The sequence below is a fragment of the Cupriavidus sp. 01L46 genome (genome assembly GCF_056399905.1).
Window position 1 is genome coordinate 1 of the sequence record NZ_JBFTSF010000020.1, and the last position, 42,715, is coordinate 42,715.

The 42,715-nt window shown below is 66.3% G+C and carries 36 protein-coding genes; 17 read left to right on the top strand and 19 right to left on the bottom strand.

What is annotated here, in order from left to right:
• The coding region (locus AC1DS3_RS05625) for a tripartite tricarboxylate transporter permease (RefSeq protein ID WP_477126817.1) at positions 1 to 313 on the bottom strand (313 nt) is incomplete at its 3' end.
• A 12-nt stretch (positions 314 to 325) separates the two neighbouring features.
• Positions 326 to 787, bottom strand: a complete 462-nt coding sequence (locus tag AC1DS3_RS05630; protein ID WP_477126818.1) for a tripartite tricarboxylate transporter TctB family protein — start codon at positions 785 to 787, stop codon at positions 326 to 328.
• Between the two features lie 346 nt (positions 788 to 1,133).
• On the opposite strand from AC1DS3_RS05630, the gene AC1DS3_RS05635 reads away from it, so the two are divergent.
• Positions 1,134 to 2,858, top strand: a complete 1,725-nt coding sequence (locus AC1DS3_RS05635; protein ID WP_477126819.1) for a potassium/proton antiporter — start codon at positions 1,134 to 1,136, stop codon at positions 2,856 to 2,858.
• Between the two features lie 266 nt (positions 2,859 to 3,124).
• Here AC1DS3_RS05635 and AC1DS3_RS05640 read toward each other — a convergent pair whose 3' ends face one another.
• The 3 genes from AC1DS3_RS05640 to AC1DS3_RS05650 form a co-directional block, all read right to left on the bottom strand.
• On the bottom strand, positions 3,125 to 4,165 hold the full coding sequence (locus tag AC1DS3_RS05640; RefSeq protein WP_477126820.1) for a tripartite tricarboxylate transporter substrate binding protein: 1,041 nt from the start codon (positions 4,163 to 4,165) through the stop codon (positions 3,125 to 3,127).
• 50 nt (positions 4,166 to 4,215) lie between these two features.
• Complete coding sequence (locus AC1DS3_RS05645) at positions 4,216 to 4,671, bottom strand: DUF2214 family protein (RefSeq protein WP_150984164.1); 456 nt, start codon at positions 4,669 to 4,671, stop codon at positions 4,216 to 4,218.
• A 178-nt stretch (positions 4,672 to 4,849) separates the two neighbouring features.
• Positions 4,850 to 6,070 (bottom strand): CaiB/BaiF CoA transferase family protein, encoded by a 1,221-nt coding sequence (locus tag AC1DS3_RS05650; protein ID WP_477126821.1) that lies wholly within the window; start codon positions 6,068 to 6,070, stop codon positions 4,850 to 4,852.
• 332 nt (positions 6,071 to 6,402) lie between these two features.
• Between AC1DS3_RS05650 and alaS the strand changes: the two genes are divergently transcribed.
• Positions 6,403 to 9,027 (top strand): alanine--tRNA ligase, encoded by a 2,625-nt coding sequence (gene alaS / locus AC1DS3_RS05655; RefSeq protein WP_441634423.1) that lies wholly within the window; start codon positions 6,403 to 6,405, stop codon positions 9,025 to 9,027.
• A 156-nt stretch (positions 9,028 to 9,183) separates the two neighbouring features.
• Here alaS and AC1DS3_RS05660 read toward each other — a convergent pair whose 3' ends face one another.
• The 3 genes from AC1DS3_RS05660 to AC1DS3_RS05670 form a co-directional block, all read right to left on the bottom strand.
• Positions 9,184 to 9,945: a slipin family protein gene (locus AC1DS3_RS05660; protein WP_441634425.1), complete on the bottom strand. Its 762-nt coding sequence runs from the start codon at positions 9,943 to 9,945 to the stop codon at positions 9,184 to 9,186.
• A gap of 2 nt (positions 9,946 to 9,947) precedes the next feature.
• Positions 9,948 to 11,393, bottom strand: coding sequence for an NfeD family protein (locus AC1DS3_RS05665; RefSeq protein ID WP_441634427.1), 1,446 nt, complete (start codon positions 11,391 to 11,393; stop codon positions 9,948 to 9,950).
• Between the two features lie 94 nt (positions 11,394 to 11,487).
• Positions 11,488 to 12,366: a LysR family transcriptional regulator gene (locus AC1DS3_RS05670; RefSeq protein WP_441634429.1), complete on the bottom strand. Its 879-nt coding sequence runs from the start codon at positions 12,364 to 12,366 to the stop codon at positions 11,488 to 11,490.
• Positions 12,367 to 12,502: 136 nt separating this feature from the next.
• Between AC1DS3_RS05670 and AC1DS3_RS05675 the strand changes: the two genes are divergently transcribed.
• The 6 genes from AC1DS3_RS05675 (at position 12,503) to AC1DS3_RS05700 (ending at position 17,036) form a co-directional block, all read left to right on the top strand.
• Positions 12,503 to 13,717, top strand: coding sequence for a YbfB/YjiJ family MFS transporter (locus AC1DS3_RS05675; RefSeq protein ID WP_441634431.1), 1,215 nt, complete (start codon positions 12,503 to 12,505; stop codon positions 13,715 to 13,717).
• A gap of 131 nt (positions 13,718 to 13,848) precedes the next feature.
• Positions 13,849 to 14,622: a class II aldolase/adducin family protein gene (locus tag AC1DS3_RS05680; RefSeq protein WP_441634433.1), complete on the top strand. Its 774-nt coding sequence runs from the start codon at positions 13,849 to 13,851 to the stop codon at positions 14,620 to 14,622.
• Between the two features lie 96 nt (positions 14,623 to 14,718).
• Complete coding sequence (locus AC1DS3_RS05685) at positions 14,719 to 14,907, top strand: 4-oxalocrotonate tautomerase (protein ID WP_043348354.1); 189 nt, start codon at positions 14,719 to 14,721, stop codon at positions 14,905 to 14,907.
• A gap of 110 nt (positions 14,908 to 15,017) precedes the next feature.
• Positions 15,018 to 16,049 carry a threonine aldolase family protein gene (locus tag AC1DS3_RS05690; protein WP_441634437.1) on the top strand — a complete coding sequence of 344 codons (1,032 nt, stop codon included), beginning with the start codon at positions 15,018 to 15,020 and terminating at the stop codon, positions 16,047 to 16,049.
• A gap of 66 nt (positions 16,050 to 16,115) precedes the next feature.
• Positions 16,116 to 16,703 (top strand): NUDIX domain-containing protein, encoded by a 588-nt coding sequence (locus AC1DS3_RS05695; RefSeq protein ID WP_441634439.1) that lies wholly within the window; start codon positions 16,116 to 16,118, stop codon positions 16,701 to 16,703.
• A gap of 105 nt (positions 16,704 to 16,808) precedes the next feature.
• Positions 16,809 to 17,036 carry a sulfurtransferase TusA family protein gene (locus AC1DS3_RS05700; RefSeq protein ID WP_043348346.1) on the top strand — a complete coding sequence of 76 codons (228 nt, stop codon included), beginning with the start codon at positions 16,809 to 16,811 and terminating at the stop codon, positions 17,034 to 17,036.
• An 89-nt stretch (positions 17,037 to 17,125) separates the two neighbouring features.
• Here AC1DS3_RS05700 and galU read toward each other — a convergent pair whose 3' ends face one another.
• On the bottom strand, positions 17,126 to 18,004 hold the full coding sequence (galU, locus tag AC1DS3_RS05705) for a UTP--glucose-1-phosphate uridylyltransferase GalU (protein WP_441634441.1): 879 nt from the start codon (positions 18,002 to 18,004) through the stop codon (positions 17,126 to 17,128).
• A gap of 52 nt (positions 18,005 to 18,056) precedes the next feature.
• Positions 18,057 to 20,924: a valine--tRNA ligase gene (locus AC1DS3_RS05710; protein ID WP_477126822.1), complete on the bottom strand. Its 2,868-nt coding sequence runs from the start codon at positions 20,922 to 20,924 to the stop codon at positions 18,057 to 18,059.
• Positions 20,925 to 21,246: 322 nt separating this feature from the next.
• On the opposite strand from AC1DS3_RS05710, the gene AC1DS3_RS05715 reads away from it, so the two are divergent.
• Positions 21,247 to 23,613, top strand: a complete 2,367-nt coding sequence (locus AC1DS3_RS05715) for a UvrD-helicase domain-containing protein (protein ID WP_477126823.1) — start codon at positions 21,247 to 21,249, stop codon at positions 23,611 to 23,613.
• Between the two features lie 25 nt (positions 23,614 to 23,638).
• Here AC1DS3_RS05715 and AC1DS3_RS05720 read toward each other — a convergent pair whose 3' ends face one another.
• Together AC1DS3_RS05720 and AC1DS3_RS05725 are read right to left on the bottom strand one after the other, a co-directional pair.
• A complete protein-coding gene (locus AC1DS3_RS05720; RefSeq protein ID WP_477126824.1) occupies positions 23,639 to 24,616 on the bottom strand; it encodes a tripartite tricarboxylate transporter substrate binding protein in 978 nt (325 codons plus the stop codon).
• A gap of 69 nt (positions 24,617 to 24,685) precedes the next feature.
• The gene (locus tag AC1DS3_RS05725) at positions 24,686 to 25,453 is read right to left on the bottom strand and encodes a GntR family transcriptional regulator (RefSeq protein WP_441634449.1); all 768 of its coding nucleotides are present in this window, start codon (positions 25,451 to 25,453) and stop codon (positions 24,686 to 24,688) included.
• 151 nt (positions 25,454 to 25,604) lie between these two features.
• Between AC1DS3_RS05725 and AC1DS3_RS05730 the strand changes: the two genes are divergently transcribed.
• Positions 25,605 to 26,399 (top strand): amidohydrolase family protein, encoded by a 795-nt coding sequence (locus AC1DS3_RS05730; RefSeq protein WP_441634451.1) that lies wholly within the window; start codon positions 25,605 to 25,607, stop codon positions 26,397 to 26,399.
• A gap of 25 nt (positions 26,400 to 26,424) precedes the next feature.
• Here the strand turns inward: AC1DS3_RS05730 and AC1DS3_RS05735 are convergent, their stop codons facing one another.
• From AC1DS3_RS05735 to AC1DS3_RS05750, 4 genes are all read right to left on the bottom strand, one after another.
• Positions 26,425 to 27,225, bottom strand: coding sequence for a BPSS1780 family membrane protein (locus AC1DS3_RS05735; protein ID WP_006159000.1), 801 nt, complete (start codon positions 27,223 to 27,225; stop codon positions 26,425 to 26,427).
• A gap of 5 nt (positions 27,226 to 27,230) precedes the next feature.
• On the bottom strand, positions 27,231 to 28,214 hold the full coding sequence (locus AC1DS3_RS05740) for a homoserine kinase (protein WP_441634453.1): 984 nt from the start codon (positions 28,212 to 28,214) through the stop codon (positions 27,231 to 27,233).
• A 216-nt stretch (positions 28,215 to 28,430) separates the two neighbouring features.
• Positions 28,431 to 28,865, bottom strand: a complete 435-nt coding sequence (locus AC1DS3_RS05745) for a hypothetical protein (RefSeq protein WP_441634455.1) — start codon at positions 28,863 to 28,865, stop codon at positions 28,431 to 28,433.
• A 222-nt stretch (positions 28,866 to 29,087) separates the two neighbouring features.
• Positions 29,088 to 30,026 (bottom strand): LOG family protein, encoded by a 939-nt coding sequence (locus tag AC1DS3_RS05750; protein ID WP_441634457.1) that lies wholly within the window; start codon positions 30,024 to 30,026, stop codon positions 29,088 to 29,090.
• 4 nt (positions 30,027 to 30,030) lie between these two features.
• On the opposite strand from AC1DS3_RS05750, the gene polA reads away from it, so the two are divergent.
• The 4 genes from polA (at position 30,031) to AC1DS3_RS05770 (ending at position 36,405) form a co-directional block, all read left to right on the top strand.
• Positions 30,031 to 32,829 carry a DNA polymerase I gene (polA, locus tag AC1DS3_RS05755; protein WP_477126825.1) on the top strand — a complete coding sequence of 933 codons (2,799 nt, stop codon included), beginning with the start codon at positions 30,031 to 30,033 and terminating at the stop codon, positions 32,827 to 32,829.
• A 199-nt stretch (positions 32,830 to 33,028) separates the two neighbouring features.
• On the top strand, positions 33,029 to 34,357 hold the full coding sequence (locus AC1DS3_RS05760) for an NAD(P)/FAD-dependent oxidoreductase (protein WP_441634461.1): 1,329 nt from the start codon (positions 33,029 to 33,031) through the stop codon (positions 34,355 to 34,357).
• A gap of 159 nt (positions 34,358 to 34,516) precedes the next feature.
• The gene (locus AC1DS3_RS05765) at positions 34,517 to 35,389 is read left to right on the top strand and encodes a dienelactone hydrolase family protein (protein ID WP_441634463.1); all 873 of its coding nucleotides are present in this window, start codon (positions 34,517 to 34,519) and stop codon (positions 35,387 to 35,389) included.
• 236 nt (positions 35,390 to 35,625) lie between these two features.
• Complete coding sequence (locus AC1DS3_RS05770) at positions 35,626 to 36,405, top strand: ZIP family metal transporter (RefSeq protein WP_441634525.1); 780 nt, start codon at positions 35,626 to 35,628, stop codon at positions 36,403 to 36,405.
• Positions 36,406 to 36,435: 30 nt separating this feature from the next.
• On the opposite strand, the gene AC1DS3_RS05775 is transcribed toward AC1DS3_RS05770, so the two are convergent.
• The 3 genes from AC1DS3_RS05775 to AC1DS3_RS05785 form a co-directional block, all read right to left on the bottom strand.
• Positions 36,436 to 37,293 (bottom strand): sulfurtransferase, encoded by an 858-nt coding sequence (locus tag AC1DS3_RS05775; RefSeq protein WP_477126826.1) that lies wholly within the window; start codon positions 37,291 to 37,293, stop codon positions 36,436 to 36,438.
• A 91-nt stretch (positions 37,294 to 37,384) separates the two neighbouring features.
• Positions 37,385 to 38,305, bottom strand: coding sequence for a DMT family transporter (locus AC1DS3_RS05780; protein ID WP_441634467.1), 921 nt, complete (start codon positions 38,303 to 38,305; stop codon positions 37,385 to 37,387).
• A gap of 255 nt (positions 38,306 to 38,560) precedes the next feature.
• Complete coding sequence (locus tag AC1DS3_RS05785; protein ID WP_441634469.1) at positions 38,561 to 39,664, bottom strand: aromatic ring-hydroxylating oxygenase subunit alpha; 1,104 nt, start codon at positions 39,662 to 39,664, stop codon at positions 38,561 to 38,563.
• A gap of 358 nt (positions 39,665 to 40,022) precedes the next feature.
• Here AC1DS3_RS05785 and AC1DS3_RS05790 point away from each other — a divergent pair, with 358 nt between their 5' ends.
• The 3 genes from AC1DS3_RS05790 to dxs form a co-directional block, all read left to right on the top strand.
• On the top strand, positions 40,023 to 40,313 hold the full coding sequence (locus tag AC1DS3_RS05790; protein ID WP_441634471.1) for an exodeoxyribonuclease VII small subunit: 291 nt from the start codon (positions 40,023 to 40,025) through the stop codon (positions 40,311 to 40,313).
• Entirely contained in the window at positions 40,310 to 41,230 is a 921-nt protein-coding gene (locus AC1DS3_RS05795) for a polyprenyl synthetase family protein (RefSeq protein ID WP_441634473.1), read from the top strand. The genes AC1DS3_RS05790 and AC1DS3_RS05795 overlap by 4 nt, the downstream gene beginning before the upstream one ends.
• Positions 41,231 to 41,289: 59 nt before the next feature.
• On the top strand, positions 41,290 to 42,715 hold a 1,426-nt coding region (gene dxs / locus AC1DS3_RS05800), incomplete at its 3' end, for a 1-deoxy-D-xylulose-5-phosphate synthase (protein ID WP_477126827.1).

Below are 42,715 nucleotides of genomic sequence, written 5' to 3' on the forward strand. Positions count from 1 at the left end.
GCCCTCGCCTGGCCATCTGGTAGCCATCGATGGTAGTCACCACCGACGACGATTCACCCGGCAGGTTGACCAGAATGGCGGTGGTCGAGCCACCGTACTGGGCGCCGTAATAAATACCGGCCAGCATGATGAGCGCGGCCACCGGCGGCAGCGTGTAGGTCACCGGCAGCAGCATGGCGATGGTGGCCAGAGGCCCCAGGCCCGGCAGCACGCCGATCAGGGTGCCCAGCACGCAGCCCAGGAAGGCGTAGGCGAGGTTTTGCAGGGTCAGGGCGGTCGAAAAGCCCAGGCCCAGGTTGGCTAGTAGTTCCATATGGCCGTCTCCTTATCCTGCCAAGAATGCCGGCCACACCGGCATCTGAAGATTGATGCCGTAGACGAAGGCGCCCAGGCTGATGATCACCAGGACGATGGCGTTGACAACGGCACCCTTCCAGCTGAATTCATGGCTGGCCATCGACGACACCAGCACCAGCACCAGCACCGACAGCACCATGCCCAGCGGCTTGAGCATCAGGCCGAACAGCACCACCGAGCCCAGGATCCACAGCAAGGTCTTGATGTCCCAGCGTGCGAGCTGGTCTTCTTCCTTCTTGGCGGACAGGGAACTCCACAGCACGAGCGCGCCCAGCAAGGCGAGCACGATGCCGAGCCAGAACGGGAAATACCCGGRGCCCATCTTCGCGGCTGTACCCATGGAATACCCGCGTGCGACCCAGGAAAAGCTGAATCCGACCAGGATGAACATCAGGCCGGAGGCAAAGTCCTTTTGGCTACGAATGCGCAAAATGATTCTCCTCGAAAAAACTGCTTGAAATCCGTGCGGCGATGGATGTTGCGGTGCGTCAAAAACGCGCGCGCAACCGTCCCGCCGCTGGCAGGGAGGAAATTAAGGGGAAGACCTTTCAGCTACCTTTCAGATGTCTGCAAAAATGGTCAATCTGCGGGTATCTCCCTAGGAGACATCCAGGGCCCGCTTGCTCCGTTGCCGGGTGCTGCTTCACGCGCCCCGCGGCAGAGTGGTCATAGGGCTGCGCTATCATCGCTGGCTGCACTGCCGTTGCCGAAGCGTCCGCAGCTTGTGGCCGATGCGGCACGGCATGGAAAGTGAAAAGTGAAAAGGGAAAGCCGTTTTGGAAAGCATTGACCATGTCATCCTGATCGGCGCCGTCGTGATGTCGCTGGGCATTGTGGTGGGCGCCTTCTCGGCGCGCGTGGGCGTGCCCTTCCTGCTCGTCTTTTTATCGGTCGGCATGCTGGCCGGGGTGGATGGCCCCGGCGGCATCCGCTTCTCCAATACCTGGCTGAGCTTCCTGGTCGGCAACCTCGCGCTGGCGGTGATCCTGCTCGATGGCGGCTTGCGCACCCGGCTGGCCACCTTCCGGGTGGCGCTGAAACCCTCGCTGTCGCTGGCGACCGTCGGCGTGCTGGTCACGACCGGGCTGGTGGGCCTGTTTGCCGCCTGGGTGCTGGAGATCGACTGGAAGCTGGGCCTGCTGCTGGGCGCCATCGTCGGCTCGACCGATGCGGCGGCGGTGTTCTCGCTGCTCAATACCAGCGGCATCCGGCTCAAGGAGCGGGTGGCGAGTGTGCTGGAGATCGAATCCGGCATCAACGACCCGATGGCCATCTTCCTGACCCTCACCCTGATCGACTGGATTGCCGCGCCCGCGGGCCTGAGCCCCGGCGCGCTGTTGTGGCGCCTGGTGGTGCAGTTCGGGGTCGGCGGATTGCTCGGGTTGGGCCTGGGCTACTGCATGGCCAACGTGATGGAGCGCATCCGCGTGGCCGAAGGCCTGCAGGCCATCCTGCTGTGCTCGGGCGGCGCCATGGTGTTCGCCATCGTGCAGACGGCGGGCGGCAGCGGCTTCCTGGCCGTCTACCTGACCGGCATCCTGGTGGGCAACCGCGACCGCGCGGTAGGTCCCGACACCATGCGGGCGATGGACGGCATGGCCTGGCTGTCGCAGTCCGTGATGTTCCTGCTGCTTGGCCTGCTGGTGGCGCCGCACCGGATCTGGGAAGTGGCGCTGCCGGCGGTGGCGGTGGCGGCATTCCTGATGCTGGTGGCGCGCCCGGCGGCGGTCTGGCTGGCGCTGCTGCCGTTTCGCTTCAGTGCCCGGGAGAAGGGCTTCGTGGCCTGGATGGGCTTGCGTGGGGCGGTGCCTATCGTGCTGGCGCTGTTTCCCATGCTGCAGGGCATGCCGGATTCTGGCTTGCTGTTTCGCATCGCCTTTGCGGTGGTGCTGACCAGCCTGCTGCTGCAGGGCACCACCGTGCCGCTGGCGGCGCGGCTGGCGCGCGTGCTGCGTCCCGCCTATCCGGAGCCGCTGGCCCGCTCGCGGTTGCAGGGCACCCATRCGCCTGCGCTGGAGGTGATGCAGTTCAGGGTCGAGGCCGATTCGCCGGCGGAGAGCCTGCGCGCCGACCAGCTCGAATTGCCGCCCCGTTGCCGGCTGCTGACCGTGGTGCGGGACGAAGCGCTGGCTGCGCCCGGCCAGACCGTGCTGCGGGCTGGGGATATGGTGTCGATCCTGGCGCCGGGGACCAGCGTGCCGATGCTGGCGCTGTTGTTCCATCGGCCTGGGCCGGCACCTGCCTGGGGCAAGGCTAGCCATGATTTCCTGCTGTCCGGGGAGGCCATGCTGCGGGATGTGGCGGGGCTTTATGGGACGCGGGAGTTGAGCCCTGCCGAGGCGCAACGGACGCTGGAAGCCGCTATGCAGGAGGCCTTTACATCACCACCAGTAGAGGGTGACGCCGTGGAGATCGCCGGGCTGAAGCTGACGGTGACGCGGATGGATGGGCCGCGGATTATTCAGGTGGGGTTGTTGTTGCCGCGGGATGGGGAGTCTTGATGTGGCGGCTGTAACTGCAGCGGATAAATCAGCTTCAGATTCAAGGGCTTAGCTGCAACTGCAACTGCAACTGCAGTTTCACCACCCCTGCGGGGCGGCGACCTACTTTCTTGTCTCGCCAAGAAAGTAGGCAAAGAAGGCGACCCGGATGCGGCGAAAGATTCCTCGCCGCATAACGGGAGATTCAAACCTTCACGGCTCGCTTTGCATCGCGCCGGGGTGTTCCCCGCCCGGGGGCGGGTCACACGGCTACAACCGTTGGTATATCAATCCACCTTCGCGCCCGACACCTTCACGATCCGCGCGTACTTCTTCAGCTCGCGCTGCACCAGTGCGCCGAACTGCTCCGGCGTGGTCGGTGCCGGCTGGGCGCCGATGCGGGCCAGCTTTGCCTTCATGTCGTCGGTCTTGAGAATGGCCACGATCTCGTGGTTGAGGCGCTCGACGATCTCTTTCGGGGTGTTGGCCGGGGCGAACACGCCGAACCACGTGGAGATGTCGAAGCCTTCCAGGCCGAGCCCCTTGCCGGCTTCGGCGATCGTGGGCAGTTCGGGCAGGGCGGCGGCGCGGGTGGCGGTGGTGACGGCGAACGCCTTGAGCTTGCCGGCMTTGATGTTGGCCGAGGCGGAGGCGAGGTTATCGAAGATCATGTCGGTCTGGCCGGACAGCACCGACAGCTGCGCGGGCGAGGCGCCGTTGTACGGGATGTGGACCATGCTGACCTTGGCCATGCTCTTGAACAGCTCGCCCGACAGATGTCCYGCGCTGCCGTTGCCACCCGAAGCGTAGTCCAGCTTGCCGGGGTTCTTGCGCGCGTATTCCACCAGTTCACGCACATTGCTGATATGCAGCTCGGCGGCCTTGCCGGGGTGCATGACGAGTACGTTGGGCACGTCGGCCACCAGCGTGATCGGGCTGAAGTCCTTCACCGGGTCGTACGGCATCTTGGCGAAGAGGCTGGGGTTGATGGCGTGGGTGGCCACGGCGCCCATCACGATGGTGTAGCCGTCGGCCGGCTGCTTGGCCACGTAGTCGGCGCCGATATTGCCGCCGGCGCCCGGGCGGTTTTCCACCACCACGGGCTGGCCCAGGCTGTCCTTGAGCTTGTCGCCGATGGCGCGCGCCACCGTGTCCAGCGGGCCGCCGGCCGGGTAGGGCACGACGAACTTGAGCGGCTTGGTCGGGTAGGCGGCCGCTGCGGCGGCCGGCGTGGCGCTAAAGGCGATAACGGTGCCAAAGGCGATAAAGGTGCCGATAGCGGGCAGGGCGGCGGCGAGCAATGCCGCGGCGAGTTTCTTCTTGAGCATGGAGATGCGTCGGGTTGGATTGGGAATCTGGGTGCGCCAGGCGCTGCGGCCTATTTCATGCCGATGCCGCGCGCCATCATCACCGCGCACAGCGGCAGCAGGATCAGCAGGTGGGCCTGGATCATGACCCAGCGCCGCGCGGACTTCAGTTCGGCGGGCATGGGCACGAAGTCCGGCAGGCTGCGCGCCTGGCGGCGCCACCGCTGGATGGCGAAGGTGGGCGGCAGCGAGCACAGGGCGATCACCACGAACACGGTGATCTTGGCGTGGAACCACGGGTTGTGCAGGTAGAACTGTGCACCCTTGGCGCCGTAGAACAGCCGCAGCAAGCCGGTTGCCAGCACCGCCATGGCAGTGAGGAAGTAGAGCAGGTCGTAGATCGACAGGCGTTTGAGCACGGGCGGCGTCATGCCGGGGCGCAGCACGACCGCTTCGGCGGTCATCAAGGCGATCAGCAGGAAGATGAAGGTGTAGTGCAGGAAGGCCAGCAGGGCGTCGGTCAGCATCCAAACTCCTTTTGTGGTTAGGCATGCGCCGTACGCCGGCGCGCGCGGGGTCAGGGTTCTTGCTTTTTTCGCTACGGCAACGGCTATGGCAACAACGACAGCAACAACGAAGGCAACGACAACGAGCTTCGGCTTGCCGCCCGCGCGCCGCCACTGCAGGCACGCAGCGGCAAGTACCCTACAGCACGCCCTTGGCGCGCAGCGCGGCAATCTGCTCCGGCGTGTAGCCCAGCATGTCGCCAAGCACCGCGTCGGTGTGCTCGCCCAGCAGCGGCGGGTGGCGCACGGCCTCGGGCGGCGTCGCGCTCATCTTGATCGGGCTGCCCACCAGCTTGACCTCGCCGGCGCTCGGGTGCGGTAGGTCCACGCGCAGGCCGCGCGCCTTGACCTGGGCATCCTCGAACACGTCGTCCAGCGTGTTGATCGGGCCGCACGGCACGCCGGCGGCTTCCAGGTCGAGGATCCACTGGGCGCGGGTGCGCGGCTTGACCATGTCGGCGATGATCGGCACCAGCACATCGCGATGCGCAACCCGCTGCGGGTTGGTGGCGAAGCGCGGGTCGTCGGCCAGTTCGGGGCGTCCGCCGGCAACGACGAACTTGCGGAACTGGCCGTCGTTGCCCACCGCCACGATGATCCAGCCGTCGGCGGCCTGGAAGGTCTGGTAGGGGACGATATTGGGGTGCGCGTTGCCCCAGCGCCTGGGCGCTTCGCCGCTGGCCAGGTAGTTGGTGTTCATGTTGGCCAGCATGGCTACCTGCACGTCGAGCAGGGCCATGTCGATGTATTGGCCTTCGCCCGTTCGCTCGCGGTGGGCCAGCGCGGCCAGCACGGCGATGGTGGCGTACTGCCCGGTCATCAGGTCGGAGATGGCCACGCCGGCCTTCTGCGGGCCGCCGCCGGGCAGGTCGTCGCGCTCGCCGGTCAGGCTCATGAAGCCGCCCATGCCCTGGATGATGAAGTCGTAGCCCGGGCGCGCCGCGTAGGGGCCGGTCTGGCCGAAGCCGGTCACCGAGCAATAGATCAGGCCCGGTTTGATCGCCTTGAGGGAGTCGTAGTCCAGCCCGTACTTCTTCAGTTGGCCGACCTTGTAGTTTTCCAGCACCACATCGCTCTGGGCGGCCAGCGCGCGCACCAGTTCCTGGCCCTCGGGCGTGCTGATATCGCAGGTCACCGAGCGCTTGTTGCGGTTGGCGGCCAGGTAATAGGCAGCTTCCGCGGTATCGCGGCCTTCGCCGTCCTGCAGCCAGGGCGGGCCCCAGGTGCGGGTATCGTCGCCGGCGCCGGGGCGCTCGATCTTGATCACGTCGGCGCCGAWGTCGGCAAGGTTCTGGGCGCACCATGGCCCGGCGAGAACGCGGGTCAGGTCGAGGACGCGGAGGTGGCTTAAAGCTCCCATGGGGTGTATTGCGGATCCGGCAAGGGGTGGGCGAGGGAAGGCCGGGCGGCCCCGCCGTCTGGTCTGGGTGGCGGCTTGCAGGGCAATCGGAGGCTGGCGCGAAACCAGGCTCGGGGGCGTCCGGCTGGGACAGCCAGCACTTTACCACCGGCAGGCCGCCGGGAGCACATCGCGGCCGGCCCGGATCGCGGCGGGGCGCGGTGTTGCGGGCGGCGCAAGGCGAATCCCTGGCGGAATGCCGCACGGTCAGGCTTCCCCGTATAATCAACGGTTTGCAAAACCATCTTGACCGACAGCGCCCTGCCACGACGTGGGACGCCCTTGCCCAGAACATGAAAGTCTCCGACATCCGCAGCAAGTTCCTGCAGTACTTCGAATCGAAGGGCCATACCGTGGTCCGCTCGTCCAGCCTGGTGCCGGGGAACGATCCGACGTTGCTGTTTACCAACTCCGGCATGGTGCAGTTCAAGGACGTGTTCCTGGGCACCGACAAGCGCCCGTACACCCGCGCGACCTCGTCGCAGCGCTCGGTGCGCGCCGGCGGCAAGCACAACGACCTGGAGAACGTGGGTTACACCGCGCGTCACCACACCTTCTTTGAAATGCTCGGCAACTTCTCGTTTGGCGACTATTTCAAGCGCGAGGCGATCCAGTACGCGTGGGAGCTGCTGACCAAGGTCTACCAGCTGCCTGCCGATAAGCTGTGGGTCACGGTGTACGCGGAAGATGACGAAGCCTATGACATCTGGGCCAAGGAAGTCGGCGTGCCGCCCGAGCGCATCGTGCGCATCGGCGACAACAAGGGCGCGCGCTACGCCTCCGACAACTTCTGGCAGATGGCCGACACCGGCCCCTGCGGCCCGTGCTCGGAAATCTTCTACGACCACGGCCCTGACGTGTGGGGCGGCCCCCCGGGATCTCCCGAGGAAGACGGCGACCGCTACATCGAAATCTGGAACCTGGTGTTCATGCAGTTCAACCGGGACGAGCAAGGCAATATGCCGCGCCTGCCCAAGCCCTGCGTCGACACCGGCATGGGCCTGGAGCGCATCGCCGCGGTGCTGCAGCACGTGCACAGCAACTATGAGATCGACCTGTTCCAGGCACTGATCAAGGGCGCCGCGCGCGAGACCGGCACCACCGATCTCAACAACAACTCGCTGAAGGTCATCGCCGACCACATCCGCGCGTGCTCCTTCCTGATCGTCGACGGTGTGATCCCCGGCAATGAAGGCCGCGGCTACGTGCTGCGCCGTATCATCCGCCGCGCCATCCGCCACGGTTACAAGCTGGGCCGCAAGACCCCGTTCTTCCACAAGCTGGTGGGCGATCTGGTGGGTCAGATGGGCCAAGCCTATCCGGAACTGTCCGACGCCGAATCGCGCGTCGTGGAAGTGCTCAAGGCCGAAGAGGAGCGCTTCTTCGAAACCATCGAGAACGGCATGTCCATCCTTGACGCGGCACTGGCCGACGTCAAGGCCAAGGGCGGCACCGTGCTCGACGGCGAACTGGCCTTCAAGCTGCACGACACCTTTGGCTTCCCGCTGGACCTGACGCAGGACGTGTGCCGTGAGCAGGAAATGACGGTGGACGAAGCCGCCTTCGACGCGGCCATGAACCGCCAGCGCGAGCAGGCCCGCGCCGCCGGCAAGTTCAAGATGGCGGCCGGCCTGGAGTACAAGGGCGACAAGACCACCTTCCACGGCTACGAGAAGCTGGGCGTGGACGGTGCGAAGATCACCGCGCTGTATGTGGACGGCGCAGCCGTCGACACGATGCAGCCCGGCCAGACCGGCGTGATCGTGCTGGATAACACGCCGTTCTACGCCGAGTCCGGCGGCCAGGCCGGCGACCAGGGCGAGCTGAAGAGCGGCAGCGCAGTATTCAGCGTGGTCGATACCACCAAGGTGCAGGCCGATGTGTTCGGCCACCAGGGCACGCTGGCGGGCGGCGCGCTCAAGGTGGGCGACAGCGTCACCGCGCAGGTGGACGCGCAACGCCGCGCGCGCACCGTGCGCAACCACTCGGCCACCCACCTGATGCACAAGGCATTGCGTGAAGTGCTGGGCAGCCACGTGCAGCAGAAGGGCTCGCTGGTCGACGCGGACAAGACCCGCTTTGACTTCTCGCACAACGCGCCGATGACCGACGAGCAGATCCGTCGCGTCGAGGAAATCGTCAACGCCGAGATCCTGCACAACGCAGCCACCGGTGCTGAAGTCATGCCCTTCGACGACGCGGTCAAGAGCGGCGCGATGGCGCTGTTCGGCGAGAAGTACGCCGACGACGTGCGCGTGCTGTCGATCGGCAGTTCCAAGGAACTGTGCGGCGGCACCCACGTGACCCGCACCGGCGATATCGGCGTGTTCAAGATCGTGGTGGAAAGCGGCGTGGCAGCGGGCATCCGCCGCGTCGAAGCCATCACCGGCGACAACGCGCTGCATTACCTGCAAGCACTGGACGCCAAGCTGAACGAAGCCGCCGCCGCGCTCAAGGCGCAGCCGTCCGAACTGGTGCCGCGTATCGGGCAGGTGCAGGAGCAAGTGCGCGCGCTGGAGAAGGAACTGGAGCGCCTCAAGAGCAAGCTGGCTGCCTCGCAGGGCGACGAGCTGGCGGCGCAGGCCATCGACGTCAAGGGCATCAAGGTGCTGGCCGCACAGCTCGACGGCGCCGACGTCAAGACGCTGCGCGAGACCATGGACAAGCTCAAGGACAAGCTGGGCACTGCGGCCATCGTGCTGGGCGCAGTGGCCGACGGCAAGGTCAGCCTGATCGCTGGTGTGACCGCCGATGCCACCGCCAAGGTCAAGGCCGGCGAGCTGGTCAACTTTGTCGCGCAGCAGGTTGGCGGCAAGGGCGGCGGCCGTCCGGACATGGCGCAAGCTGGCGGCACGGAGCCGGCCAACCTGCCGAAGGCGCTGGCTGGCGTCGGCGAGTGGGTCGCGGGCAAGGTTTGAGGCAGATCTGAGGCATTCGCCGAAGCCGAGGAACGGGCCAAAACCGCGTGCCATGACGACGGCTGTCTCTCCCTCTCCCCTCAGGGGGAGAGGGGAGCAAACCGGCAGGAGTCTGCATCCCCCCGTAGCATCCAAAAGGCGCCTTGGCGCCTTTTTTCACGTCTGTTCGCGGCTTAGCTTTCCTATCAGCGTCAGGATGTCGATGGGCAGCGGAAACACGATCGTCGAGCTCTTGTCCCCGGCAATCTGCGTCAGCGTCTGCAGATAACGCAGTTGCATCGCCTGGGGTTCCCTTGCCAGCATTTGCGCGGCTTCCAGCAGTTTCACCGAGGCCTGCAACTCGCCCTCGGCATGAATGACCTTGGCGCGCCGTTCGCGTTCGGCCTCGGCCTGGCGCGCGATGGCGCGGATCATCGTTTCGTTGAGGTCGACGTGCTTGATCTCCACGTTGGAGACCTTGATGCCCCAGCTATCGGTCTGGGCATCGAGCGCTTTCTGGATGTCGATGTTGAGCTGCTCGCGCTCGGCCAGCATCTCGTCGAGCTCATGCTTGCCCAGCACCGAGCGCAAGGTGGTCTGCGCCAGCTGGCTGGTGGCCTCGAGGAAGTTCGCCACCTGGATGATGGCGCGCTCCGGGTCGATCACGCGGAAATACACCACCGCATTCACCTTTACCGACACGTTGTCGCGCGAGATCACGTCTTGCGGCGGCACGTCCATCACCACCGTGCGCAAGTCCACGCGCACCATCTGCTGCACCGCCGGGATCAGGATCACCAGCCCTGGCCCTTTCACCTTCCAGAAGCGTCCCAGCATGAACACCACGCCGCGTTCGTACTCGCGCAGCACGCGGATCGAGGAAACGATGAGCAAGGCAATGATGAAGACCAGACCGCCTGCGCTGAATCCAAATGCCATGATCATGCTCCTTGGGTGGATGGGGGAATCGGGCCGGCAGTCGTTCCAGAGGCATGGAGGGCGCGCACTTCGAGCAGCAGCCCATTGCGCCCGATGACCAGCACCGGCTCGCCGCGCGCTAGCGGCCGCACGCTATGTACCCGCCAGCGCTCGCCGCGCACCTCGGCCCAGCCGTCCTCCTGGAGATCGTCCAGGATCACGCCGGGCGTGCCGATCATCGCATCGCCGCCGTTGATCGCGGGCATGCGCCGCGCGCGCCAGAGCAGCGTCCAGACGGCGAACAGGAACACCGCGCTGGCCAGCGCCAGGCTGCCGATCAGCCATAGCGGAATGCCGAAGCCGGGCACATTCGTATCGATCAGCATCACCGCCCCGAAGATGAAGGCGATGATGCCGCCCACGCCCAGCGCGCCAAAGGTGGGCAGGTATAGCTCCGCCACCATGCAGCCGATGCCCAGTGCGATCAGCCCCAGGCCCGCGTAGCTGACAGGCAGCATATGCAGCGCGAACAGCGCCAGCAGCAGGCAGATCGCGCCGCCAATGCCGGGCACCACCATGCCCGGCGTGGAGAACTCGAAGATCAGGCCGTAGATGCCGGCCATCATCAGGATCAGCGCCACGCTGGGATCGGTGATGACCTCCAGGAAGCTGTCGCGCCAGTCCGGCTCCAGCACCTGCACCGGCGCGTGCGCCGTGCGCAGCACGCGGTCCACGCCGGCGGCCTGGATGTGCTTGCCGTCCACGGCGCGCAGCAGCGCAGGCAGGTCGGGCGCGATCAGGTCCGCGACCTTCTGCGCGACCGCCTCGCTGGCCGACAGGCTGACCGCCTCGCGCACCGCGCGCTCGCCCCACTCGGCATTGCGCCCGCGCAATTGCGCCAGGCCGCGGATATAGGCCGAGGCGTCGTGCATCTGCTTGCGCTCCATGGTGTCCTGCGGCGGCGCGCCGGCAGGGGCCGAGGCTGGGGCCGCCTCCGGCTTTTGCGGCCCGCCGATGCCGATCTGCACCGGGCTGGCCGCGCCCAGGTTGGTGCCGGGCGCCATCGCGGCGATGTGGCTGGCGTAGAGGATGTAGGTGCCGGCGCTGGCCGCGCGCGCGCCGCCCGGATAGACGTAGCTCGCCACCGGTACCGGCGAGGCCAGGATGCCCTGGATGATCTCGCGCATCGACAGGTCCAGCCCGCCCGGGGTGTCCATTTCCAGCACGATCAATTGCGCGCCGGCGTCGCGCGCGCGCGCCATGCCGCGCTCGATAAAGCTTGCGCTGGCCGGGCCGATCGCGCCTTTGAGCGGGATGACGAAAACGGGGGGGGCGGTGCCGGCGGCCGCGGGCGCGCTCGCCTGCGCATTGGCCGGCGTGGCGGGGACCAGCGGCGTCGCCACCAAGGCAACGAGGGTCAGCCACAAGGTCGCGGCAAACCATCGCAGGAGCATCGGGACATGCGTCATGGCAGTGGCGCCGGCACGTGGGGTGCAAACGCGGCGCCACTTCAAGTGTAGGCGACCGGGCACATCTTGCCGGGCGCGGCGGCCGCTGGCGGACTCAGGCGGCCGCAGCCAGTCCTGGCCGTGGGGTGCGGAAAGTGTCGGCCAAGGCGCCCAGGGCGGTATTGGCCATGGCCGGATGCCAGGCCAGCAACGTGGTGACTTTGCCAGCCTGGCCGAGGTCGTGGAGGCTGATCTTGGGCAGGTCGCGGTACAGGCCAAGTACCGAGCGCGGCACAATCGCTACGCCAATACCGGCTGCCGCACAGGCAATGATGGCGTGATACGAGCCCAGCTCCAGCACCCGGCGCGGCGGGCTGCCGCTGGCGCCGAACCAGGCTTCGAGCCGGCCGCGGTAATTGCAGCCGGACTCGAACGACAACATGGTGCGGGTTTCCAGGTCGGCCGCGCTATGGATGGGAGCATGGCGCTCGCGGGCGATCAGCACCAGCTCTTCCTCGAACGCCGGCAGCGACGCCAGCGCTGGATCGTCCAGCGGCTGGGCCACAAAGGCGCAGTCCACCTCGAAGCGCGCCAGTGCCTGCAAGGCCTGGCGCGTGGGGCAGGTCACCAGCTCAAGCTCCACGTCCGGCCACGCCTGGTGATACGCGGCCAGCACGGCGGGCAGGCGGCTGGCCGCCGTGCTCTCCATCGAGGCGATGCGCAGGCGGCCTTGCGGCCTGGCCGGCAGCACGGCCTGGCGGGCTTCTTCGGCCAGGTCCAGCACGCGGCGGGCGTAGTCGAACAAAGTCTGTCCGGCCGGCGTCAGCACCATGCGCTTGCCGTCACGCAGGAACAGCTTGACGCCGAGCGAGGCCTCCAGCTGGCGGATGCGGGTGGTGACGTTGGACTGCACGCGATGCAGGCGGGTAGCGGCGCGGGTGATGCCGCCTTCCTCCACGACGGAGCGAAAGATTTCCAGGGAAGCCAGGTCCATTGCGATCCCCTTGCCGGGTGTGATGATGAAGTGACGACGAACAAGTGACGACGAACAAAAGATCATCTCTGAAAAAGATGATTGAGTTCTCAATTATTCATTTTTCGGTTCGCCAATCCGAGCGTAGCATGCGCCTATGAAATCCACATCCACCCTGGCATCCGGCGACGCCGCCGCCGCCGCCGCGCAGGCACAGCCTGGCGTCTGGGCCGTGGCCCTGGCGGGGCTGGTGGCGCTGGGCGTGGCGATGGGCGTTGGCCGCTTCGCCTTTACGCCGCTGCTGCCCATGATGCTGCACGACGGCAGCGTCACGCTGGGCGAGGGCGGCTGGCTGGCCACGCTGAACTACCTGGGCTACTTCGCCGGCGCCGCCGCTTGCCTGTTCATCCGGCCCGACCCGGCGCGCATGGTCCGGCTTGGCATGGTGGCCACCGTCGTGCTGACGCTTGGCATGGCGGCGCCCGGCGGCATGGCGGCCTGGGGCCTGTGGCGAGCCGCGGCCGGCGTGGCCAGCGCGATGGTCATGGTCTACGGCTCGGCCTGGTGCATGCACCGGCTGGCCGAACTGGGCCGGGCGTCGCTGGGCGGCGTGATCTTTTGCGGGCCGGGCATCGGCATCGTCATCACGGGCGTTTCCGTCTTCGTCATGGTGAGCGCCGGCTGGCGGGCCAGCTGGGGCTGGCTGGCCTTCGGCGCGCTGGCGGTGCTGCTGGTCGGCGCGGTCTGGCATGTCTTCACGCCCGCGCCGCGCACCGCGCACGCAGCCAGCCCGGCCGCGCCGGCGCAAGCGGCGCCGCGGCTGGGCCGCGAGACCTGGCTGCTGACCTTTGCCTACGGCCTGGCGGGCTTCGGCTACATCATCACCGCCACGTTCCTGCCGGTGATCGCGCGCCAGGCCATGCCGGGCTCGCTGTGGGCAGACCTGTTCTGGCCCATCTTCGGCGTGGGGGTGACCATCGGCGCCTTCGTCGCCTCGCGCGTCAGCACGGAGCGCGACAATCGCCGGCTGCTGGCCTTTACCTATGTGATGCAGGCGATCGGCGTGGCCATCGCGGTGGTCTGGCCAACGGTGGCGGGTTTCGCGCTCAGCAGCATGYTGGCCGGGTTGCCGTTCAATGCGCTGGTGTCCTTCGCCATGCGCGAGGCGCGCCGGCTGTGGGGCGCGCAGGCGCAGCGCCTGATGGGCCTGATGACCGCCAGCTACGGCCTCGGCCAGATCGTCGGGCCGCCTCTGGCCACGGCGCTGGTGACACGTACCGGCGGCTTCGCCGCCTCGCTTGGCTGCGCAGTGGCGGCCCTGTTGCTGGGTGGCGCGATCTTCGCCTGGATGAGCCGGCAACAACGCAGATAATCCGGCCCTGCCAAGGTGCCGGGGCGCGTCCTGACGCAGCGCCTGCCTTGCGCTACAGTATCGCCTTTGCCGCCCCCGGCGCCGGTTGGCTGAACCGGCGCGCGGCACCCGCGCGGCGCAGGAGCCGAACCATGTCCTTTGCCTTGCAGCCCGCCCGCGCCGCGGGCGCCACTCAACCCGTCACGCAAGCCGAGTCGCGCATGCGCGTCGACCTGGCCGCGGCTTACCGCCTGTGCGCCCAGCAGGGTTGGGACGACCTCATCTACACCCATATCTCCGCCGCCGTGCCGGATGAGCCCGATCACTTCCTGATCAATCCGTTCGGCTTTGCCTTCGACGAAATCCGCGCCAGCGACCTGGTCAAGATCAATGGGCGCGGCGAGGTGGTGGGCGACAGCAGCCATGCGGTCAACGTCACCGGCTTTGCGCTGCATGGCGCGGTGCATGCAGCACGCCCCGATGCGGTGTGCGTGATGCACTTGCACAACAGCGCTGGCGTGTCGGTATCGGCCCAGGCCTGCGGCCTGCTGGCGCTCTCGCAGCACGCCTTGCGCTTCTATGGCCGGCTGGCCTATCACGACTACGAAGGCCTGGCGTTCACGCCCGCCGAGGGCGCGAGGCTGACCGCGTCGCTTGGCCGGCATCCCGCCATGCTGCTGCGCAACCATGGCACGCTGACGGTTGGCCGGACCGTAGCCGAGGCGTACGTGCTGATGGCGACGCTCATCAAGGCCTGCGAGATCCAGCTTGGCGCGCAGGCTGGCGGACAGGTCGTGCAGCCACCGCATGCGCTGGCGCAACGCGCGTCCGAACAGCTTGACGACGGCGGCGCCGTCGAGGGCGAACTGGAATGGCCGTCGCTGTTGCGCAAACTCGATAGAATCGATGCTTCGTACCGCGATTGACCTTGACGGGTGCTGGCAGATCCCTCCGCGCATCGCCAGGGCAATCCGCAACGGACAACGAAAAACAAAACGACAACAGGAAACAGGAAACAAGCCATGCCGACTTACCACGTAGAACTCTTCGAAGGCCGCACCATCGAGCAAAAGCGCAAGCTGGTCGAGGAAGTCACCCGCGTCACCTGCGAGACGCTCGGCTGTTCGGCCTCGGCCGTGGATATCATCATCACCGACATCAAGCGCGAGAACTGGTCCACCGGCGGCCAGTTGTGGGCTGACAAGAAGTAAGCCACACACAGCTTCGCAACAGACAGCCCCCTGCCAAAAACCGCCCCGGACCAAAGGCCACAAGCCCCGAGGCCCATGGCACGCGCCACGCCACCCGCCACGGATCTCCCATGCAGCATTTCGCCTCCGACAACTACGCCGGCTTCTGTCCGGAATCGCTCAAGTATTTTCTCGAAGCCAACGGCAGCGGCCACGAGCAGGCCTATGGCGACGATTCGTGGACGCAAAAAGTCTGCGACCGGATCCGCGAGCTGTTCCAGACCGATTGCGAGGTGTTTTTCGTCTTCAACGGCACCGCGGCGAACTCGCTGGCGCTGTCGGCGCTGTGCCAGTCCTACCACTCGGTGATCTGCCATGAGCTGGCGCATATCGAGACCGATGAGTGCGGCGGCCCGGAGTTTTTCTCCAACGGCTCCAAGCTGCTGACCGCGCCAGGCGCCAACGGCAAGCTCACGCCCGATGCGGTGGAAGCGCTGGTGACGCGCCGCTCCGATATCCACTATCCCAAGCCCAAGGTGGTGTCGCTGACGCAGTCGACCGAGGTCGGCACGGTGTACACGGTGGAGGAAGTGCGAGCCATTGCCGCCATCGCCAGGCGCCACCAGTTGCGCGTGCACATGGACGGCGCACGCTTTGCCAACGCCGTGGCATCACTCGGCGTGCATCCGTCGGAGATCACCTGGCGAGCAGGGGTGGACGTGCTGTGCTTCGGCGGCACCAAGAACGGCCTGCCGGTGGGCGAGGCGGTGGTGTTCTTCGACCGCAAGCTGGCCGAGGACTTTGCTTACCGCGTCAAGCAGGCCGGGCAACTGGCTTCCAAGATGCGTTTTATCTCGGCCCCGTGGCTGGGCTTGCTCGAGAACGATGTGTGGCTCGGCAACGCCCGCCATGCCAATGCCATGGCGCAGTTGCTGCATGAGCGCATCGCCGGCATCCCCGGCGTGCGCATCATGTTCCCGACCGAGTCCAACGCCGTCTTTGCCGAGCTGCCGCTCGCGGCCATCGAGGCGCTGCGTGCCAAGGGCTGGCGCTTCTATACGTTTATCGGTGCCGGCGGCTGCCGCTTCATGTGCTCGTGGGATCTGCAGCCGGAAACCGTCGAGGCGCTGGCCGCGGATATGCGCGTGGCCTGCGGTGCGTGAATGCCGCCGTCCTTATAAAATGACAACATAACAAGACAACAAAACAACAAAGACAGGAGCTCCCGCATGGCCGTTTACCGATACTGTCCGCAATGTGGCTCGCCGCTGGAATTGCTGCCGCATTCCGGGCGCGAACGTGATGCCTGCATCCAGCCAGAGTGCGGCTTTGTCCACTGGAACAACCCGCTGCCCGTGCTGGCTGCGGTGGTGGAATATGAGGGCAAGCTGCTGCTGGCGCGCAACGCCGCGTGGCCGGAAAAAATGTTCGCGCTGGTGACCGGCTTCATGGAGCGCGACGAGACGCCGGAGCAGGGCGTGGCCCGGGAGCTCAAGGAAGAAACCAACCTGGACGCGCATTCGGTATCGCTGATCGGTGTGTACGAGTTCATGCGCAAGAACGAGCTGATCATCGCCTACCATGTGCAGGCGAGCGGCACCATCGCGTTGTCCGAGGAGCTGGTCGACTACAAGCTGGTGGCGCCGGAGGACATGCGGATCTGGTCGGCGGGCACGGGCTTCGCGGTGGCGGACTGGCTGGCCTCGCGTGGCCATCCGGTGCGGTTCTTCGATCGCCAGACCGGCGAGGACATTCCCGACCCGCGCCGGCGCGATGGCCAGGGGCAGCCGGGCATTTCGCTACAATACCGGCCATAATCATCAGTCATCGATGCGACAGCGGCAGGCATGGTCCCAATGGCCCTAAAACGGCCACAATGGGCCATGCCGGCTCCTGAGCGCACAGAACCAAGGAAGAGAGGAATGGAGTTCCAGAAAGAAGTGGATGCGCGCGGCCTGAACTGCCCGCTGCCGATCCTGCGCACCAAGAAGGCGCTGGCCGACATGCCCAGCGGCGATGTTCTCAAGATTCTCGCCACCGATCCCGGCGCCACGCGGGATTTCCAGGCGTTTGCCAAGCAGACCGGCAACGAGCTGCTGTCGCACCAGGAAGTGGACAAGGTGTTCGTGTTCTACATGCGCCGGCGTTGAATCGGCGACAGTTCGACGCGGGCGCGCCCCGCGCCAAATGAAAAAAGCCGCGTTTGCGGCTTTTTTCATGGCTCCAGATCTTCAGGCACTCAGATGCTATTGGCGCGCGCGCGCAGGTAGGTGCTGAATTCGTCCATCACCTCCGTGTGCTTGAGCGCAAACTCCACGGTGGCCTTCAGGTAGCCCAGCTTGCTGCCGCAGTCGTAGCGCACGCCCTTGTAGCGGTAGGCCAGCACCTGTTCCTGGCTGAGCAGGGACTGGATGGCATCAGTGAGCTGGAACTCGCCGCCCGCGCCCGGCTTGAGGTTGCGGATATGGTCGAAGATGCGCGGGGTCAGGATGTAGCGGCCGACCACGCCCAGGTTGGACGGCGCATTCTCGGGCGCCGGTTTCTCGACAATGTCCGACACCTTGATCACGCCTTCGTCCCATTCGCGGCCATCCACCACGCCGTAGGAGCGGCTCTGCTCCGGCGCGATCTCTTCCACGCCCAGCACCGAGCAGTTGTAGTGGCCGTACATGTCCACCATCTGCTTCATGACTGGCGGATCGCCATCCAGCAGGTCATCGGCCAGCATCACGGCGAACGGTGCGTCGCCCACCAGCTTTTCCGCGCAGAGCACGGCATGGCCAAGGCCGAGGGCCTCGGGCTGGCGCACATAGAAGCACTCCACGTGCGACGGCTTGATCGAGCGCACCAGGCTGAGCAGGGCCTGCTTGTTCTTTGCCTCGAGCTCCGCTTCGAGCTCGTAGGCCTTGTCGAAGTGATCCTCGATGGCGCGCTTGGAGCGGCCGGTGACGAAGATCATCTCGGTGATGCCGGCAGCCATGGCTTCTTCCACGGCGTACTGGATCAGGGGTTTGTCGACCACCGGCAGCATTTCCTTCGGGCTTGCCTTGGTAGCCGGCAAAAAACGAGTGCCGAGACCGGCTACCGGGAAGACAGCCTTGGTGACGCGGGTTTCCATATCGGTTTTCCTTATCAATTCGGTGTAGACAACCCTGCTGGTGATGCAAAGCTCATGCCGGCAAACGCTGCAGTTGATCCTGCAGCYTGACCAGCGTCTGTTCGAAATCCGACAAACGCTGGGTTTCTTGCGCGACAACGGCGGGCGGTGCCTTGGCGACAAAGCTCTCGTTGGAGAGCTTGCCACGGCACTTGCCGAGTTCGGCGCTGATGCGCTCTATTTCCTTGGACAGGCGCACGCGTTCCGCGGCCACGTCGATTTCGATCTTCAGCAGCAGATGGTTGCCGCCCACGATGGCCACCGGCGCGCCGGCACCTTCCGCCATCAAGGTATTCTGATCTTCGAACACCTTGACCTCCGAAAGTTTCGCCAGCGCCTGCACATAAGCCTGGGCCGACGTCAGGAACGCGCTGTCGCCTTCAGCGTACAGCGGAATGCGCTGGGCCGGCGAGATGTTCATTTCGCCGCGCAGGTTGCGGCAGGCGTCGACCACGGCCTTGAGCTGCGCGGTCCATTGCTCGGCGGCCTCATCGACCTTTGCCATGGCGGGCAGGGGATAGGCCTGCAGCGCCAGCGTCTCGCTGCCGTCGCCCTTGGCGCGGCCGGCCAGCGGCGCTACCTTTTGCCACAGCTCTTCGGTGATGAAGGGGATGATCGGGTGGGCCAGGCGCAACACGGTTTCCAGGACGCGCAACAGCGTGCGGCGGGTGGCGCGCTGCTGTGCAGGCGTGCCGTTCTGGATCTGGACCTTGGCCAGTTCCAGGTACCAGTCGCAGTACTCGTCCCAGACGAACTTGTAGATGGCGCTGGCGATATTGTCGAAGCGGTACTCGGCAAAGCCCTTTTCCACTTCGGCTTCCACGCGCTGCAGCAGCGACACGATCCAGCGGTCCGGCTGCGAGAAATGCAGGTAACCGTCGGGGCCGCAGTCGTTGCTGCACGGGCCCATGCCGCAGTCGTGCCCTTCGGTGTTCATCAGCACGAAGYGCGTGGCGTTCCACAGCTTGTTGCAGAAGTTGCGATAGCCTTCGCAGCGGCCGGTGTCGAAGTTGATGTTACGGCCCAGCGTGGCGAGCGAGGCGAAGGTGAAGCGCAGGGCATCGGCGCCAAATGCCGGAATGCCATCGGGGAATTCCTTCTTGGTCTTTTTCTCGATCTTGGGCGCGTCCTTGGGGCGGCGCAGGCCGGTGGTGCGCTTCTTGAGCAGCGGCTCGAGCTCGATGCCGTCGATCAGGTCGACCGGGTCCAGGGTGTTGCCCTCGGACTTGCTCATCTTCTTGCCTTCCGAATCCCGCACCAGACCGTGCACATAGACGGTATGGAACGGCACCTTGCCGGTGAAGTGCTTGGTCATCATGACCATGCGCGCCACCCAGAAGAAGATGATGTCGTAACCGGTAACAAGTGCCGACGACGGCAGAAAATGTTGCAAATCCGGCGTCTCGGCGGGCCAGCCCAGCGACGAGAAGGGCACCAGGGCCGAGGAGAACCAGGTGTCGAGCACATCGTCCTCGCGGCGCAGCGGCCCGGTGCTGCCGGCCGCGCGCGCCTGGGCCTGCGCCTCTTCCTCGGTACGGGCGACGAAGCACTTGCCGGCCTCATCGTACCAGGCCGGGATCTGGTGGCCCCACCACAGCTGGCGCGAGATGCACCAGTCCTGGATGTTCTCCAGCCACTGGTTGTAGGTGCTGTTCCAGTTATCGGGGATCAGCTTGATCTCGCCGCTCTGCACGGCGTCCAGCGCCACTTCGGCAATCGAGCGGCCCGGGTGGAAGGTGCCTTCCGGCGCCGGCTTGCTCATGGCCACGAACCACTGGTCGGTCAGCATCGGCTCGATGGCGCTGCCAGTGCGCTCGCTGCGCGGCGTCATCAGCTTGTGCTTCTTGACCTCGGCCAGCAGGCCCTGGGCATCCAGGTCCGCCACGATGCGGGTGCGCGCCTCGAAGCGGTCCAGGCCGGCATAGGCGGCGGGCGCGTCGGCGACGATCTTGGCGTCGAGCGTCAGGATGGACAGCTGTGGCAGCTTGTGGCGCTGGCCAACCGCATAGTCGTTGAAATCGTGGGCGGGAGTCACCTTGACCACGCCGGTGCCGAATTCGCGGTCGACGTAGTCGTCGGCGATCACCGGGATATCGCGGCCGGTGAGCGGCAGGCGCACAAACTTGCCGATCAGGTGCGCATAACGCTCGTCTTCCGGGTGCACCATCACGGCCACGTCGCCCAGCATGGTTTCGGGGCGGGTGGTGGCCACCGTCAGGTGGGTCAGGCCGTGCACGGTATCGGCTTCGGCCAGCGGATAGCGGATGTGCCACATCGAGCCATCTTCCTCGACGTTGTCCACTTCCAGGTCGGACACCGCGGTGCCCAGCACCGGGTCCCAGTTGACCAGGCGCTTGCCGCGGTAGATCAGGCCTTGCTCGAACAGGCGCACGAAGACTTCGGTGACCGCCTTGGACATCTCCGGCGACATTGTGAAGTACTCATGGCTCCAGTCGATCGACGCGCCCATGCGGCGAATCTGGCGCGTAATCGTCGAGCCGGACTCTTCCTTCCACTCCCACACCTTCTCGACGAACTTCTCGCGGCMCAGCTCATGGCGCGATACGCCTTGCGTTTCCAGCTGGCGCTCCACCACGATCTGGGTGGCGATGCCGGCGTGGTCGGTGCCCGGCACCCACAGGGTGTTTGCGCCGCTCATGCGGGCATGGCGGGCCAGGCCGTCCATGATGGTCTGGTTGAAGGCATGGCCCATGTGCAGCGTGCCGGTCACATTGGGCGGCGGCAGCTGGATGCAGAAGTCCGGACGGTCCGGGTCGAGGGTCGGCTTCGCGATGCCGCGCTTCTCCCACTCTGGGCCCCACTTTGTCTCAATGGCGGCGGGTTCGAAGCTCTTGGCAAGGGACTGGTCTTGGGCGGTCATGCTCGGATGTCGATGATTACGTCGGATTCTGCGGGCCAGGCGGGCAGGGGGAACGCGCCGGGAAAACGTCAAATTATAGGGGAGGCGGGTGGGGGGTGCGCGATTTCGGCCCGGGCTMGGACGCGTGGCGTCATTTTGCCGGTGCTTTGCCCTGCCAGAAAGTGCTCTGCTTACCGCTCGCGAGGGGATCCGCCGTGCTGTTTTGTGCCATTTTGTGTGGTTCCCGGCCCGCTGCCGGGCCATCCCCCCGTCCGGCAGCGGGCGCCGTACTGGCACGAGGGGCGCCCCGGTATAATTCGGGGCACTCCACAAGGCCTCCCCGATGTCCGACCTGCTTGCCAATCTCAATGCTGAACAACTAGCCGCCGTCACTTTGCCTGACGAGCCGGCGCTGATCCTGGCTGGCGCGGGCAGCGGCAAGACGCGTGTGCTGACCACCCGCATCGCGTGGCTGATCCAGAACGGCCGGGTGTCGCCCGCCGGCCTGCTGGCGGTGACCTTTACCAACAAGGCCGCCAAGGAAATGATGACGCGGCTGACCTCGATGCTGCCGATCAACACGCGCGGCATGTGGATCGGCACCTTCCACGGGCTGTGCAACCGCATGTTGCGCGCGCATTACCGCGACGCCGGCCTGCCGCAGACCTTCGCCATCCTCGACAGCCAGGACCAGCTCTCCGCCCTCAAGCGCCTGCTCAAGTCGCTGAACGTGGATGATGAGAAGTACCCGGCCAAGAACCTGCAGTACTTCATCAACAACGCCAAGGAGCAAGGCCTGCGCCCGGCCGACGTGGAGGCCAACGACGACTTCAACCGCCGCTTCGTCGATCTCTACGCCGCTTACGATGTGCAGTGCCAGCGCGAAGGCGTGGTCGACTTCGCCGAGCTGCTGCTGCGCTGCTACGAGCTGCTGCGCTACAACGACGCGATCCGCCAGCACTACCAGCACCGCTTCCGCCATGTGCTGGTGGACGAGTTCCAGGACACCAACGTGCTGCAGTACCAGTGGCTTAAGATGCTGGCCGGCTTCGGCACGCAGAATCCGGCCGCGGTATTCGCGGTCGGCGACGACGACCAGAGCATCTACGCGTTCCGTGGCGCCAATGTCGGCAACATGCGCGACTTCGAACACGAGTTCCGCGTGCGCCACATGATCAAGCTGGAGCAGAACTACCGCTCCCATGGCCACATCCTGGATTCGGCCAACCATCTGATCGCCCATAATTCGCGCCGCCTGGGCAAGAACCTGCGCACCGATGCCGGCCACGGCGAGCCGGTGCGGGTGTACCAGGCCGGCACCGACGGCCAGGAAGCCGGCTGGATCGTGGAGGAAATCCGTGACCTGATCGCGCAGGGCATGAGCCGCTCGGAGATCGCCATCCTCTACCGCAGCAACGCGCAGTCGCGGGTGATCGAGCACGCGCTCTTCTCGGCCAGCATTTCCTATCGCGTGTACGGCGGCTTGCGCTTTTTCGAACGTGCCGAAGTCAAGCACGCGYTGGCTTACCTGCAAYTGCTGGAAAACCCGCGCAACGACGCTGCCTTCGGCCGCGTGGTGAATTTCCCSRCGCGCGGSATCGGCGTGCGCTCGCTGGAAGCCCTGCAGGATGCGGCGCGCCAGTACAGCTGCTCGCTGGCCGAAGCCGTGGCCTTCGTGCCCGGCAAGGCCGGCAGCACGCTGGGCGCCTTTGTGCGGCTGATCGAGCAGATGCGTGCCGAGACGCGCCGCATGACGCTGCCGGAAACAGTCGAGTACGTGACCAACACCAGCGGCCTGATCACGCACTACCGCGCTGAAAAAGAAGGCCAGGACCGCATCGAGAACTTGCAGGAACTGGTGACGGCGGCGCAGGCGTTCGTGACGGAGGAAGGCTTTGGGCTGGACGCGCTGGCCAGCGCGATTCCGGTCGGGCGCGATGGCGCGCAGCCCCTGCCCGCGCTGGCCGAGGGCGACCAGGCCCAGCAGGTGCTGGATCCCGAGGCGCTGCCGGCGGTGATGACCCCGCTGGTGGCCTTCCTCACCCATGCCTCGCTGGAAGCCGGCGACAACCAGGCGCAGGCGGGCCAGGACGCCGTGCAGATGATGACGGTGCATGCCGCCAAGGGGCTGGAGTTCAACGCGGTCTTCATCACCGGGCTGGAAGAAGGGCTGTTCCCGCACGAGAACAGCGCCACGGAGGCCGACGGGCTGGAGGAGGAGCGTCGCCTGATGTACGTGGCCATCACGCGTGCGCGCGTGCGCCTCTATCTCTCGTTCGCGCAAAGCCGCGTGCTGCACGGGCAGATGCGCTACCACGTKCGCTCGCGCTTTTTCGAGGAGCTGCCCGAGGAATCGCTCAAGTGGCTGATGCCGCCTGCGCAGGCCTATGGCGGCGGCGGTGGTTCGCAGCGCCGCCAGCAGAACGAGGGCGGCTGGGGCCGCGACTGGTTCAAGAAGGCGGAGGACGTTCCCTATTCTGGCACCCAGCCTACCGGCGGCATGGACACCGGCAACGGCTATGCCGACGCCAAGCGCCAGGCTGGCTCCGGCTTGCGCATTGGCCAGAGCGTGTTCCACAACAAGTTTGGCGAAGGCGTGATCGCCGGGTTGGAAGGCGAGGGCGAAGCCGCCCGCGCGAATATCAAGTTCAAGCGCCACGGCGCCAAATGGCTGGTGCTGTCGGTCGCCAAGCTGGACCCGATCGACTGAGCGGACGGGCGCCCAGGCGGAGGGATCAGTCCAGCTGGATGTTGCCTTCCTTGATCACCTTGGCCCATTCGGCGGTCTGGGCCTGGATGAACTTCGCCGCCTCGGCGGGCGTACCGGCCACGATCTCCCCGCCCAGGCTGGTCACGCGCTCGCGATTCTCCGGCAGGTTGATGACCTTGYGGATCGCATCCGACAGCCGCTTGACGATCTCCGGCGGCGTGCCCGCCGGCAAGAACACGCCATTCCACTCGTAGACCTCATAGTGCGGCACGCCCGCCTCGGCCAGCGTTGGCGTGTCCGGCAGGATGGCCGTGCGGTTGGCGCCAGTCACGCCCAGCGCGCGCAGCTTGCCCGCGCGCACATGCTGCAGGCCCGACGCCGTGTTGGCAAAGAACACCGGCACCTGCCCCGCAATCACATCGGCCATGGCCGGGCCGCCGCCCTTGTAGGGCACGTGCAGCAGGTCCAGTTTCATGCGCTGCGCAAACAGCGCGCCCGCCAGGTGCTGGGCCGAACCGTTGCCCGAGGACGCATAGGCAATGCTGCCTGGCTTGGCGCGTGCCATCGCGATCAGCTCCTGCGTGGTCTTGGCCGGGAACTTCGGGTTCACGACCAGCATGTTGGGATACAGCGCCAGCACCGAGACCGGGACAAAGGACTTGACCGGGTCGTAGGGCAGCCGCTTGTAGAGCGAAGGGTTGGCGGCAAACGAGGCGGCGTCGAGCAGCACCGTATAGCCATCCGGGGCGGACTTGGCGACCAGGTCCGTGCCGATCTGGCCGCCCGCGCCGGGCCGGTTGTCCACCACGATGGTCTGTCCCAACTCCTGGCCCAGGCGCGGCGAGATCATGCGGGCCATGGTGTCGGCGCCGCCGCCGGGCGCGTACGTGACCACCAGCCGGATGGGCTTGGCCGCGGGCCAGGCCTGCGCGTGCGCAAGGCTGCTGGTGCCGGCGGCGAGCCAGCACAGGGCGGTGGCGCAAAGACGGATCGGGAATCGCATGGGTCTCCTCGGGATGTGTAGGTCTGGGTGCTGCGCCGGCCCGCGCTTGCGGTGGCGCCGCGCGCGGGTTCAGCGAACCTCGGCGCGATAGTGGAAATCGTCGGCATTGCCCAGCGTCTGGCGGAACTCCACGCGCCGGCCCGCCAGGTCAAACGCCACGCGGCTGACCGCCAGTGCGGGATGGCCCTCTGGCAAGCTCAGCTGGGCGGCCTCGCGCGCGCCCAGCCGGGTGAAGCGCAGGTCGTCGACGGCACGGCCGACCGTGACGCCGCAACGCTCGGCATACATCGGGTAGAGCAGGGGCGCGAACTCGGCCGGCTTGAGCGTGGCCAGCGCGCCAAACAGCGGCGCCGGCAGCCAGATGGTCTCTAGCAGGCGGACCTGGCCTTCCCAGCCGCGCTGGCGCAGTACGCGCAGTACCGGCGTGCCCGCAGCCAGGCCAAGCTGCACGGCGACATCCGCCGGCGCCGCCAGCGTGCGCAGCGATACGATGCGCGACTCGGGGATCTCCGAGCCAGCATCGCCAAAGCGGAAGAACCGCGCCATGGTGGCGCCGGTCAGCGCGCCGCGCACAAAGGTGCCGCGGCCATGCACGCGTTCCAGCAAGCCTTCGTCCACCAGTGCCTGGATGGCGGCGCGCATGGTGCCCAGCGCCACGCCGTAGTGCTCGGCCAGTGCGCTCTCGGCCGCAATGGCGGTGCCGGAAGCCCATTCGCCGGCCAGGATGCGGCCCTTGAGCGCGGTCGCGATGCGGGCCCAGCGCGGCGCCGCCAGGCTGGCTGGCGAGGCGTCGAGGCCGGCTCCCGTCGGGTCGGGCAGGGCGGAACGGTCTGGCATTCGTGTCTCCATGCGTGCCCCGGCGGCGGTGCCTGTTCGGGGAGAGTAGTGAACTCTAGTCATCTATAGGACTAGAGCATAGAATGGAGGGGCGCGGGTGTCAACCGGCGCTACCATTCATGGCGGCACGCGCCGTTCCTTGGGCCAGAACATGTTTCAGATCGATTCCCATTTCCACGTGTTTTCCGCCGATGCACCCGCCGTGGGCGGGGCGCGCTACCGGCCCGCCTACGGCGCCAGCCTGGCGCAGTGGCAAGCCATCTCCGGGGCGCATGGCGTGCGCGCGGGCGTGGTGGTGCAGCCAAGCTTTTTCGGCTGCGACAACAGCGAGCTGGAAGCAGCGCTGGCGGCTTCGCCCGCGCTGCGTGGTGTTTGCGTGGTGGGCCCGGAGGCATCCGCTGGCGAGCTGGCGCGGCTGCACGGCCTGGGCGTGCGCGGCCTGCGCTGGAATATGGTGGGGCGGCACAACGACGCGTCATGGCGCGATGCGCGCTGGCCCGCGCTGCTGGAGGCGGCCCATGCGCTGGGCTGGCACCTGGAGCTGCACACCGATCCGGGCCGGCTCAACGAACTGCGGGCCTGGCTGCCGGCGGTGCCGATCGCGCTGGTGCTGGATCATTTTGGCAAGCCCGCGCCTGGCGCGCAGGCCGACGCGCCGATGCTGGCTTGCGCCGCGCACTGGCGCCGGCAGAGGGAGGTCTACGTCAAGCTGAGTGCGCCGTATCGCTTGGCGGCGGACATGGCGGACCTGGCAGGCGTGGTGGCTGGCTGGCACCACTGCCTGGGCGAGCAAGGCTTGCTATGGGGATCGGACTGGCCTTGGACCAATCACGAGGCCGAGGCCGGCTATGCCGGCCTGCAGCGCAAGGTGTGGGAGTGGCTGGGCCCGCTGTGCGAGGCGCCGGACCGAAACGCGGCCCGGCTGTTTGGCCTGCGAGCCGCGTGACCCGGGTGACCGGCGTGACCCGCCTTCAGGCGGCCAGGTCCGGCCTGCCGGCGGCTTCTTCCGGCACGACATTGAAGCAGCCGCGGTAGGTGGCGTAGAACGAGCAATACATGATCGCGAGCATCAGCAGCGAGTACGGTGTGACCAGGAAGGACAGCACCGCCTCAGCGCCCAATGCGCCGAACAACGCCTCCAGGAAAAAAGGCACCGCCACCAGCAAGACCGCGAACACCACGCCATAAGCCAGGAACGCGCCACGGTTGCGCCAGCACGCGGTCCAGCTGAAGAACAGTGCTTTGACCGGCGGCACGTTGTGCCATGCGGTGAGCAGCGGCGCAAACCAGAACAGCATGGCAATCGGCGTGTACAGCGCGGCCCCGATCATCAGCGCGAAGTAAAGCTGCCGCACGGATTCCGCCGAMGGCGCTTCTTCCTTGAGCAGGATCGGCACCAGCGTGCTGATGTCCACGAGGCTGCCCGCGATGAGGCTCAGCACGAAGACCAGGCCTGCATAGATGCCGCCCAGCACCAGCAGGTTGCGGCTCGCTTGCTTGCCGTTGCCGCGAAATCCCGCCAGTAATACGGTCGGCAGCACACGCTTGTTCAGGATCACCTCGCGGCAGGCGGTCATGATGCCGACCGACAGGCCCGGGGTGACCACCAGCAGCGCGATGATGCCGATCAACGGCACGAACACGGCCAGTTGCGCGGCGATCAGGTAGACAAACAACAGCATCAGGAAGGCGAGCGGGTTCTTGCGGAACAGCCAGACACCCTGGCGGAACCAGACATAACCTTCCTTGGCGGAGACTTCCAGTAATTGCATGACGGTCAGGTCCAGGGCAGCGCGGCGGCTTCGATGCGCCGGCGCAGGATGCGTTCAAAGTGGGTCGGGTCATGCGGTTGCAGCATGTCGGCCTCGCGTGGCAGGTAGAAGTCCCACAGGCGGGAAATCCAGAAGCGCAATGCGCCGGCGCGCAGCATGTCGCGCCAGTGCTGCGCCTCGATGGGGCCCAGCGGCCTCACGGCATGATAAGCCCGCAGCAAGGCCTGGCCGCGGGCGGCGTCGAGCGCGCCGCTGGCCAGGTCGATGCACCAGTCGTTGACGGTGACAGCCAGGTCGAACAGCCACTTGTCATTGCCGGCGAAGTAGAAATCGAAGAAGCCCCCCAGTTTCTCCTGCCCGGCAGGGCCATCCTCGAACAGCGCGTTGTCACGGAACAGATCGCAATGGCAAGGGCCGCCGGGCAGCGCCGCGTACTCCGCGCCGCCGAAGAAAGCGGTCTGGTGGGCCAGTTCCTCGCGCAACAATGCTTGCTGGCCGGCATCCAGGAAGGGCAGGATCTCGCCTTCCGTTTGCTGCCACCACGGCAGGCTGCGCAGGTTGGGCTGCTGGCGCGGATAGCTCTGGCCGGCGAGGTGCATGCGGGCGAGCATGTCACCCACTTGCGCGCAGTGCCCCACGCCAGGCGTCAGCTGCGAGCCGCCCGGCAGGCGCGTGACGATGGTCGCCGGCTTGCCCTTGAGGGCGCGCAGGATCTCGCCGTCGCGGCCCGGGATGGGCGCCGGCACGCGGATGTCGTGCGCGGCCAGGTGGGCCATCAGGTGCAGGTAATACGGCAGTTGCTCGAACGTCAGGCGCTCGAAGATGGTCAGCACGTACTCGCGTGTGACCCCGTCCTGCTCCATGGTCAGGAAGAAGTTACTGTTCTCGATGCCCGAGGCAATGCCGCGCAAGTCGCGCATTTCGCCCAGGTTGTAGTCAAGGAGCCAACTGGCGATCTCGTCCGGCGAGACCGTGGTGAATACGGCCATACTCTTTGTGTGAATCGAAACGGATGGCGGCGGGCGCAAGCAGAGCTTGGCTTTCGCGGCATGGATGCCGCAAGCGCCGGCGCGGCCCCGCCGTGATCATCTGGCGGGGTCGTGGGAAATCAGAAACAAGACAGCAGAAACCAGACAGCAGAAACAAGAACGGACGCGAAAATCAGGGTGCGCAAGCCGGGATTCTAAAACCTGGCGCCCCGATACTCAGAATTGCAGCACTTTGACCGATGGTACGCGGTTCGTGTCATGGTCCCGGATCTTCGGCGAGCTGTCTTCCGGCTTGCTCATCTGGTATTTGGTGCCCATGCCGGACTTGACCTCGATATCGGTGGCCTGGCCTTTGTTCTTGTACTCGCGGATCTGGGTGCCATCCCGCTCATTGAGCTGGAAGCTCGGTTCGCGAGGCTGGTTTAGCTGGGTCTTGGCCGGTGAGGTGATCGGCTTGTTGTTGATCTGGTTCAGCTCTTGCTGGGTCAGCGCGCCGCCTGCCTGCTCGGCCGGCTGCGCCATCACCGCGGCCGGGGCGCCGAGCGCCACCAGTGCCGCAAAAGCCAGCGCGCGGACGGCGGCCGTACGGGGGGCTCCAAGCGGCTCCGGCGCTTGCGCGCGGGCGGTGGCCAGGAGTGAGGGGGAGGTCATTGAAGGCTCCTGCGCGGTGCAGCAGGCCGGGGGCATGCTGCGCCACAAATGGCGCTGCAGCCCGGCGGCGCCGGGCTTTGGCAGTTGTGTCAGGCTTCCATTCTAGCAATTCCTGCCCGCGCCGGGCCCATCGCGGTGACCCTGCGGGCACCTTTGCGGGGCGGGCGGCGCGCCCGGAAGCAGCCAGGCGGGCCTGTTCTTACCTGGCTTACAGGTAGAACATCACAGGTAGAACATCTCTTCCTTGGGCGGGATCGGGTTGTCGCCACCGCGCTGCTCGTAGTACTCATATACCGCTTCGAGCACTTCGTGCGGCTCGTCCACGATCTTCATCAGGTCGAGGTCATGCTCGGCGATCAGGCCCATCGGCAGAAGCGTGAAGCGGAACCAGTCAAGCAGGCCCTTCCAGAATCGGCTGCCGAACAGCACCACCGGCACGGCGCGGGACTTGCCGGTCTGCACCAGCGTCAGCACTTCGGCCAGCTCATCCAGCGTGCCRAAGCCGCCCGGCATCACGATAAAGGCGTCCGAATTCTTGACGAAGGTGACCTTGCGCGTGAAGAAGTGGCGAAAGCGCATGGCGATGTCCTGGTAGGGATTGCCTTGCTGCTCGTGCGGAAGCTCGATGTTCAGGCCCACGCTGGCCGACTTGCCCGCGTGGGCGCCCTTGTTGGCCGCCTCCATGATGCCCGGGCCGCCGCCCGAGATCACCGCGAAGCCGGCGTCGGAGAACAGGCGGGCGATCTCGATGGTGCGCTGGTAGTAAGGCGAATCCTCGCGCAGGCGCGCGCTGCCGTAGATCGACACCGCCGGGCGGATCTCCGAAAGGTACTCGGTCGCCTCGATGAACTCTGCCATAATCGTGAACATTTGCCACGAAGCGCGCGCCTTCTTTGCAGTCGCGCGGTCTTCGTCGGCCAGCGCACGCAGGCTGGGAATCATCTTGCGTGGGTTGGCGCGGATGCCGGCGGCGGGAGACGTATCTCCCGGGCCATCGGCAGCGGCGCTGACCGTCACGTTCACGTCCATATCGGCCGCGGTGGTAATACTGCCATGCGCGGCCTGCTTGAGGGCTGCCGCCGGGTTATCGGCGCCGGCTGCGTCGGAAGGGGGGGCGGCGTTCGCACCGCCTGCGGCGGCACCAGTCAATTTTGAGTCCATGGGAATGTCGGATAGTCCAAAAACACTCTTGCTCGTCGATGGGTCGAGCTATCTGTATCGTGCGTATCACGCTCTGCCGGACCTGAGGAACGGTGAGGGCCTGCCCACAGGGGCAATCTACGGCATGATCAATATGCTGCGCAAGCTGCGCAGCGATTTCCCGGCAGAGTATAGCGCCTGCGTGTTCGACGCCAAGGGTAAGACCTTCCGCGACGACCTGTATCCGGCCTACAAGGAGCATCGCCCGTCGATGCCCGAGGACCTGGCCAAGCAGATCGAGCCGATCCACGAAGCGGTGCGTGCGCTGGGATGGCCCATCGTGGTGGTGGAAGGCGTGGAGGCGGACGACGTGATCGGCACGCTGGCGCGCCGGGCCACCGCCGAAGGCATGCGCACGGTGGTCTCCACTGGCGACAAGGACCTGGCGCAACTGGTCGACGACCACGTCACGCTGGTCAACACCATGAGCGGGGAGATTCTCGACCCGCCCGGCGTGGCCGCCAAGTTCGGCGTGCCGCCGGCGCGCATCGTCGACTATCTCTCGCTGATTGGCGACGCCGTGGACAACGTGCCTGGCGTGCCCAAGGTGGGCCCCAAGACCGCGGTCAAATGGCTGACCGAGTACGGCACGCTCGACGATGTCATGGCCAATGCCCCCGGCATCAAGGGCGTGGTGGGCGAGAACCTGCGCAACACGCTGGCGTGGCTGCCCAAGGCGCGCGAGCTGGTGACGGTCAAGACCGATTGCGACCTGACGAGCTCGTTGGCCGACTTCCACCAGCTAGAGGGTAGCAGCGAGGACAAGGACAAGCTGATTGACTTCTTTGCGCGCTATGGCTTCAAGACCTGGCTGCGCGAGGTCACCGGCGAAAGCCTGCCCAACCCGCGCGCCCAGGCGCGTGYGAGCGCGGCGGCGCCTGCGGCCGGCGCCGATGCGGGCCCGGCCCAGGGCGGCCTGTTCGACAGTGCCCCAGCCCCGGCCCAGATCCGCTACGAGACCGTCGCCACCGAGGCGGCGCTGGAGGCCTGGATGCGGCGCATCGAAGCCGCGCCGCTGGTGTCCATCGATACCGAGACCACTTCGCTGGACCCGCTGCAGGCCCAACTGGTCGGCATCTCGCTGTCGATCGAGCCGGGCGAAGCCTGCTATATCCCGGTGGCGCACCGCGGCCCGGATGTGGTGGGCCTGGAAGCCAATGGCCAGCTCACGCGCGAGGCCGTGCTGGCGCGCATGCGCGCCTGGCTCGAAGACCCGTCGCGCGGCAAGGTCGGCCAGAACCTGAAGTACGATTCGCATGTCTTTGCCAATCACGGCATCAGCCTGCGCGGCATCGTGCACGACACCATGCTGCAGAGCTACGTGCTGGCGTCCCACCGCAACCATGGCATGGACAGCCTGGCCGAGCGCCTGCTCGGCCTGAAGACCATCAGCTACGAGGAAGTGTGCGGCAAGGGCGCGAGCCAGATCGGCTTTGACCAGATCGACATCGCGCGCGCCACCGAGTACGCGGCCGAGGATGCCGACGTCACGCTGCGCCTGCATTGCAATATGTACCMGCAGGTCGAGGCGTTGCCGGGGGTGCATTACGTCTACGAAAAGATCGAGATGCCGGTCTCGGTGGTGCTGCAGAAGATAGAGCGCAACGGCGTGCTGATCGACGCCGAGCGCCTGGGCGCGCAAAGCACGCAGCTCGGCCAGCGCATGCTGACGCTGGAGCAGGCCGCGTACGAGGCCGCGGGCCAGCCTTTCAACCTGGGCTCGCCCAAGCAGATCGGCGAGATCCTGTTCGGCCAGATGAAGCTGCCGGTGGTCAAGAAGACCGCCAGCGGCGCGCCGTCCACCGACGAAGAGGTGTTGCAGAAGCTGGCCGAGGATTACCCGCTGCMCAAGCTGCTGCTGGACTACCGCGGCCTGGCCAAGCTCAAGTCCACCTACACCGACAAGCTGCCGAAGATGGTCAACCCGGCCACCGGCCGCGTGCACACCAGCTACGGGCAGACCACCGCGGTGACCGGCCGGCTGGCTTCCACCGAGCCCAACCTGCAGAACATCCCGGTGCGCACCGAGGAAGGCCGGCGCATCCGCGAGGCCTTTGTCGCCGGGCCGGGCAACGTGATCGTGTCGGCCGACTACTCGCAAATCGAGTTGCGCATCATGGCCCATATCTCTGGCGACGAGAACCTGATGCGCTCGTTCGCCGAGGGCGAGGACGTGCACCGCGCCACCGCCGCGGAGATCTTCGGCGTGGCGCMGGATGCCGTCAGCAGCGAGCAGCGCCGCTATGCCAAGGTCATCAACTTCGGCCTGATCTACGGCATGAGCGCCTTCGGCCTGGCCGGCAACCTCGGCATCGAGCGCGAGGCTGCCAAGCACTACATCGACCGCTATTTCATGCGCTATCCCGGCGTGGCGCGGTATATGGAAGAAACGCGCCAGACCGCGCGCGAGCAGGGCTTTGTCGAGACCGTGTTCGGGCGCCGCCTGTGGCTGCCGGACATCAATGGCGGCAACSGCCCGCGCCGCCAGGGCGCCGAGCGCGCCGCCATCAATGCGCCGATGCAGGGTACTGCCGCCGACCTGATCAAGCTGTCGATGATCGCGGTGCAGGACTGGCTGGAACGCGATGGCCTGGGCACGCGCCAGGTCATGCAGGTGCACGATGAACTGGTGCTGGAAGTGCCGCAGGCCGAGCTGGAACTGGTCAAGGTGAAGTTGCCGGAACTGATGTGCAACGTGGCTGAACTGCGTGTGCCGCTGGTGGCCGAGGTTGGCGCCGGCAGCAACTGGGAGGAGGCCCACTGAGCTCGCGGGGCGGCCTTCGGGGCCGCCCCGGGATTGCACCCGTCCCGGTATTCCTGCATCCTGGTTTCGATTGAAGCKACCGCTGAATCGGTGAATGGCGTCTTGCCAGTTGTGCTGCTGTGCAGCAGACTGATKAAAAGCCGAGGTCACTGGCTCGCGTCAGGCCCCGCAAAAGAATATCGACGACACTGGGTAGATCATGAGCACAGAGGGAAGGGCGCATCGCATCATCGTAGTCGGAGGAGGAGCAGGCGGGCTGGAGCTGGTCACGCGGCTGGGCGACAAGCTCGGCAAGGGCGGGGCCGCGCAGGTCGTGCTGGTGGACCGCTCCCCCACGCATATCTGGAAACCGCTGCTGCATGAAGTTGCCGCCGGCAGCATGGATCCCCACACCCATCAGCTTGAATACGTGGCGCAGGCCCGCTGGCATCATTTCGAATTCCAGCAAGGCGAGCTGACCGGCATCGACCGGGATCGCAAGACCATCTCGGTGGCGGCCTGCGTCGACCTCGACGGCACGGAGCTCTTGCCCGCACGCGATCTTTTCTATGACACCCTGGTGCTGGCGATTGGCTGCGTCACGCATTTCTTCGGCGTGCCCGGCGCTGCCGAGAACGCCATCGCGCTCGACACCGTGGACCAGGCGGAGCGCTTCCGCCGCAAGCTGATCTCGGCCTGCGTGCGCGCCCAGAACGGGCGCGGGCGCATCGGCGAGGACAACCGCCCGCGCGTGGACGTTGCCATCATCGGCGCCGGCGCCACCGGTGTCGAGCTCTCTGCCGAGTTGCGCAATACCGCGCACGTGCTCAGCGCCTACGGGCTGCATCAGCTCGATCCGCGCCGCGATGTGCGCATCCACGTGATCGAGGCCGGCCCGCGCATCCTGCCCGCGCTGTCCGAGCGCGTGTCCACCGAAACCACCAAGCTGCTGCACAAGCTCGATATCGAAGTCCTCACCGCCGAGCGCGTGACCGAAGTCACCGAGGATGCGGTGCTGACCGCCAGCGGCAAGCGGGTCGACGCCGACCTGACGGTGTGGGCCGCCGGCATTACCGCGCCGGCGGTGCTGTCCACCCTGGGCCTGCCGGTCAGCCGCATGGGCCAGATCATCGTCAAGCCCACGCTGCAAAGCGAGGCCGATCCCGATATCTTTGCCTTTGGCGATTGCGCCAGCTGCCCCTGGCCCGAGAAGCAGGGCGCGGTGCCCCCGCGCGCCCAGGCCGCGCACCAGCAGGCCATGTTCCTCTACGGCGCGCTGCGCGCGCGCCTGGGCGGCAAGCCGCTGCCGTCGTTTGCCTTCAAGGACCTGGGCTCGCTGGTGTCGCTGGGCCATTTCAGCGCGGTCGGCAGCCTGATGGGCGGCCTGATCGGCGGCTCCATGTTTATCGAAGGGCTGATGGCGCGCGTGATGTACAGCTCCCTGTACCGCATGCACGTCATGGCGTTGCACGGCGCCGTGGGCATGGGGCTCGATACCGTGACCCACTGGCTGCGCAGCAAGACCAGCCCGCGCGTCAAGCTGCACTGACACGCGCCGGCGCAGGGCGAATCGCACTGCGAATCGCCCCGCTTGCCGGCCGCGTGCGCTGGACTCCATGTTTGCTTAGAATCGGATCTCGCCACGGCGGCTGTGCCGCGCCGTGCGTTGTCCATCCAGATTCGCCATCCACGCCAGACAGGAGACCGCATGCTGAAGCCAGAAGTCGACAGCCTCGTACCCAGCCAGTCCTTTGACCGCCGCGCGTTCGTCAAGACGGCGCTGGGTTCGGCCTTTGCCGCAGCAGCCTTGCCCGTGATGGCACAGGCCATCAAGACCGATTTCGCCGGCCTCACCGCCGGCGAGGTGACGATTTCCTCGGGCGGCTTCAACATGCCCGCGTACCGCGCCCAGCCGGAAGGCAAGACCAGCCTGCCGGTGGTGCTGGTGGTGAGCGAGATCTTCGGCGTGCATGAGCACATCGCCGACATCTGCCGGCGCTTTGCCAAGCTGGGCTACCTCGCCATCGCGCCGGAGCTGTTCGCGCGCCAGGGCGACCCGAGCAGCTTCGGCACCATCCAGGAACTGCAGGCGAAGCTGATCTCAAAGGTCCCCGACGAACAAGTGATGGGCGATCTCGATGCTGCGGTAGCCTGGGCCAAGGCCAACGGCGGCAACACCAGCCGCCTGGCCATTACCGGCTTCTGCTGGGGCGGGCGCATTACCTGGCTGTACGCCGCGCACAGCCAGCAGGTGAAGGCAGGCGTGGCCTGGTATGGCCAGCTGGTGGGCGAGCCGACCCCGATCAAGCCGCGCAACCCGATCGACCTGGCCGGCCAGCTCAAGGTGCCGGTGCTGGGCCTCTACGGCGGCAAGGACACCGGCATCACGCAGGAACAGGTCGAGAAGATGAAGGCGGCGCTGGCGGCATCGAGCGACCCCTTTGCCAAGGCTTCCTCGTTCGTGGTCTACCCGGAATCCGGCCATGCCTTCAACGCGGACTACCGCCCGAGCTACCGGGAAGCGGATGCCAAGGACGGCTGGCAGCGTTGCCTGGCCTGGTTCAAGCAGCACGGGGTTTGAGGCGCGGGCACGCCCAGGCACGCATTTGCAGCAGGGGGCGGCGCTGCCGCGCCCGCAGCCAAGATCGGCCTGTGCTACGGGATTTGCAAAACCGGCTGCAACCTACGTACAATGCGGGCTTCGTTTCTTGCAACCGTGTTGCGTTTGAGATCGATGCTGCTCCCTAAGAACGGAAAAGCCGATCCCGGGAGCCCATCATCGATTCCACGCTTGTCTACATCCTGCTTGCCGCCACCATCTCGGGGGTGGGCAGTATCTTTGGCGCGGCGCTGTTGTCGCTGACTGTGGCCTCCCGCGTGGTCGAGCGCATGGTGAGCTTCTCGGTGGGGGTGCTGCTGGCCACGGCGCTGCTGCATTCCCTGCCCGAGGCGTTCGAATCCGGCGCCGATCCGCGAGCCTTGTTCGGTACCCTGCTGGCCGGCCTGCTCGGCTTTTTCCTGCTGGAGAAAGTCGCGCTGCTGCGCCACTCGCATCATCACGAGGGCGATGGGCACCACCATCACCACGGCCATGACCGCGAGGAAGCTGGCCGTAGCGGCATGACCATCCTGGTGGGCGATACCTTCCACAATTTCGCCGACGGCATCGTGATCGCCGCGGCCTTCCTGGCGGATCCGCATATTGGCCTGGTCACCGCGCTGGCCATCGCCGCGCACGAGATCCCGCAGGAGGTGGGCGATTTCATCGTGCTGCTCAACGCCGGGTTCTCGAAGGCGCGCGCCTTTGCCTTTAACCTGCTGTCCAGCCTGGCGGCCATCGCAGGCGGTGTGGTGGGGTACTACCTGCTCGACCAGATGAGCGGCTGGATTCCCTACGTGCTGGTGATTGCTTCAAGCAGCTTCGTCTATATCGCCGTGAGCGACCTGATGCCGCAGATGCAGCGCAAGCCGCGCTGGCGCGAGTCGATCATCCAGGTCGTGCTGGTCGCCACCGGGATCTGCGCTATCTTCTTCATCACCAATGGCGTGCACGAAGCGCATGGCCATGCGCATGGCGTGGCGGCTGCTGTCAGATAAGCTGGCCCGGGCGGCTTGCGCCGCTCGCCATCAGGCCCCGCTTGCCACTGGCCGCGCCGGGTCGGCGCACCACTCGCTCCACGAGCCCGGATAGAGCGCCGCGCCCGGCATGCCGGCCACTTCCAGTGCCAGCAGGTTATGGCAGGCGGTCACGCCCGATCCGCACTGCATGATCGCCTCGCTGGCCGGCTTGCTGCCCAGCACCTGCGCGAATTCCTGGCGCAATGCGCTAGCCGGCTTGAAGCTGCCGTTCTCCCCCAGGTTGTCCTTGAAGAAGYGGTTGGCCGCGCCCGGGATATGTCCACCTACGGGGTCCAGCGTTTCATTCTCGCCACGGAAGCGGTCTGCCGCACGGGCGTCCACCACCAGCCGGGCCGGATTTGCCAGGTTCGCCAGCACGGCGCCGGCGTCCACCGTGGCCACCAGCGCCGCCTTGCGCGTCAGGTTGCCCGGGGTTTCGGGCTCCGGCGCGTTGCCTGCCTCGAGCGGCAGGCCCGCCGCCACCCACGCATTCTTGCCGCCATCCAGCACGGCCACCGCGCCGTGGCCCAGCCAGCGCAGCAGCCACCAGGMGCGCGCCGCGTACATGCCGCCCTGTGCGTCGTAGGCAATGACCTGGGTGTCTTCGTTCACGCCCAGCACGCGCAGGCGCGCGGTCAGCGTATCCGGGTCCGGCAGCGGGTGCCGGCCGTTGGTGCCGGTTTTCTCRCCGGACAGTTCGTTGTCCAGGTGCAGGTAGAAGGCGCCGGGCAGGTGGCCCATGTGATAGGCCTCGCGTCCGGTGGCCGGGTTGGCCAGGTCGAAACTGCAATCGATCACGACGCTGTGGCGGCTGCCGTCTTCGCGCAGCGCGCGCAGGTCCTGGCTGGAGATCAGGGTGGTGAACATGGCGTAACCTTGGGTTGGGATCGTTGCGCCGCAACGGCACGGGCAGGCGCGGTGGGGGGGCGGAGTGAGCACGGTCCGGCACCCCCAGATGCTACACCTCGGGGTGCACTTCCGCCTCGGCCGACTTGACCGGGGTATCGGCGGTTGGCTGCCGGTTGGAGCCTTCGCGCGCCCGGGTCAGCGTGGTGGCGATGCCGCTGGCGATGATCAGTGCCATGCCGACCCAGGACAGCCAATTGAGCTGGTCGCGCCAGACAATCATGCCCCAGAGGCTGGAGAACACGATGCCGGCATATTGCAGGTTGGCGGTGAGCAGCGTGTTGCCGCGCTTGTAGGCGCGCGTCATCGCGGTCTGGCCGAGCGTGGCCAGTATGCCGATCGCCAGCAGCAGGCCCGCGCCGCGCCAGGTGTGGGTGCTCGGGCCGGTGTACAGCATCCAGGCCAGGCCTACCACCATCCCGACTGCCGAGAAATAGAACACGATGCGGCCTTCGGGCTCGCCCAGCTGGCCGAGCTGGCGCACCTCGACGTAGGCCAGCGCGGTGAACATGCCGGAGATCAGGCCGATCAGGCCGCCGGTGAGCTGGTTATGGCCGACGGACGGCTGCAACAGGCAGATGACGCCGCCGAACGACATCAGGATGGCGCCGATCAGCTTGCGGTCCGCGCCGCCGGTGCCGGTCAAGGCTGCGCCGGCGCCCAGGATCAGCGCGATCCAGACCGGCGACATGTAATTCAGGGTCATCGCCGTGGCCAGCGGCAGCATGGTGATCGAGGTGAACCACAGCAGCAGGGCGGTCACGCCGAACAGGCTGCGCTTGATATGCATGGCCATGTGCGGCGTACGCACCGAGGTGCCCGACGAAGCCAGCACCGTCCACATGATGATCACGCCGATCAGGCTGCGGTAGAACACGATCTCGCCCGTAGCATAGATCTCGGATGCCAGCTTGACGCCCACCCCCATTAACGAGAAGGCGAAGGCGGCGAACAGCATCCAGAGCGATTGCATGGTGGGGCGAAAGGAAGAATGGACAGCGCGCGAAGCGGCTCCGGGCGGGGGCGGGGAACTGGATCGCGAAAGGCTCCGCACGGGGCGGATGGCCGGCAAGGCAGGCGGCGAGGCGCCGGGCGCACACCGGAAGCGGCGATTGTATCAGCGAGTGTGCACCGCACCAAAGGCAAAACGGACCGCCTGGGCGGTCCGTTTTGCTTGATTCTTCACTGTGGCGCCGATGCCGCGGCCCGCTGGGCCTTGGCTGGCGGGTCAGTCCGTGAAGGACATGGCGCGGCGATACCATTCATGAAAGTGCTGCATACCGTCTTCCATGGGCGACTGGTACGGGCCGGTCTCGCTGACGCCGCGTTTGGCCAGCGCCCGGCGCCCGGCGTCCATGCGCTCGCCGATCTCGTCGTCCTCGACGCAGGTTTCCATGTAGGCGGCGCGCTCGGCCTCGACGAACTCGCGCTCGAACAGCGCGATTTCCTCGGGGTAGTAGAACTCCACGACGTTGCGCGTCTTGTTCGGCCCAAGCGGGTGCAGGGTGGAGACCACCAGCACGTTCGGATACCACTCCACCATGATGTTGGGGTAGTAGGTGAGCCAGATCGCGCCGTACTTGGGCAGCACGCCGTTGTTGAAGCGCAGCACGGCCTCATGCCACTTCTGGTACGTAGGGCTGCCCGGGCGCTTCAGGCCCGCGTGCAACCCGACCGTCTGGACGCTGTGCCAGTCGCCGAATTCCCAGCTCAGGTCGTCGCAGGAGACAAAGCTCCCGAGGCCCGGGTGGAACGGCACGACGTGGTAGTCCTCCAGATAGACCTCGATAAAGGTCTTCCAGTTGTAGTTGCACTCGTGGATCTCGACGTGGTCGAGCAGGTAGCCTTCGAAGTTCAGGTCTTCGGCCACGCCCAGGCGGGCCAGGTCGGCGCGAACGTCGCGCTGCCCCTCAAACAGCAGGCCGTTCCAGTTCTGGAGCGGCGAGCGGTTCAGGTGGACGCACGGACGCTCGGCGAAATGCGGCGCGCCGAGCAGTTCGCCCTTCAGGTCGTAGGTCCAGCGGTGCAAGGGGCAGACAATGTTCTTCGCATTGCCGCGGCCATTGAGCATGATGGCCTGCCGATGGCGGCAGACATTGGACATGAGCTCGATCCCGTCGGCATTCCGTACCAGGATGCGGCCCTCGTCCTCGGCGGCCAGCGCCTGAAAATCGCCCGTTTCGGGGATCATCAGCTCGTGGCCGACATAGCCCGGGCCCTTCTTGAACAGCAGTTCCAGTTCTTGTTGATGCAGTGCCTCGTCGATGTAGACGTCTACGGGCAACTGCGTATCAGCCGGCACCAGTTTCAGCGCGGTGCTGAGATTGGACATTATCCCCACTCCCTATGACAGGCGAAAGCAGTGAACAACCCAACCATCGAAAAAGAAATCGATATGGGAAAGACAGTCAGCCGCGCCCTGGCCCGCTTCCGGACCGAAAGATGGAGATCGCGCTGACGAACCGCGGATTGTACCCGAGCGAAAAAGTTAAGGGACTGATTATTTAGCCTTTTTAGCGAAAAAGTCGACCCGGGTCGTCATGGAGGTGTCGTTCGGGGCGCATTCGGAAAGACGACCCGAGCGCACAAGTCACTTTCCGGCAACGCTGTCGATGCCCCCTGTTGCATGGGATGCGGGCAATGCCCCGCTTTGGCGTAAAATCCCAGCTTCCCCAGATTCAATGTCCGCAATGCCAAAGACTACGAGCTCCCCGGCCCAGACCGATCCGGCCGCGACCGACCAGCGGTCCGCCTCCGCGCCACCCGCCTCCTACGAGGCCGCCATGGCCGAACTGGAGGCGCTGGTAGCCAGCATGGAGGGCGGCGCCTTGCCGCTGGAAGATTCTTTGGCCGCGTACAAGCGCGGGGCCGAACTGGTCAGGTACTGCCAGCAGATGCTCGAACGCGTGGAACAACAGGTTAAAGTGCTGGACGGCGATGTGCTCAAGCCCATGGCCACCGACGCCGGAGACCTGGAATGAGCGAGTCGCAACAAACTACCGAAGCCGGCGATTTCGCCGGGTGGATGCGCGCCACGGGCGCCAGGACCGAGGCCGCGCTCGACGCCGGGCTGCCGGCTGTGGAGACAGTGCCTTGCACGCTGCACGAAGCCATGCGGTATGCTGTGCTCGGCGGTGGCAAGCGGGTTCGCCCCTTGCTGGTGCACGCGGCCGGTGAAGTAGCGGGTGCTGCCCCCGAGGCCTGTGACGCGGCAGCCAGCGCGGTGGAGATGATCCACGCGTATTCGCTGGTGCATGACGATATGCCCTGCATGGACGATGACGATTTGCGTCGTGGCCGTCCCACCGTGCACAGGGCCTATGATGAAGCGACGGCGCTGCTTGTGGGCGACGCGCTGCAGACCCAGGCTTTCGTGGTGCTGGCCGAATCGGCCTCGCTGGCCTCGCTCGACGCCGCCGCGCGCCTGCGCCTGGTAGCGGAACTGGCCCGGGCCTCCGGCTCGGTGGGCATGGCAGGCGGGCAGGCGATCGACCTGCAGCATGTCGGCCTGGCCATGTCGCTGGAAGAACTGGAAGGCATGCACCGCATGAAGACCGGTGCGTTGCTGCGCGCCAGCGTGCGCATGGGCGCTTACTGCGGTGCCGTGGATGAAGCCGGCCTGGCCGCGCTCGACCGCTACGCCGCAGCCGTGGGCCTGGCGTTCCAGGTGGTGGACGATATCCTCGACGTGATCGCGGATACCGCCACGCTGGGCAAGACCGCCGGCAAGGACGCGGCAAACGACAAGCCGACCTACGTGTCGCTGATGGGGCTCGAGCCTGCACGCCAGCTGGCGGAGCAGCTTCGGGTCACGGCGCACGAAGCGTTGGTGGTGTTCGGCGCGCGCGCCCGACGCCTGGGCGAACTGGCCGATCTCATCGTGCTGCGCTCGAATTGATTGGATACGCAGGAAAAACTGACAACCGGGCACAAGAATCCGGCCGCCGAACGGACATCATGACCTACGCACTGCTCAAAACTATTGACGACCCCGCAGCCCTTCGCAGGCTGGACCGCCGCCAGCTCAAGACGCTGGCCGACGAACTCCGCGCCTACGTGCTCGAATCGGTATCGCAGACCGGCGGCCACCTGTCGTCCAACCTGGGCACGGTCGAGCTGACCATTGCCCTGCACTATGTGTTCAATACACCGGATGACCGCGTTGTCTGGGACGTGGGGCACCAAAGCTATCCGCACAAGATCCTGACCGGTCGCCGCGACCGCATGCATTCGCTGCGCCAGTGGGGCGGCATCTCGGGCTTCCCGCGCCGCTCGGAAAGCGAGTACGACACCTTCGGCACCGCGCATTCGTCCACCTCCATCTCGGCTGCGCTGGGCATGGCGCTGGGCGCCCGCACGCTGGGCGAGAAGCGCGTTTCCATCGCCGTGATCGGCGACGGCGCGATGACCGCCGGCATGGCCTTCGAGGCCATGAACAACGCCGGTGTCTACAAGGACCTGCCGCTGCTGGTGGTGCTCAACGACAACGACATGTCGATCTCGCCGCCGGTGGGCGCGCTCAACAGCCACCTCGCGCGGCTGATGAGCGGCAAGTTCTACGCGGCCACCAAGAAGGGCATTGAACGCGTGCTGTCGGTCGCCCCGCCGGTGCTCGAGTTCGCCAAGCGCTTCGAGGAACATGCCAAGGGCATGATGGTGCCGGCGACGCTGTTCGAAGAATTCGGCTTCAACTACATCGGCCCGATCGACGGCCATGATCTCGAATCGCTGGTGCCGACGCTGCAGAACATCCGCCAGCGCGCCCTCGAAGGCGGCGGCCCGCAGTTCCTGCACGTGGTCACCAAGAAGGGCCAGGGCTACAAGCTGGCCGAGGCCKACCCCATCCTGTATCACGGCCCTGGCAAGTTCAACCCGGCCGAAGGCATCCGCCCGTCGACCAAGCCCGCCCGCAAGACCTATACGCAGGTGTTCGGCGAATGGCTATGCGACATGGCCGCCGCCGACCCCAAGCTGGTGGCGGTGACGCCCGCCATGCGCGAAGGCTCCGGCATGGTCGAGTTCGAGAAGCGCTTCCCCAGCCGCTACTACGACGTGGGCATCGCGGAGCAGCATGCMGTGACGTTCGCCGGCGGGCTGGCCTGCGAAGGCCTCAAGCCCGTGCTGGCGATCTACTCCACGTTCCTGCAGCGCGGCTATGACCAGCTGATCCATGACGTGGCGCTGCAGAATCTGCCGGTGGTGTTCGCACTCGACCGCGCCGGCCTGGTCGGCGCCGACGGCGCGACCCATGCGGGCGCCTACGACATCGCGTTCCTGCGTTGCATCCCCAACATGATGGTGATGACGCCGGCCGACGAGAACGAATGCCGCCAGCTGCTGACCACCGCGTACCAGCAGGATTGCCCGACCGCCGTGCGTTACC

Coding starts and splice junctions, on each gene's coding strand:
- AC1DS3_RS05645 (WP_150984164.1), bottom strand. CDS start 4,671: ATGCTGACCGACGCCCTGCTGGCCTTCCTGCACTACACCTTCATCTTC.
- alaS (WP_441634423.1), top strand. CDS start 6,403: ATGAAAGTCTCCGACATCCGCAGCAAGTTCCTGCAGTACTTCGAATCG.
- AC1DS3_RS05660 (WP_441634425.1), bottom strand. CDS start 9,945: ATGGCATTTGGATTCAGCGCAGGCGGTCTGGTCTTCATCATTGCCTTG.
- AC1DS3_RS05665 (WP_441634427.1), bottom strand. CDS start 11,393: ATGACGCATGTCCCGATGCTCCTGCGATGGTTTGCCGCGACCTTGTGG.
- AC1DS3_RS05670 (WP_441634429.1), bottom strand. CDS start 12,366: ATGGACCTGGCTTCCCTGGAAATCTTTCGCTCCGTCGTGGAGGAAGGC.
- AC1DS3_RS05680 (WP_441634433.1), top strand. CDS start 13,849: ATGTCCTTTGCCTTGCAGCCCGCCCGCGCCGCGGGCGCCACTCAACCC.
- AC1DS3_RS05685 (WP_043348354.1), top strand. CDS start 14,719: ATGCCGACTTACCACGTAGAACTCTTCGAAGGCCGCACCATCGAGCAA.
- AC1DS3_RS05690 (WP_441634437.1), top strand. CDS start 15,018: ATGCAGCATTTCGCCTCCGACAACTACGCCGGCTTCTGTCCGGAATCG.
- AC1DS3_RS05695 (WP_441634439.1), top strand. CDS start 16,116: ATGGCCGTTTACCGATACTGTCCGCAATGTGGCTCGCCGCTGGAATTG.
- AC1DS3_RS05700 (WP_043348346.1), top strand. CDS start 16,809: ATGGAGTTCCAGAAAGAAGTGGATGCGCGCGGCCTGAACTGCCCGCTG.
- galU (WP_441634441.1), bottom strand. CDS start 18,004: ATGGAAACCCGCGTCACCAAGGCTGTCTTCCCGGTAGCCGGTCTCGGC.
- AC1DS3_RS05725 (WP_441634449.1), bottom strand. CDS start 25,453: ATGCCAGACCGTTCCGCCCTGCCCGACCCGACGGGAGCCGGCCTCGAC.
- AC1DS3_RS05730 (WP_441634451.1), top strand. CDS start 25,605: ATGTTTCAGATCGATTCCCATTTCCACGTGTTTTCCGCCGATGCACCC.
- AC1DS3_RS05740 (WP_441634453.1), bottom strand. CDS start 28,214: ATGGCCGTATTCACCACGGTCTCGCCGGACGAGATCGCCAGTTGGCTC.
- AC1DS3_RS05745 (WP_441634455.1), bottom strand. CDS start 28,865: ATGACCTCCCCCTCACTCCTGGCCACCGCCCGCGCGCAAGCGCCGGAG.
- AC1DS3_RS05760 (WP_441634461.1), top strand. CDS start 33,029: ATGAGCACAGAGGGAAGGGCGCATCGCATCATCGTAGTCGGAGGAGGA.
- AC1DS3_RS05765 (WP_441634463.1), top strand. CDS start 34,517: ATGCTGAAGCCAGAAGTCGACAGCCTCGTACCCAGCCAGTCCTTTGAC.
- AC1DS3_RS05780 (WP_441634467.1), bottom strand. CDS start 38,305: ATGCAATCGCTCTGGATGCTGTTCGCCGCCTTCGCCTTCTCGTTAATG.
- AC1DS3_RS05785 (WP_441634469.1), bottom strand. CDS start 39,664: ATGTCCAATCTCAGCACCGCGCTGAAACTGGTGCCGGCTGATACGCAG.
- AC1DS3_RS05790 (WP_441634471.1), top strand. CDS start 40,023: ATGCCAAAGACTACGAGCTCCCCGGCCCAGACCGATCCGGCCGCGACC.
- AC1DS3_RS05795 (WP_441634473.1), top strand. CDS start 40,310: ATGAGCGAGTCGCAACAAACTACCGAAGCCGGCGATTTCGCCGGGTGG.